The organism is Streptomyces sp. NPDC046931 (genome assembly GCF_040644655.1).
Lineage (GTDB): Bacteria > Actinomycetota > Actinomycetes > Streptomycetales > Streptomycetaceae > Streptomyces.
Genome location: NZ_JBEYWX010000041.1, coordinates 1 through 47,961, shown reverse-complemented (window position 1 = coordinate 47,961; position 47,961 = coordinate 1). Strand labels below are relative to the sequence as shown.

The 47,961-nt window shown below is 68.6% G+C and carries 44 protein-coding genes and 6 pseudogenes; 26 read left to right on the top strand and 24 right to left on the bottom strand.

The features are described 5' to 3' along the window. The first annotated feature begins 951 nt into the window (after positions 1–951). The 5 genes from ABZ876_RS37715 to ABZ876_RS37695 all read left to right on the top strand — a co-directional run bounded on the left by ABZ876_RS37715 (position 952) and on the right by ABZ876_RS37695 (position 4,220). Positions 952–1,323, top strand: coding sequence for a hypothetical protein (locus tag ABZ876_RS37715; RefSeq protein ID WP_361790472.1), 372 nt, complete (start codon positions 952–954; stop codon positions 1,321–1,323). A gap of 70 nt (positions 1,324–1,393) precedes the next feature. After that, complete coding sequence (locus tag ABZ876_RS37710; RefSeq protein WP_361790469.1) at positions 1,394–1,951, top strand: hypothetical protein; 558 nt, start codon at positions 1,394–1,396, stop codon at positions 1,949–1,951. 148 nt (positions 1,952–2,099) lie between these two features. Further along, entirely contained in the window at positions 2,100–3,278 is a 1,179-nt protein-coding gene (locus ABZ876_RS37705; RefSeq protein ID WP_361790466.1) for a DUF932 domain-containing protein, read from the top strand. A 299-nt stretch (positions 3,279–3,577) separates the two neighbouring features. Then, entirely contained in the window at positions 3,578–4,066 is a 489-nt protein-coding gene (locus tag ABZ876_RS37700) for a hypothetical protein (protein ID WP_361790463.1), read from the top strand. Continuing rightward, the gene (locus ABZ876_RS37695; RefSeq protein WP_361790460.1) at positions 4,059–4,220 is read left to right on the top strand and encodes a hypothetical protein; all 162 of its coding nucleotides are present in this window, start codon (positions 4,059–4,061) and stop codon (positions 4,218–4,220) included. The genes ABZ876_RS37700 and ABZ876_RS37695 overlap by 8 nt, the downstream gene beginning before the upstream one ends. 711 nt (positions 4,221–4,931) lie before the next feature. On the opposite strand, the gene tgmC is transcribed toward ABZ876_RS37695, so the two are convergent. The 9 genes from tgmC to ABZ876_RS37650 form a co-directional block, all read right to left on the bottom strand. After that, positions 4,932–6,053 carry an ATP-grasp peptide maturase system methyltransferase gene (gene tgmC / locus ABZ876_RS37690; RefSeq protein WP_361790457.1) on the bottom strand — a complete coding sequence of 374 codons (1,122 nt, stop codon included), beginning with the start codon at positions 6,051–6,053 and terminating at the stop codon, positions 4,932–4,934. Continuing rightward, the gene (gene tgmB, locus ABZ876_RS37685) at positions 6,046–7,005 is read right to left on the bottom strand and encodes an ATP-grasp ribosomal peptide maturase (protein WP_361790454.1); all 960 of its coding nucleotides are present in this window, start codon (positions 7,003–7,005) and stop codon (positions 6,046–6,048) included. The genes tgmC and tgmB overlap by 8 nt, the downstream gene beginning before the upstream one ends. An 11-nt stretch (positions 7,006–7,016) precedes the next feature. Then, the gene (gene tgmA, locus ABZ876_RS37680; protein ID WP_361790451.1) at positions 7,017–7,289 is read right to left on the bottom strand and encodes a putative ATP-grasp-modified RiPP; all 273 of its coding nucleotides are present in this window, start codon (positions 7,287–7,289) and stop codon (positions 7,017–7,019) included. Between the two features lie 401 nt (positions 7,290–7,690). Further along, on the bottom strand, positions 7,691–8,071 hold the full coding sequence (locus ABZ876_RS37675; protein ID WP_361790448.1) for a DUF6415 family natural product biosynthesis protein: 381 nt from the start codon (positions 8,069–8,071) through the stop codon (positions 7,691–7,693). A 259-nt stretch (positions 8,072–8,330) separates the two neighbouring features. Further along, a complete protein-coding gene (locus tag ABZ876_RS37670; protein WP_361790445.1) occupies positions 8,331–8,555 on the bottom strand; it encodes a hypothetical protein in 225 nt (74 codons plus the stop codon). Between the two features lie 66 nt (positions 8,556–8,621). Next, positions 8,622–9,809 carry a helix-turn-helix transcriptional regulator gene (locus ABZ876_RS37665; RefSeq protein ID WP_361790442.1) on the bottom strand — a complete coding sequence of 396 codons (1,188 nt, stop codon included), beginning with the start codon at positions 9,807–9,809 and terminating at the stop codon, positions 8,622–8,624. Between the two features lie 105 nt (positions 9,810–9,914). After that, on the bottom strand, positions 9,915–10,556 hold the full coding sequence (locus tag ABZ876_RS37660; RefSeq protein ID WP_361790439.1) for an HAD family hydrolase: 642 nt from the start codon (positions 10,554–10,556) through the stop codon (positions 9,915–9,917). Positions 10,557–11,209: 653 nt separating this feature from the next. Then, a complete protein-coding gene (locus tag ABZ876_RS37655) occupies positions 11,210–11,395 on the bottom strand; it encodes a hypothetical protein (protein ID WP_361790436.1) in 186 nt (61 codons plus the stop codon). Positions 11,396–11,486: 91 nt separating this feature from the next. Then, positions 11,487–11,705, bottom strand: coding sequence for a hypothetical protein (locus ABZ876_RS37650; RefSeq protein ID WP_361790433.1), 219 nt, complete (start codon positions 11,703–11,705; stop codon positions 11,487–11,489). 103 nt (positions 11,706–11,808) lie between these two features. On the opposite strand from ABZ876_RS37650, the gene ABZ876_RS37645 reads away from it, so the two are divergent. Further along, positions 11,809–12,384, top strand: coding sequence for a hypothetical protein (locus ABZ876_RS37645; protein ID WP_361790430.1), 576 nt, complete (start codon positions 11,809–11,811; stop codon positions 12,382–12,384). A 117-nt stretch (positions 12,385–12,501) separates the two neighbouring features. Here the strand turns inward: ABZ876_RS37645 and ABZ876_RS37640 are convergent. After that, positions 12,502–12,747, bottom strand: a pseudogene (locus ABZ876_RS37640) (DUF6221 family protein); the annotation flags it as partial. Positions 12,748–13,214: 467 nt separating this feature from the next. Here ABZ876_RS37640 and ABZ876_RS37635 point away from each other — a divergent pair. The 15 genes and pseudogenes from ABZ876_RS37635 to ABZ876_RS37565 all read left to right on the top strand — a co-directional run bounded on the left by ABZ876_RS37635 (position 13,215) and on the right by ABZ876_RS37565 (position 27,047). Beyond that, on the top strand, positions 13,215–13,850 hold the full coding sequence (locus ABZ876_RS37635) for a PASTA domain-containing protein (RefSeq protein WP_361790428.1): 636 nt from the start codon (positions 13,215–13,217) through the stop codon (positions 13,848–13,850). Positions 13,851–13,934: 84 nt separating this feature from the next. After that, a pseudogene (locus ABZ876_RS37630) lies at positions 13,935–15,728 on the top strand (Tn3 family transposase); the annotation flags it as partial. Between the two features lie 503 nt (positions 15,729–16,231). Beyond that, positions 16,232–16,966 (top strand): annotated as a pseudogene (locus ABZ876_RS37625) (PAS domain-containing protein); the annotation flags it as partial. Between the two features lie 574 nt (positions 16,967–17,540). After that, positions 17,541–18,365, top strand: a complete 825-nt coding sequence (locus ABZ876_RS37620; RefSeq protein WP_361790426.1) for a PP2C family protein-serine/threonine phosphatase — start codon at positions 17,541–17,543, stop codon at positions 18,363–18,365. A gap of 357 nt (positions 18,366–18,722) precedes the next feature. Next, entirely contained in the window at positions 18,723–19,253 is a 531-nt protein-coding gene (locus tag ABZ876_RS37615) for a hypothetical protein (RefSeq protein WP_361790424.1), read from the top strand. Between the two features lie 236 nt (positions 19,254–19,489). Continuing rightward, entirely contained in the window at positions 19,490–19,831 is a 342-nt protein-coding gene (locus ABZ876_RS37610) for a hypothetical protein (RefSeq protein WP_361790421.1), read from the top strand. A gap of 117 nt (positions 19,832–19,948) precedes the next feature. After that, positions 19,949–20,641, top strand: coding sequence for a hypothetical protein (locus tag ABZ876_RS37605; protein WP_361790418.1), 693 nt, complete (start codon positions 19,949–19,951; stop codon positions 20,639–20,641). 386 nt (positions 20,642–21,027) lie between these two features. Next, positions 21,028–21,942: a replication-relaxation family protein gene (locus ABZ876_RS37600; protein WP_361790415.1), complete on the top strand. Its 915-nt coding sequence runs from the start codon at positions 21,028–21,030 to the stop codon at positions 21,940–21,942. Between the two features lie 183 nt (positions 21,943–22,125). After that, complete coding sequence (locus ABZ876_RS37595) at positions 22,126–22,434, top strand: hypothetical protein (protein ID WP_361790412.1); 309 nt, start codon at positions 22,126–22,128, stop codon at positions 22,432–22,434. A gap of 55 nt (positions 22,435–22,489) precedes the next feature. Then, positions 22,490–23,334: pseudogene (locus ABZ876_RS37590) on the top strand (IS5 family transposase). A gap of 52 nt (positions 23,335–23,386) precedes the next feature. Then, on the top strand, positions 23,387–23,713 hold the full coding sequence (locus tag ABZ876_RS37585) for a hypothetical protein (RefSeq protein WP_361790409.1): 327 nt from the start codon (positions 23,387–23,389) through the stop codon (positions 23,711–23,713). A 386-nt stretch (positions 23,714–24,099) separates the two neighbouring features. After that, entirely contained in the window at positions 24,100–25,350 is a 1,251-nt protein-coding gene (locus ABZ876_RS37580; protein WP_361790475.1) for a helix-turn-helix transcriptional regulator, read from the top strand. Positions 25,351–25,473: 123 nt separating this feature from the next. Further along, the gene (locus tag ABZ876_RS37575) at positions 25,474–25,683 is read left to right on the top strand and encodes a hypothetical protein (RefSeq protein WP_361790406.1); all 210 of its coding nucleotides are present in this window, start codon (positions 25,474–25,476) and stop codon (positions 25,681–25,683) included. Further along, a complete protein-coding gene (locus ABZ876_RS37570; RefSeq protein ID WP_361790403.1) occupies positions 25,680–26,183 on the top strand; it encodes a DUF6415 family natural product biosynthesis protein in 504 nt (167 codons plus the stop codon). Before ABZ876_RS37575 ends, ABZ876_RS37570 begins: the two co-directional genes overlap by 4 nt. A 231-nt stretch (positions 26,184–26,414) precedes the next feature. Continuing rightward, positions 26,415–27,047 carry a hypothetical protein gene (locus tag ABZ876_RS37565; protein ID WP_361790400.1) on the top strand — a complete coding sequence of 211 codons (633 nt, stop codon included), beginning with the start codon at positions 26,415–26,417 and terminating at the stop codon, positions 27,045–27,047. A gap of 484 nt (positions 27,048–27,531) precedes the next feature. On the opposite strand, the gene ABZ876_RS37560 is transcribed toward ABZ876_RS37565, so the two are convergent. From ABZ876_RS37560 to ABZ876_RS37530, 7 genes are all read right to left on the bottom strand, one after another. Further along, positions 27,532–27,984, bottom strand: a complete 453-nt coding sequence (locus tag ABZ876_RS37560) for an SRPBCC family protein (RefSeq protein WP_361790397.1) — start codon at positions 27,982–27,984, stop codon at positions 27,532–27,534. A 449-nt stretch (positions 27,985–28,433) separates the two neighbouring features. Beyond that, on the bottom strand, positions 28,434–28,658 hold the full coding sequence (locus tag ABZ876_RS37555) for a hypothetical protein (RefSeq protein ID WP_361790394.1): 225 nt from the start codon (positions 28,656–28,658) through the stop codon (positions 28,434–28,436). Between the two features lie 154 nt (positions 28,659–28,812). Beyond that, on the bottom strand, positions 28,813–29,355 hold the full coding sequence (locus ABZ876_RS37550; protein ID WP_361790391.1) for an RNase A-like domain-containing protein: 543 nt from the start codon (positions 29,353–29,355) through the stop codon (positions 28,813–28,815). Between the two features lie 265 nt (positions 29,356–29,620). Next, positions 29,621–30,250, bottom strand: a complete 630-nt coding sequence (locus ABZ876_RS37545) for a hypothetical protein (RefSeq protein WP_361790388.1) — start codon at positions 30,248–30,250, stop codon at positions 29,621–29,623. 9 nt (positions 30,251–30,259) lie between these two features. After that, positions 30,260–35,128, bottom strand: coding sequence for an RICIN domain-containing protein (locus tag ABZ876_RS37540; RefSeq protein WP_361790385.1), 4,869 nt, complete (start codon positions 35,126–35,128; stop codon positions 30,260–30,262). Between the two features lie 815 nt (positions 35,129–35,943). After that, the gene (locus ABZ876_RS37535; RefSeq protein ID WP_361790382.1) at positions 35,944–37,407 is read right to left on the bottom strand and encodes a hypothetical protein; all 1,464 of its coding nucleotides are present in this window, start codon (positions 37,405–37,407) and stop codon (positions 35,944–35,946) included. A 764-nt stretch (positions 37,408–38,171) separates the two neighbouring features. Continuing rightward, entirely contained in the window at positions 38,172–38,396 is a 225-nt protein-coding gene (locus ABZ876_RS37530) for a hypothetical protein (RefSeq protein WP_361790379.1), read from the bottom strand. 99 nt (positions 38,397–38,495) lie between these two features. On the opposite strand from ABZ876_RS37530, the gene ABZ876_RS37525 reads away from it, so the two are divergent. The 3 genes from ABZ876_RS37525 to ABZ876_RS37515 all read left to right on the top strand — a co-directional run bounded on the left by ABZ876_RS37525 (position 38,496) and on the right by ABZ876_RS37515 (position 41,070). Beyond that, positions 38,496–39,539, top strand: coding sequence for a bacterial transcriptional activator domain-containing protein (locus ABZ876_RS37525; protein WP_361790376.1), 1,044 nt, complete (start codon positions 38,496–38,498; stop codon positions 39,537–39,539). Between the two features lie 110 nt (positions 39,540–39,649). Continuing rightward, the gene (locus ABZ876_RS37520; protein ID WP_361790373.1) at positions 39,650–40,048 is read left to right on the top strand and encodes a TnsA-like heteromeric transposase endonuclease subunit; all 399 of its coding nucleotides are present in this window, start codon (positions 39,650–39,652) and stop codon (positions 40,046–40,048) included. A 359-nt stretch (positions 40,049–40,407) separates the two neighbouring features. Next, on the top strand, positions 40,408–41,070 hold the full coding sequence (locus tag ABZ876_RS37515) for a hypothetical protein (protein WP_361790370.1): 663 nt from the start codon (positions 40,408–40,410) through the stop codon (positions 41,068–41,070). A 187-nt stretch (positions 41,071–41,257) separates the two neighbouring features. Here ABZ876_RS37515 and ABZ876_RS37510 read toward each other — a convergent pair whose 3' ends face one another. Together ABZ876_RS37510 and ABZ876_RS37505 are read right to left on the bottom strand one after the other, a co-directional pair. Next, positions 41,258–41,962 (bottom strand): hypothetical protein, encoded by a 705-nt coding sequence (locus ABZ876_RS37510; protein ID WP_361790367.1) that lies wholly within the window; start codon positions 41,960–41,962, stop codon positions 41,258–41,260. 71 nt (positions 41,963–42,033) lie between these two features. Beyond that, a pseudogene (locus tag ABZ876_RS37505) lies at positions 42,034–42,210 on the bottom strand (ISL3 family transposase); the annotation flags it as partial. 33 nt (positions 42,211–42,243) lie between these two features. On the opposite strand from ABZ876_RS37505, the pseudogene ABZ876_RS37500 reads away from it, so the two are divergent. Continuing rightward, positions 42,244–42,621 (top strand): annotated as a pseudogene (locus tag ABZ876_RS37500) (transposase); the annotation flags it as partial. 30 nt (positions 42,622–42,651) lie between these two features. Here ABZ876_RS37500 and ABZ876_RS37495 read toward each other — a convergent pair. From ABZ876_RS37495 to ABZ876_RS37480, 4 genes are all read right to left on the bottom strand, one after another. After that, positions 42,652–43,107: a MarR family transcriptional regulator gene (locus tag ABZ876_RS37495; protein WP_361790364.1), complete on the bottom strand. Its 456-nt coding sequence runs from the start codon at positions 43,105–43,107 to the stop codon at positions 42,652–42,654. Further along, positions 43,104–43,598, bottom strand: coding sequence for a MarR family transcriptional regulator (locus ABZ876_RS37490; RefSeq protein WP_361790361.1), 495 nt, complete (start codon positions 43,596–43,598; stop codon positions 43,104–43,106). Before ABZ876_RS37490 ends, ABZ876_RS37495 begins: the two co-directional genes overlap by 4 nt. A gap of 1,183 nt (positions 43,599–44,781) precedes the next feature. Next, a complete protein-coding gene (locus ABZ876_RS37485; protein WP_361790358.1) occupies positions 44,782–45,096 on the bottom strand; it encodes a hypothetical protein in 315 nt (104 codons plus the stop codon). Positions 45,097–45,154: 58 nt separating this feature from the next. Further along, positions 45,155–45,349: a hypothetical protein gene (locus tag ABZ876_RS37480; RefSeq protein WP_361790355.1), complete on the bottom strand. Its 195-nt coding sequence runs from the start codon at positions 45,347–45,349 to the stop codon at positions 45,155–45,157. A gap of 498 nt (positions 45,350–45,847) precedes the next feature. Here ABZ876_RS37480 and ABZ876_RS37475 point away from each other — a divergent pair, with 498 nt between their 5' ends. Continuing rightward, positions 45,848–46,483 carry a DUF4360 domain-containing protein gene (locus ABZ876_RS37475; protein ID WP_361790352.1) on the top strand — a complete coding sequence of 212 codons (636 nt, stop codon included), beginning with the start codon at positions 45,848–45,850 and terminating at the stop codon, positions 46,481–46,483. Positions 46,484–46,845: 362 nt separating this feature from the next. Here the strand turns inward: ABZ876_RS37475 and ABZ876_RS37470 are convergent, their stop codons facing one another. Further along, positions 46,846–47,358, bottom strand: a complete 513-nt coding sequence (locus tag ABZ876_RS37470) for a hypothetical protein (protein ID WP_361790349.1) — start codon at positions 47,356–47,358, stop codon at positions 46,846–46,848. Positions 47,359–47,961 lie beyond the last annotated feature (603 nt).

The following is a 47,961-nucleotide window of genomic DNA, read 5'->3' as shown; positions in this document are numbered from 1 at the left end:
GGAGTGCACGAACGTGAGGTGACAGATTCATGTCTGTTTCTCGTACGGCGGTTCGCCTGATCGCCATCTGTGTGGCTTCGTCGCTGCGCTCCAGCCCCTGAATCCGCGCTCCGCGCGGGCAGCAGCTAGAGGGAGGGGTGGCCGGGGGCGGTGACAGCAAGAACAGGGGTGTCTGACGCAGACTCAGGCTGAAGGGTGAGCAGACGTGCATCAACTGATGCAGCATGTGCCTTTGGCGGAAACAGGTCACACCCCGGGTGTGCTTCAAAACGGGGACTGGATCAACTCTGGAAACATACCCACTCGGGGCGCCGTTTAGGGACGCCACGGTTCGCGTGTCCCCGCGCGAATTGCCCGCCTCTGGCGGTGGGTTATGGAACGGGCCTCCGGCCACTCCATAACCCTGCGTGCCTCCCGGCACGGAAAAGTAGGAGGAGATGGTTTGTGCCTCCGTGGAGGAGAGAGGAGGACAGAGGGAAGGGCAGAGAGCTGGACGACAGCAGTGGACGGGTGACGAGCCCTCCGGGCCCTGACCTCACCCCTCCCCCACCCTTGCCGTGCCCCAGGGCCGGACCAACCCCAGCGCGGCGCGGCGGCGCCAGTCGACGCGCAACCAACAGCAGGCCGCCCCCGATCCCCGAAGCCCGCCGCCCCACCCACCACCGCACCCCATTCCTCACTCTCCTTCAACCGGTACGGGACAAGTGGCAGCAGAGGGGATGTCAGCCGCCCAACCATGCCCTTGCGGGCCGTTGATGTGGGGTTTTGCAGAGGCCGGCCGCGAGGCCGCGCAACGTCGAGCGCAACACCTGGCGCAACGTCAGGGGGCAACATCTACCGCAACCCGGGGCGCAACAGGTCTTCCAACTCCCACTTACACGTACTAGTATGTGAGTTGCCGGGGGGAGGCGACCCCCGACACACGCAGTGATCGACGAAGGGGAAAGCCAAGTGGAAATCCAGATCTCCGACGGAATCGTCCGCCGGGTGCGCGGCGGTAAGGACGCGCCCATGACCGGCCTTGCAATTCAGGCCCGCACGGTCGCGAACTTCCTTCCGCTTATCTGCGAGCGGGCCGGGGCGAGCATCGTGCACAACTCCGACGCGAATTACACCGGAATTCGCTTCGACACCAAGGTCGGCCCCGTTGTTCTGGAAATGCCGTCGGGTGACCGTCCTTACCGGCTCGTGCACGAACTGATCGAGCCGGACGAGAAGGGCCGCACCGAGGTGGAGATGCGCCGATTCCCGCAGATCTACAAGCCGCGCGGAGTCGCGCACATCACGGCCGAGTTTCTTCGGACGCGCGGATTCCTGAAGTAATCCGCGAGAGGGCGCCTTGGCGGGGCGCCCCCTTCCAGACCCGGCAGTGCAGAGACGACGAAGGGGAGTCATGGAAGACACTCGGATTGGGCATCGGGCCGAGGAGATCAGCGCCCCGATCACGGACGCCGAGCGGGAGCAGGCCGCTTATGCGCTGAGGGAGTTGGCGCGTAGCGAGAGCGACCCGAGCGCGCTCAGGGTCTCTCACGAGCAGTTGGCTTTGGTCCGGCCGTTCTTCGAGTTGGGTTGGGCCATGGGTGTGCGCGGCGGGCATACGGGACCGGCCCTGGCGGATGTGCCTGTGGACCCGCGCACGGTGTCAGCCGCTTTCGTGCTCCTGATGACGGAGCGGATCACGAGCGCGCTCGCGGTTGCTGTCGCAAGGACTTTGGACCCGCAGGACGCTGGGCCGGTTCTGTGGCAGAAGGTCGACTATCACGGCAGCCTGACACAGGTTCACGGCACGTACTGGGTGAGCGCCATCCACGCGCACGCCGACCCGTTCGGCGAGGCGCCTGAACTGCGCTACGACCTCAGCGCGATGACCGGCCCGACGCCCGCCATCGTGGCTAGGAACGTGCGGCGGTGGAGCCTGACACCGTTGCCGATGTACCGCAGGTTCGCCTAAAAGCGCTGGTCAGGGGTGGCTTCACACCAACCAAACTCACACTAGTATTGGAGTTGTTCGGGGGTGGTGGCCCCGCCCCCGAACCGCAGGAATCAACAGCGTCCGGGGCGGTGGCCCCGACCCGGACGCCAACGAAGGGGAACCCCGCATGACTCAGCAGTTCGCCGAGCGCGCCACCAACGTCGCCCCCTCTGGCGCCCGCAACGCCGATCTCTCCGACATGGTCCGCATCCTGGAGGACCAGCAGCGCCGCAAGCTGGACGTGATCGCCCCCGCCGCCGCCCTGCGCTTCCGTGAAGGCAACGTCCATGTCGAGGGCGTGGAGTCCCTGATCACCGAAGACGGCGTGTCGGACGTCGACGGCATCTACCGGCCCACCGCCGTCGCCGACGAGGGGATCTCCGACAAGCTGCGCATCCCGCTCGCCTACCTGCGCCGCATGCGCGCCGACAACGTCCCGCTCCTGGACGAGAACGTCAACGCGTGGCTGCGCCAGGAGCCCGAGCGCAAGTTCATGCTGCGCGCGTTCCGGGGCGAGGTCGGCCCCGGCATGCCGCCTACCGAGGGCGTGGCCCGCGCGTTGCTGTCCGACAGCTACAAGCTGATGGACAACTTCGACATGCTGCTGGCCGCCCTGGACGGGGTGCAGCAGTCCGGCCACCCCACCCGCGTGACCGGATGCGACCTCACCGACCGGCGCATGTACGTGCGCGTCGAGTCCGAAGCCGTCGCCATCCAGGCCCGTGCGCTGCTGCGTGGCTACCGCTCACCGTTCGACGGACGCAGCGGTGACGAACTGCCGATGATCTCCGCCGGTTTCGTCATCACCAACAGCGAGGTCGGCGCCGGGGCGTACACCATCACCCCGCGCGCGGTCATCCAGGTGTGCCGCAACGGACTGACCATGGCCCAGGACGTCATGCGCGCCGTGCACCTCGGAGGCAAGCAGGACGAGGGCGTCGTGTCCTGGTCCGGGCAGACCCAGCGCAAGACGCTGGAACTGATCACGTCCAAGACCGCCGATGCCGTGCGCACGTTCCTCTCTCGGGAGTACGTCGAGGCCAAGGTGCGCGAGATGGAGGCCGCCGCCGGTAAGCCGCTGGCCGAGCCGACGAAGACGATCGAGTACGTCACCAAGACGCTCAGCATCGCTACCGAGGCCAAGGACATGATCCTGGCCCACTTCATCCGGGGCGGTCAGATGACGGCCGGAGGCGTGATGCAGGCCGTCACGTCGACCGCGCAGACCCTCACCGACGCCGACCAGGCCGCCGCCCTCGAAGCGCTCGCACTGCCCGCCCTGACAGCCGCCGCCACGCACGGCTGACCAAGCCCCCGTGCGGGCCGGGAACCTCCCCTGGCCCGGCCCGCACGGGCCCCACGCCCCGCCCCCAGCACCGGGCGGGCACCCCTCCGGACCGCCCGGGGGCCCGCCCGGTCCCAGAGCGCTCCGCGCTCCCCCACCCGGCCAGGGAGCGCGGAGCGCGCCCGCCCCGCCCTCTGCCGCGTAGCGGCAGCGCGACGCGTCTGCGGAGCAGACCGCGCGCCCAGAAGAACCCCCACCGCGCCACGAGACACGTGCGCCGGCCCCCGGTGCTCACCGCCCCGTCCGCAAGGAGTACCCGCATGCCCGCACACCCGGAGCTCATCCGCCCCGACAATGCCGCCATAGCGGCCGCCATGAGCCGCGCCCTGACCGCGCTTGCCGCCCTGGTCCAGGCACTCGGCGACGGCGAGCACACGATCAACCTCGTGGCCGAACGCACCGACGACACGTTCGTCCAGGCTCACGCCGACCTCTCCGTCGGCACCGCCCCGCTGCGCATGGCCGTGCTGGACGAAGACGACTACTGCGCGCTGCGCACGCTGCTGGTCTTCGCGCTGGAGGGCAGCACCGTACGCATCGCCGTCCTGGTCGCCACCACGGCCGCCGAGCCCCACCCCCGCGCGTGCGGCTGGACCGTGCGCAGCAGGTGGCTGCACCCCATGGACACAGCCGAGCTCCAGCAGGCCGTCATCCCGTGCCCCGGCGTCCCCGCCGTACGGCGCGAGGTCTACGACGCGCCGGTCCTGACGCAGATCCCCGACACCGACGAGGAGGGCCCCTGTGGCTGACACGGCCGCCGTCACCGCCGACGGCATCTGCACCAACATAACCCCGGTCCCCGGCACCATCCGCACCATCAACGCCAAGAACACCGCCCGAAGTTCTTCCATCTGCACGGCCGCCGCTACGGCGCATGCCCATGCGGCAAAGAAGTGTCCCTGACCGAGCGGGACAACCTGCGCCGCCACAAGCCGCCGCAGGAGTAACCCCACGGACGCCGTTCCCGTCTCCCCCTTCCCCTCAGGGGAGGCGGGAAGGGCCAACTCGGCCAGAGCGCCGCTGGCCGAAGACCTGCCGCTCCGACGCCCGCGCCCTCCCCTTCGGCGAGCGCGGGGCGGCAGGCCCCAGCCCACCGAACCGAACCGAACCGCCGAGGAGCCGCAGCCCATGACCAGCCCGAGCCTGACCATCGACACGCCCGCCGGCCCCGTGCGCCACCGCCGGCCCCCGCCAGAACGACGCCGTCGTCTTCGAGCTGGGCGGGACGATGCCCGGCAGCGTGCACGTCACCGGCACCCACCGCCCCCACCGCTGGGACCAGTTCACCGCCGTCCGTGCATGTCTCGGCCCCGTCAACGCCTACCCGACCACCGCCCCCGCCGACGACCTGCCGCGGCTCACCCGCAGCCGCACCGGCTACCGGGGCAGCCTGACACTCTCGACGACGACACCCACCGCCCCCAGGTCACGGTGGGTCCGATGGAGTCCGCCGACGGACACGAGCCGTCCGAGAAGACGTCCCGCAGCACGGCGTGTTTGTCTCCGCCTCCGAGCAGACCGGCAACGAGGGCACGGGCGCATAGCGGGAAGCCCCGCCCATCCGCCGCGGGGGAACGACGGACGGACGGGGCAGCATGGGGTGTCAGCGTGCGGTCACGCCCAGGTGAGGCGCTGTCCCTCGGGGCCGACGTGCAACCGCATACGGTCGGCGGACGGGCGCCCGTCCGCCTGCCACTGTGCAAGGCGCTCGGTGATCTCATTCCACAGGCGCACCGTGCCGCCCTGCCGCACCATCCACCGCGCGCCGTCTTGGAAGACGACCGCCCATGCCTGGGCGTCCACGTCGATCACGACGTGTTCTGTCCGGCCGTCCCGTTCCAGCGTGAGCCGCTGTGCACGCGGCGCGGCGAACTGTGCGACGAACCGGGCCGTCCAGTCGTCGAGCACACCCGCACCCAGCTCGGCGGGCACCGCGTCGCCCTCGCCAAGGTTCGGCAGGATGCCCAAAGGGGGCGGAAGGTGGGGGCGTGCCAGCATGAACGAGACCTGTCCGCCGAGAACCGGGCCGCTTGCCGTACCGTCGTCGGCGACCGTGAGCCGTACGAGTTCGGATGCGTGCATCCACCCGCCGACCGTGACCAGGACCTCACCGCCGGGCCGTGTCTGCGCGAGCCAGTCAGCCGGCACACTGTGCACGCCGCACGTGGCGATCACGCGGTCATACGGGCTGCCCTCCTTGTAGCCCGCCAGTCCGTCACCGACCACGCGCGCAGGCCAGTAACCGGCGCCCGCGAGTGCCATTCCGGCACGGGCGGACACCTCGGCGTCGACCTCGACCGTGGTCACGTTGTCCTCGCCGACGCCATGGCACAGCAGCGCGGTTGAGTAGCCCGTGCCCGTGCCGATCTCAAGGACACGCGTTCCTTCGACCGCCCTCAGGCCTTCGAGCATCCGCACAACCAGACTCGGCAGGGTGGACGACGACGACGGGGCCGCGGCGATGCGCCCCTCGACCTGGTCCGGGAAGACGCCCCCGGCCACCTGGGTGACGAGGGTGTCGTCTTCGTAGATCCGCGCGAGTCCTTCCGGTGAGTCCCCGGCCGCGGGCCGGTACCAGCCGTCCTCTTCGTACTCGAACCAGCCGCGCGAGAGGAACGCCTCGCGGGGCACGGACATGACGGCCGCCTCCCATTCGGGGCTGCGCAGGGCACCGGACTTGGACAGACGCCGCGCGAGATCGGCCCGCAGGTGTTCCGAGTACTGGGGGTCAGTCATGCTGGCTCGCTCCGCTCTCCAGTAAATCCGCGATTGCGTGTGTGATCGGCAGTCCGGCCGCGTCTTCAAGCCACGCCCATTGGCCATTGGGGTTGCACTCCAGGAACCACCATGCACCGTCCGCGGTCACGGCGAAGTCGAAGGCTCCGAAGCTCAGCCCGAAAGCGGCCAGGAACCGCACCAGCGCCCCGCGTATCTCGTCCGGGCAGGCGACCGGCTCATAGGTGAGACTCTGGTACTCGGCCCTCCAGTCCACGACTCCGGGAGGGGCGGTAATCCGGGCGCTGAGCACCTGCTCGCCGACGACGACCGCCCGCACGTCCGCCACCTTCGGCACCTGCACTTGAAACAGGTGCGCGCTGTGGCTCACCGCGCCGTCGATCTCGCCCGCCTCGACCGGGGCGGCCCAGATTCCGGCGGGCTCGCCCTCGACCTCGTACACGCCCGCGTGCAAGGGCTTGTAGATGGTCGGCTGCTCGGCGCAGAACGCCTTGGCCTCCCCCGGGTCGTTCGTGATCAGGGTCGCTGGGACCGTGAGCCCTACCCGGGCCGCCGCCTCCAACTGCGCGGGCTTGTACTCCGCCCGCGCGATGGCCTGCGGGTGACTCAGGTAGAGGCACCGCGGCAGCGCGCCCAGCACGCCGCCCAGGCCGCGCCGATTCTCCTGCGCCGCGAACCGGGCCGCCTGCTCACCGCTCGCCGTCGGGTAGGGGCTCGGCCGACGGTGGTACAGGGCGCGTACGGCGGAAAGATCTGCCGTACGCGCCCCGACCGACAGCCGCCCACCCCATCCGCCCGCCTCGATACGCGCGGCGAGCACCACGGGTGCCGGGAAATCGCGCCCCGGGTCGAACCGGAGGACGGGCACCCTGCGCCGGTTCAGTTCCGCGATGACCAGATCAGCGGTTGCATCCTCGTACTCCGTGCAGACCAGCACCGGGCGTCCGTCCATGGCGCTACCCCCTAGTCCTGTGTCGCGTCGTGGCCGGAGTCGGTATCTACCTTGCCGTCCTTCCCGACCTGCGTCGGCGGGTAGGTGTTCACGCTGGAACCGTGTTTGCCGAGTTCGGCCGGCATCATCGCTCCGTCCTCCCCGACCCATCGGCCGGTCTGCGTGGCCGGGTCAATGCCCGCGTACCGCCACAGCGAGGGAGAACCGTTGCGCAGCGGAGCCATACGGCGCAGCCCCCACGGGACCGGTGCAATGGTCTCCGTATGTGCGAGGCTCGTTTGCAAGTCTCCTCCTTGGTCGCTTCGTACGGTGGCTGTGTGCAGGACCCGCCCCGGCAGGCGCTCGACCTGTCCAAGGGTTACGGGCGGTGATCCAACCGAGGCGGGGTAATACCCGCGCCCCTGCCGGGGTTCGTGTGGGAGAACCAGTTGACAGGTCTCCCCGGCAGGGGGCGGAGTCTTCAGCGGCGGGATAGTCGGTGACGGCCGCCGGACGCACCCGCGAACGGCACGCGCGCCAGGATGCGCATGGGCGTCGGGTCGGGCTCGGCCCAGCTGGGCGTGCGCGCGGCGCGCCCACACGGTCCAGCCCCGGCCCGAGTTGCCCAGCTCGTGAGCAACAGCGACCGCGCCGTCAGGATCGTCGATCGGCTCGTCACAGGCACAGCACACGCGGACCTGCGCGGTCACGAGGCAGCCTTGCCGAGCTTCTCGAAGTCGTCGCACAGAGCATTGACAGCGCGGGCCAAGCGCCGGGCGTACGCGACGTCTCCACCCGGCGCGGGACTCGGCGAGGCCCTGAGCCTCTCACGGGCCTCACCCAGGCAAGCGAGCGCGCAATACCGGGGAATGCTGGACTCCGGGAGCCGCTTGGCCAACCGCTCGACCTGCGGCATCAGTAGCTCCAGATGCCCCCGCAGCACAGCGGTCAGCGTCCTCACTTCCTCCGCCGCCGGCGGCAGCACGTCCGGGACCGCGTCCGGATCAAGCAGGCGATTCACCGTCCAGCGCATGCCCTCGACGTCCAACGATCCGACGTCGCCGGCTTTCTCCACGGCGCCGGTCATTCCATCATCGCCTGCCCGGCCCGACAGCGCGGACACACGCACGGCGGATCCAGGGACGACGCCGTGCTGTCGCCGTCTTCGACGGCCGCCACAATGCCGCGGTCCTGGGTGACCAACCCATAACGGTCCACCCGGTAGACACGAATCCTCAACTTGACCCCGGACCGCTCCGGGCCCGTACTCTCCGTCACTGCCCTGGCCATGGCCCCGGCGACCGTGCACACAGTCGCCGGGGCCTGCCGGGGTTCCCCGAGAGCGTTCACGCAGCGGCCGCCCTGCCACAGCACCCGCCCGTGACGATCGGCCACACGCGGGTGTTGCCACGGACCAGTACGTGTCCCGCCGCGCGCAGTGTCTTGCTGACGACGCAGTCGAAGCAGGCCTCGCCGTTGAGTCGGACGAGACTCACGGACACGTCTATGACCGTCGGCGTGAGCGGGGGTGCGTCGGGCATTCCCTTTCCCATCTGCTGGTTCCTGCGCATGCCACAGATGGTGAGGGCAAACGAGGGCCACAAGTACCCCGACGAGGGGTAGTTGAGGTAGTGCGCCTAGGTAGCGGCGCACCACTCCGCGAAGTTCGTGAGGCTCTCCGCGCTGGCGCGCTTCAGCCGCCGCAATGTGGCGGCGTCCTCACGGACCCAGGGGTGTTCGCGGGTGTGCTGGGGGGCGATGTGGCGGGCAGCCTTCAGCGACTCGAAGGCCTCGTCCGGGAGCCCGGCCCACAGCTGGGCGCGGGCCAGTTCGATAAAGAAGCCACTGCTGCGTTCGGCTGGCAGGTCCTTGGGCGGCTTCCACTCGCTCGCTACGTCGAGGGCCCGACCAGCGTGCTCGTCTCCGAGACTGACGGCCACAGATACCTCATGGATACGCACCGAATCGGGGCCAAAAGCGGTGCCGCAGTACACGCCCTCCGGCACCTGGTCGGCCAGCGCTCGCGCTTCGTCGAGGTGGGTGGCCGCGGCGGCAGCGTCGCGCGCCCGGCCGGCGATGACAGCAGCCCGCATGTGCAGGGCACCACGCGCGGCGGTCTCGGGTGCCGTGCTGGGGGCGGGCGCGGCGTCCATAGCCAGTTCCAGGGCGCGCAGCCCGGGAGCATGAGCGTGCGCGGCGAAGAACGTCTCGGTCCGTACGTAGGCGACGGAAGCCGTCAGGAGCGGATCACCGGTCTCGGAGACCGCCCAGCGCATGAGTTCGATGAGACGCGCGGACAGGTCTCGGGCACCGAACTTGTAGGCCACGGCGTCGGCCGAACGGTAGGCCCGCACCAGCAGTTCCGCTAAATCAGCTCGCGCTCCCGCGGGGGCCTGGTGGTAGGCGCGGGCGAGTTCGGCGAGCAGGTCAGGGAGCTTGCGCACGATACGCGTGTACTGGGCTGCCAATCTCCAGCGAGCGGCTTCGGCGACGGCCGCCCGCAGTTCGCTGAGGGGGCGCACCGGACCGTCGTCGGGAAGGTCGTAGGCGGCGATCGCGGCGGACAGTGCCGGCAGGCCGTCGTGGACGCTGGTATGGGCTGGGCCGCGGTCCCTTCGGAGCCGGACTGGGTCAACGCCAAGGGCGTCCGCGATGGCTTCGAGGGTGGAATCGCTGACGCCACGCTCGCCACGCTCAATCTTGCGGATCGTGCCGAGCGCGACACAGGCAGCCTCGGCGAGCTGCTCCTGCGTCATCTTGGGGCGCATGACGCTGCGGTAGTAGGCGATCCGGCTGCCTACTCCGCCCCTGGTGGATGCGGGCATACTGGCTCCAGTTCGGTGCGTCCACTGCGAACCGTACCCGCGCCAAGACGCCGCGTGTACATGAACGGTCCCACTGGCCTGGCTGGGGGCCGTTCCATGCGCAGGTCAGACCGCGACGATCTCAGCGAGCTGGGTAAGGCTGTCGATCCGCCAGTCCGCCGCCGCCACCACCTCCGGGTCGTCTGCCCACAGGTGTCCCCATGGCCCGCGCCGGATATGCGCCACGCGCAGCCCTGCTGCCTTCGCAGGGAAGACGTCGTTCGCCGGATGGTCGCCGACGTACAAGGTCGCATCCGCAGCCGCCAAGGCTACCTCCAATACCCGCTGGAAGAACTCCGGTTGAGGCTTCGCCACACCCCAGTCCCCGGAGGTCACGATCAGGTCCACCGGAAGCTGCAGGTCGCGCAGCAACTCGCCGGCCCGGGACGTCTGGTTACCGGCGATTACGACGCGCACACCGACCTCCCGGAGCGCCGAGAGTGCCGGACGTACATCGTCATAAAGGTCGCCTTCGTCCAGGTGCTCGCCACGGCCGGCGGCTTCGCGAGCCTGGTACTCGGCAACAATGTCGATACCCGGTCGAGCAAGGCGGACAGCGTCCGCATTGTCGCGGCCCTGAGCGACCACGGCTCCCACAAGGGCGGAGAGAGTGTGACGAGGGATACCGAGCCAGTCGGCCCAGCCCTGCCAATACCGGTCGTCGCGCGTGATGGTCTCGCCGATGTCGAACACGATGGTCTCAATCACCCTTGGAGCCTACGGCGCGGCCCTGCTCGGGTTCCGGGGCAGACGCCCTCACCGCGCAGGCCGGATCCCACGCGGAAGCACCGTGAGTGGACTCAGGTAACACACCTTTATTTGATCCTCTGGTGCGCGACGCGCTCCGCCGCCTTGCGCCCAGGGCCCTGGATGCCAGGGAGGAGTGGCGTCAGGTCGTCATCGACCGGGTCTCGGAGTTCGCGGCCGCGCAGCTCAGCGACGGCCGCCCGGTGGTCGCCGCGTACTTCACGACGACGGAGCGCCGGACCGCGGACGGCATGCACGTCGGATGGAGCCCGTTCGTCGCGGCGCTCGCGAGCACCGGGGACGTTCCGGATCTCAGGTACACCCGCCCGTATGTTCCGCAAGCGCCCAGCGGAGATCCCGCGTCTACACGAACCGGCGCGTCCGAGGGTCCACCTTCCCCAGGGTGCACGCCCAGAACGTCATGTCGATCATTCCGAAGGTCAGGCGCAGCATCAGCCGGACCAAAGAGATTGCAAGCCCCAGCACTACCGGCCCGCCTTCCAGTCGACGTCCAGGACCGCGGCGTGCACGGCCGCGACGATCAACGTGAACACCAGCACGCCGCCGGACCAGTTCTTCGCGTTGCCGACCAGTGACGCAACGATCGGCGTGCCTCAGGCGAAGACGGCGTAGAGAGCCGGCACGTACATGGCGACGACCCGCTTCTTCGCCGCGATGAAGAACAACGGCGGCGCCAGCAGACCAAAGGACCCCACGACGACCACGAGCCACACCACCTTGTGCACGGTGGATGAGTACATGCGGGCCCGGATCGGCGCGTTGACGTACGGATTGCTCATCGTCCCCCCTTGCGCAAACCGAGAGCCCAGTGTGACCCACGACACGCCTGCCTGTAAGGGGTTTCACGAGGCTCGCGGGACAGTGAACGCCTCAGCGCTCCCACACGTCCGGTCCGCCGCCCCGCCATTCCACCCAACCCGCGGACGCTACGTCCTCCGGCTGCGGCTCTACACCTTCCAGGCCCGCGCGGCGCAGGAACTCGGCGACGTCGAGCAGCGTGTACGCCATGCCCACGAACTGGTTGTCCACACGCACACGCCGACCGCCATCCTCGGCGGGCGGGTAGACGATCACACGCGGCCCGGCCATGAGATCAGCCTCACGCGCGGAACCGATTCGCGCACGCGGACAACGGCCGTCAGGGCGAGTAACCGGTGGCACCTGGGCGAAACCGGCCGTACCATCCCGCCGCATGAGCGACGACAGCGAGTCTCTGCGGCCTCGTAACCCCTTCCTCGAAGCTGTCGGCAGCGTGACCATCGCCGGAGCGCAGCTGGACTCAAGCCTGCACCACCTCCTCGGCTGGATAGCCGACGAGCCAACACTCCTCGCGTACGCCAACGCCGGGAGCACCGACCAGCTGATACAGCTGTGCCGCTTGGCCCTCGCCGTCAGCCTCACCATCTGGCCGGACGACAAAAAGGCGATCGAGGCATGCCTAAAGCGCGCCGACGATCTCCGCACGCGACGGAACGATGTAGTGCACTCCCTCTACTTCCAGGTAGAGGCCAGCCAGCACGTCAAAGCGAGTAAGCCGATTCGAAAAGGGTTCGGGTATAAGAGCACGAACATCTCTCTCGAGGAGATGGAGGCCGTCGCTGACGAGGTGCAGAAGCTACGCGATGACATGTACGTCGCTGGGTGGAACGCTGTAGCTGTCCAACGTGGAGGACGGCGTGTCCCCACCCGCGCGGAGATCGAAGCAGCCGTCGCCGCAGCAGTCAACGAGGCGATGAACAAGGCCGGAGACGACTCGGCCTCAGAGTGACCGTGAGAGAGTTCCTCGCCGATCCCGGGGTCCGCTCAGCTGCTGCACAGCCGGCAGCGTCCTGCAGACGCAGAAGCCCCGATCGAGTCGCGACGGCCGGGGCTCTGCTGCGTGCAGCTACCGCCGCCACTCCGCACGGTAATCCGCATGGCCGGTGTAGACGCTGGCCGAGTCGAGAAGGTCCGGGCACGGCCACGCGCGGCCGTCGTGGTTACAGGCCAGAGTGCCCCAGTGCTCGCCCTCACACGTTGCGGCATGAGCAGGCGATGCCATGTCGTGCGGGCTGTGACGCAGCAGGATTCGCCGCTTGGCTTCGACCTCAGCAAGAACGCGAGCCGGGTCGAACCGGGTGATGTGCATCGCCGCTCTTCGGTTGGCGTACCGTCAGCGTCGAGGACGACCACTTGGCCCTGATCATCTTCTACGGTTCGCCAGTACCACCGCGAGCAAGAACAGGAAGAAGGGGAACGACCCTGACGGCATGCAGCCATCCATGCGGCTGCCGCGAACACGATGAGGCCCCAGGTGATGTGACCAGCACCGCAGCGACGCGCACGGTGGGCTCGCGCCGGCCGACGAGGACGGGACCGTTCTCGAACCGCCGTGGAACAGCTGCGAGCACAATGGCGGCTTCGATCATTGGGCGGACTGACAGCCTGCCACGATGGCCGATAGCGCCCGGCACCTGAGGCCCCGCCGCATCCCGCGAGGGCGGACGCAAGTTCGATGATCTGGGTTGCCCCGACCCCTCAACTCTTTTACGTGAACCCTGCAACCATACGCTTCGTTTACGTGTCATTCACACGTACACCACGAACCCTGGGGGGACCATGAGCCGCAGAACACTCGCCTGCACCGCCGCCGTCATCGCCATCCTCGCCGCCGGCACCGCCTGCCAGCCCACCAAGACGACCGGCAGCAGCGGCAGCACCGCCACCGCGACGGCCACCGCCACCACCAGCAGCAGCGACAGCACGACCGCCGCCCCGAAGGCTGTACCCAACTTCGTCGGCATGGGCCTCCAATCCGCCCAAGACACCGCCCAGTCCGCCGGGTTCTACACGCTGAAGTCGCACGACGCGCTCGGCCGCGGTCGGCACCAGATCCTCGACCGGGACTGGAAGGTTTGCTCCCAGAACGTGAAGGCGGGCAGCAGCGCGTCGACGGACACCGAGCTGGACTTCGGCGCGGTGAAGCTCGCCGAGACCTGCCCCGCCCACGACCAGGCGCCGCCGTCGGCCGCGGGCGGGACGATGCCGGACTTCCACGGCAAGAGCGTGAAGGTGGCCCGGGATGCGCTCGACTCGAGCACGTCGATCACGGTGAAGGACGTGTCCGGTCAGGACCGGATGGTGCTCGTCGAGTCGAACTGGCAGGTGTGCTCGCAGAAACCGGCGGCCGGCGCGAAGCTGGCCGGGCAGCCGGTGGAGTTGGATGCGGTGAAGTTCGGGGAGAACTGCCCGTAGCCGCCCGGACGTCCGTGCTCCGGGGTCAGCGCGCTGCCACTTGACGTGGCCAGAGGTGGGGTGAGGCGGCTGCCGGCGCTGGCGCGTCGGCGGGTGAAGGACAAACCGCTGCTGCCGCGCGAGGTGGACGACAAGCTCGTGCCGCCCGCCTGGCGCAAGGCCGTATACGCAAACCCGGCGCTGCCCGCGGGGCCATGGACCGGGACGCGTACGTGGTGTGCGTGTTGGAACAGCTGCACCGGGCCCTTCAGCACCGGGACGTGTTCGCCTCCCCGTCGCACCGGTGGTCCGACCCGCGCGCCCGTCTGCTGGACGGCAGGGAGTGGGGCGCCGTCTGTGAGGACGTCCTAGCGGGCCTCAGCTTGGACATTCCCGTCGAGGAGCACCTGGCCGGCCTCGTGAGCGCGTTGGACGCGGCCTGGAAGCTGATGGTCGAGCGACTGGAGGAGGCCGGGAAGGACGCGAAGGTCTCCATCGAGGTCCAGCCGAACGGGCGGACGAAGCTGAACGTGGACGCGCTCGGCGCGCTGGGCGAGCCGAAGTCGCTGCGGTGGCTTCGCCGACGGGTGGAGCGAATGCTGCCGAAGGTGGACCTGCCGGACCTGCTGTTCGAGGTGCACTCCTGGACCGGCTTCCTGAACGCCTTCGTGCACCTGGGCGACGGCACCACCCGCATGAAGGACCTGCACACGTCGGTGGTCGCGCTGCTGGTGTCGGAGGCGTGCAACATCGGCCTGACCCCGGTGGTCAATCCCGCCATCGAGGCCCTGACCCGCTCCCGGCTAGTCCACGTCGACCAGTACTACCTGCGCGCGGACACAATCGCCGCGGCGAACGCCGCGCTGATCGCCGCTCAGGCCGAGGTGCCCATCGTGAGGTACTGGGGCGATGGGCTGCTGGCGTCGGTGGACGGGCTGCGGTTCGTCTCCCCGTCCGCACGATCAACGCCGCGCCGTCGCCGAAGTACTTCGGCTTCAAGCGCGGCATCACCTGGCTGAACGCCGTTAACGACCAGGTCGCGGGCATCGGGCAGATGGTCGTGCCCGGCACGCCGCGCGACTCGCTGCACATCCTGGACGCGCTGCTGAACCTGGACGGCGGGGCCGGAGATGGTGGCGACCGACAACGCCTCGTATTCCGACATGGTGTTCGGCCTGTTCAAGATCCTCGGGTACAACTTCAGCCCGCGGTTCCGGGACCTGGACGACCAGCGGTTCTGGCGGGCCACCATGCCGGGGGTGGAGACGGGGACGTACGTGGTACTGGAGGACATCGCGCGGAACCGGGTGAGCCTGAACAAGGTGATCACGCACTGGCCGGACATGCTTGCGGGTGGCCGGCTCCCTGGTCACCAACCAGGTGAGGCCCTATGACCTGCTGCGGATGTTCGGCCGCGAGGGGCGGCCCACACCGCTGGGGCAGGCGTTCGCCGAGTACGGGCGGATCGCCAAGACCCTGCACCTGCTGGCCGTGGTCGACCCGGTGGACGACACCTACCGGCGGTAGATGAACCGGCAGCTGACCGTGCAGGAGTCCCGCCACAAGCTCGCCCGGGAGGTGTGCCACGGCAAGCGCGGCACCATCCACCAGGCGTACCGGGACGGCATGGAGGACCAGCTCGGCTCGCTCGGCCTGGTCCTGAACGCCGTGGTGCTGTGGACTACGAAGTACATCAACGCCGCCGTCGCCCAGCTGCGCGCCGAGGGCCACGACATCTGGGACGAAGACATCGCCCGGCTGTCCCCGCTCAAGCACAAGAACCTCAACGTGCTCGGCCGCTACAGCTTCACCGCAAGCGTGCCGACCGGCGGCCTGCGTCCGCTGCGCGACCCGGACGCGGCTGGGCCGGATGAGGATGACGACGAGGCGGAGGACTGACCGGCTGCTGGGCGGTGGCCCGTCAGTCACGTGGGGGAGGCCGTCTCAGCGGGGCGGGCGTATTGTCCGTATATGGGTGACGTGTGGTGTGGCTGGTGCGGGGCCCGGATGCAGGGGGAAGCGGTGGGTGGCCGCCGGTACTGCCGGCCGGCGCACCGGCAAGCAGCCTGGCGTGCACGCCGCCGCTGGAGTCAGGCGGCCACGGCCCGGGAAGGGATGGCCGAGGCCGGTGAGGAACTGATCTGTCAGGTACAAACCCTCGCCCAGCGGGCTCATGAGCTGCCGCCGCCGGGGCCGTGCACGCAGTGGCACAGCGCGGCAGTGGCACGCGTGTCGGACCTGGCCGGGCAGCTGGTCAGGGCGGCGGTGCGCGCGGACCGGCAGGCAGGGGCCAGCTGGGCGCAGATCGGTGCCGGTCTGGGCATCAGCGCCGAGGCGGCCCGCAGCCGCTTCGGGCGCACCCGTGGGAGCACTGCGCCGGCCGCTAGGACCGGGTGAACGCCATGCGGCAGCCTGCCGACCCCGGCCTCGAATCTGGTTTCGCTGCGGAGCGCCTGGATTCTGTTGTGGCCGACGTTGTGCGGGAGACCGGTGCGTCGGCTGCCCAGGTGTTTTTGCTGCAGCCCGGAGAGCAGGTGCTGCGGCTGGCGCTGCTGTCGGGTATCTCCTGGCGGATCGCCGCGCCATGGGCCCGCATTCCCGTAGATGCTCCGATCCCGGTGCTGGATGCGATGCGGCAGCGGCGTCTGGTGTGGCTGGGCAGCCAGGAGGAGCTGGCGCGCCGCTATCCCCGGCTCGGGATCGTGCTGCCGTACGACTTCATGCTCGCCGCGGCTCCTCTCACCAGCGGCGACACGGTGTGGGGCGGCATCGTGCTGCTGTGGCCCATCTGGCACCCGCCGCAGCTCAGCGAACACGAACGCCAGGCGGTCACCACCTGCTGCCGACGCGCGGCGGACCTCTTTGAGCAAGCCGCGCAGCGCGGCCGTCCGCTGAGATTTCCTGAGGAGCCTCGGGTTCTTGCCCCGCAGCTTGCAGAGGCCGACCCCGCCGAGGCCAGGGCCGCGCTCTGCTTCACCGAACGCCTTCCGGTGGGCTGCTGCGCCCTCGACCTCGAGGGCCGGCTCACCTTCATCAACGCCGCCGCTGCCAACCTGATGGAGGCCGGCGCCGCCCGTCTGGTGGGCAAACGCCCGTGGGAGGTGCTGCTGTGGCTGCACCACCCGCTCTTCGAGGAGGGCTACCGGGCAGCGTTGATCTCCCGTCAGCCCACGTCCTTCACCGCCGTGCGTCCCCCGGACACGCCGCTGCTCTTCCAGCTCTACCCCGACGGCAGCGGCATCAGCATCTTCATCACCCCCGCCGCACAGTCGGCCGCCACCGGCCCGGGACAGCAGCTGCGCTCTCCGGACGAACCGGTGAGCGCCGCGGGCCTGTATCTCCTGACCCACCTGGCGGCCGCTGTCACACAAGCTGCGGGCGTCCGTGACGTGGCCGAACGGGTCGCCGACCAGATCGTGCCCGCCTTCGGCCCCCAGCGCCTGATCCTGATGACCACGGAGGAAGGCCGACTGCACATCGTCGGTCACCGCGGCTACAGCACCGACTTCGTCCGCCGCTTCGACGGCACCTCCCTGACCTCCGTAACCGCCGTCGCGCATGTCCTGACCACCGGCGACGCCGCCTTCTTCCCCACCTTCGCCGACTTCCAGCGCGCCTATCCCGAGGGCCCCCGCTACGAGAAAACCAACGCCTGGGCCTTTCTGCCTCTGACCGTCTCCGGGCGTCCCATCGGCTCTCTCGTCCTCTCCTATGACCAGCCCCGCCCCTTCCCCCCCGGCAGAACGCGCCATCCTCACCTCCCTCGCCGGACTGATCGCCCAAGCCCTGGACCGCGCCCGCCTCTACGACACCAAACACACCCTCGCCCACACCCTGCAGACCGGCCTACTGCCGCACACCCTGCCCCGCATCCAGGGCCTGGACGTCACCGCCCGCTACCTCCCCGCCGGCCGCGGCATGGACATCGGCGGCGACTTCTACGACCTCATCCGCCGCGACGCCACCACCGCCACCGCGGCGATCGGCGATGTCCAGGGCCACGACCCCACCGCCGCCGCCCTCATGGGACAGGTCCGCACCGCCGTCCACGCCAACGCCACCGCCGGGATATCCCCCGGCAACGTCCTCGCCCGCACCAACCGCCTCCTGACCGACCTCGACCCAGGGCTGTTCACCAGCTGCCTGATCACCCACCTCGATGCGGCCCACCACCGCGCCCGGCTGGCCAACGCCGGACACCCCCCGCCCCTACTCGCCCATCCCGACGGACACGCCGAAGTCCTCCGCCTGCCGCCCGGGCTGCTCCTCGGCATCGACCCCGACGCCAACTACACCACCACCGAGATCCCCCTCCCACCGGGCACCGTCCTCGCCCTGTACACCGACGGACTCGTGGAAACCCCCGGCATCGACATCGACGACACCACCCACGACCTTGCCCAGGACCTCGCCCAAGCCCGGGCCCAGGACCTGGACCACCTCGCCGACACCCTCATCCACCACGCCACACGAGGCGCTCCCCGCCACGACGACATCGCCCTCCTGCTCATCCGCCCGAAACCCAACGGCGGCTGACAGCATCACCGCGGGCACCGCGTCTCTCACAAATGAACAGATGTGAGAGTTCTGCGAGAGCCCCGGAGGTGATCACGTTTTCCCCGGGTCGCCGGTCGCAAAAGCCCTCTCAAAACCCGCGTGTTGTGCGAGGCACTAAGGGCCCGCGCCGCCGAGGGCCCGGGCATCGGGCCGTTGTGCGCCTGAGCGATCAGCCAAGTCGCGCCTGGTGACGAGTGCCGGTGCGCCCGGACAGCTGACCGCGCCCTCTTGAGGCCAGCCGACCGAACGCCTTGTCACAGCATGAACACATCCCATTCCCGCAACGCCCGCTCGCGCGCATGATTCCTGCACGCACCATCGATCCCTGGGGGGACCATGACCAACGACCTGCCGCCGATGCCCGAAACCCCACCGCCCGCACCCACAGAACCTCCGTCCGTACCCACGCCGCCGACCCCGAGGAAGAGACGCATCAACACGCTCGGCGCTGGCATCATCGGCGTGATTGTCGGCGCAGGCCTGGTCGGCGGCGCCTGGCTTATCAGCGCCAACAGCGCCCCCGGCAAGCCCGCCACGTTCACGCTGAAAGGCAGCTTCGCCCTCACCGACTCGGTTTACAACGACCCCGACGACGACAGCTGCCGAGGCAGAACCAACAGCGGCTACGACGACATCGCGGAGGGCACCAGCGTCACGGTGTACGGCGCCAAGGGCGATGTCATCGCCACCGGCAGCCTCGGCAAATCCAAGTCGGATGAGATGGGCGTGACATGCACCTTCAAAATCGCCGTGCCCGACGTGCCCAAGGGGGAGAAATTCTACAAGGTTGAAGTCTCCCACCGCGGAACCGTACAGCTGAGCGCCAAGGAGGCCGAGAACGGGGAACTCGGCGCAAGTCTTGGGTAGCTGACTGGCACCAAGTAAGGCCAGCAGTGCGACTGATGGTCTCCGCCAGGTAACGCCCGGCATGACGAGGCCCCGCCGCGCCCCCGTCGCGGTGGGGCCCGCCTCCTCACCGACCACATCGTCGGCGGCCTCCTCGACCTCGAAGACGACATCGGCGTGCCGGATCAGGTCGGTGAGGCGTCAGCCCGCGCGGAAGCTGTCGCCCCGGATCTTTCCTGAACGGCATACTGCTCATGATGACGACGAACACCCAGAGGATTCTCGACCTCGCCGCGGCCGCACCGGCCAGCCACGGCGAGGAGCTATTGGTGCTCCTTCGCGAGGCGAGCGAGTTGTACCAGCAGGGTCTCGAGGGCCTGCGCCACACCGTGGCGTCTCGCTTCGCCGGGCTATCCACCCGGGCTCTCGTGGCGGCCGCGAACGCGTCTGGCATGCCCTGCGACGCATCCCAGGACCCCGACGAGCTGCTCCTGCTGCTCGCCCTGACCGAGTGGGAGATGACCCCAGCGGCCATGGCCTACACGGAGATGGCAGAAGACGCCGCCCGTCGTGGAGTCTGCCTCATCCCAGAGGAATGAAGCCAGAAGTGGGCATGGATAGCTCGACAGCTAGACACCCACCCAGAACATACGCCATTATATGCGTTGCGAGCCGGGCAGGCCGGCTCCTCGCGACGCGATGGGACGGTTCAGGTCGTGGCTGCCCGATCCACGCCGCACCTCGTCGAGGCTGCAGAGATCGCCGCAGAGCACGGGCTGACGCCCGCACGCATCAGCGCGCTATACCTCGAGCGGGAGACCAGCGGTTTCCCAGAGGTCGTCGGCCACCGCGGCCGCGCCCGCCAGTGGGACAAGAGCGACGTCGACAAGTGGTTCGCCCAACGGAAGCCGCCCCGTCTGCAGCAGCACAAGCCGCCGAAACTCGATCCCGACGAACTGCTCACCGGAGCCCAGGCCTCCAGGTTCCTCGGCTACAAGAACCCTCAGCAGGTCAACACTTATGTGCGGGACCACCCCGGCTACTTTCCCGATCCCGACGTCGTCGAGGAACTGGGCACTACGGAGAGGCCCTACCGCCGGCCGAAGTGGCGGGTGCAGACGCTCCTGGACTGGAAAGACACCCGCCCGGGCAGCGGAAAGCGCAGCATCGAACGCGCAGCACCCGCCCTGCCGGACGTACCCGTCGATGGTGACCCAGATGAGCTGCTGGGCGCATCGCAGGCAGCGTCCCTGCTCGGATTCAAAAGCCTGAACTCCTTCAGCAGCAGTCTGGGCCAGGGCAACCTGCCCCTGCTGAAGACTGTGGACGCCATTTCCGAGAAGGGCGGGCGCCGCCGGTGGACCCGCCGGCGCATCCTTGAGCAAGCCGCGCAGCGCAAAGCCAAGTGACATAACCGGCAGGTGGCCGTTCGGCCCACCGCCCCCCATAGACGCGGCATCCAGTTATGGGTTGTTGATCCCCTGCGGACCGGATGTCGCACGATGGCCGGCATGGCGTGGCTCGCCACCACGCCCCGCAGCAGCCCCGGCTCCTGCGGACCGGCCATCGCCGCACTTCCGGTGATACCGCCCTCCGCGCACGCCAGCCGACCTTGCCGAGGCTGGTCAGCGGACCTCAAAGCAAGCCTGTCCCTGCGCGCGGGCGGGGCTGGTGGTCGGGGTCATGAACCCCGACCACGGCCCCGACCACGAGGCTGTTTCGCGTTCGTGACCATGGTCGGGGCTTCGTGGTCGGGGGTTGGGTAGGGGACCACGGGTTTCCTCAAAGAATGCCCATGACCAGCCCCACACCGAGCACTCCGGCCACCAGCTTGGCCCCCAGCCCTGCCGAACCGCTGCGTCACCAGGTCCTGGCCGCACTCGCCCAGCACCGCATCGCTACCACCAGCCAGTTGCGCCGCATGCTGCGGCCGGACGGCACGCGGCAGCTGCTGTCCCGAGTCCTGAACAAGCTGCGCTCCGACGGCTTCGTCGACTACACGGTGCTACCGGATGCAAGCCGGTCACGTACCAACGCCTGGTACCTCACGCAGGAAGGCTCGCGCCTGACCCGGGACCTGCCTGTCCTGCGGGGGCGGCCGCCCTACCCCATCACCTCGACCACGGCAGCGTCGCTGAAGACCCCGCACACGCTCACCGTCGTACGCACCCACCTCGCCTTCGCCGCAGACGCCCGCCGGCTCGGGCACGAGCACGGCCCCTGGGACTGGACCCCTGAGGTATCCCACTCCATCGGCGACGGCGAGCGGATCGTGGCCGACGCCGTGATGTACTACACGGTCATCGAGAGCGAACACCGGCGAAAGCTGCGTGCCTTCGTGGAAGTCGATCGCAGCACCATGAGCAGTGAGCGGCTGGCCGTGAAGCTGATCGAGTACGCCCGCCTGTTCCAGTACGAGGCCCAGCCCGTCGGCCGGCACAGGCAGGCCGCCGCGGGTCCTGCCTGGCTGCGCTGGTATCCGGTCTTTCCCCGTGTGCTCTTCGTGCTCACCGGTGCCTCCCGGGCCAGGCTGGAGAATCGGATGAGCGATCTGCAAGCGATGGTGGCTCAGCATCCGCTCGTAGCGGCCCTCGCCCGGGAAGTCCGACTGGGAGCCGCTGTACTCGAAGACCTTGAGCAATACGGTCCCGACCAGTCCGTATGGGTTCCTCTGACCGGCGGGAAGCCTCGCCCGTGGACGGAGTTGTGAGTCTCCTGCACGAGCGATAGCTGGGGAGCCGAGCTGCTCGGCTACGGCAGCACGGCCTCCTTCTCCAGCGCCCTCCACTAGGACGTTTCCTCCGGATCAGTGACGGGAGTATAGGCGGTTGGCGAGCCGATACCCGGTGGGGATGGGGCCGTACGTGTTCGAGCGAGGCGTACGATGCCTGCCGTGGATGCCTCACACGACAACTTGCGGTGCGGGCTCTGTGGGCAGGTTATGGATGCCCAGCACGAGCAGAACCACGAGGAACCGGTGGTCAGCGCTGGCAGGAGCATGGAGTACGTCGTTATCGAACTGCGTGGAGCAACTGCTCATTGTCAAGCCGTCGATGAGCCGTCTCGAATGTTCAAGACCGGGGCCGACGTGCTGGCGGAGCAATTGGGGATTGCCCTGCCCAATCTTCTTGGCTGCCACTACACGTGCTGGGAGACGCCTGGGGAATACGGTGTCTTCCGGCGTGCCTTCGAACTGGTCTGACCTGTGACAGTGCGCCGGACCGTTTCAATTGGATCATCTGATCGTTGACCGATGCGTGTCGTTGAGTGACGCCCAGTGGGCAAGGATCGAGCCGTTGCTGCCGGACCGGACTCCGAGGCGGGGTGGGCGGTGGCGGGATCACCGGCAGTTGATCGACGCGATCGCGTTCAAGTACCGCACCGGCACACCCTGGATGGACCTGCCCAAGCACTTCGGGTCGTGGAAGGGCGTCCACAACCGGCTGCGGAAGTGGGCCGCCGACGGCACCTGGGAGCGCGTGTTCACCGCTCTGCTGGCCCAGGCCGACGCCGAAGGCGATCTCGCCTGGGTCGTCGCGGTCGACTCCACCGTCGTCCGGGCTCATCAGCACGCCGCCGGGGCCCGTCAAAAGGGGCCCCAGCCGGCGAGCCGGACCATCATGCCCTCGGACGGTCCCGCGGCGGTCTGACCACGAAGATCCACCTCGCCGCGGACAGCCGCTGCCGTCCGCTCGCTTTCGTCCTCACGCCCGGGCAGGCAGGGGACGCCCCCGCCTTCGACCAGGTCATGGCCCGCCTGCGAGTGCCGCGGCCGGTCGGCCGACCCAGGACCACTCCGGAAATGGTCCTGGCCGATAAGGCGTACTCGTCCCGGGCGATCCGCGGTCATCTGCGACGGCGTGGGATCCGGGCAGTGATCCCGCAGCCCGCCGACCAGGCCGCGAACCGCAAACGGCTTGGCCGCCTCGGCGGCCGTCCGCCGGCCTTCGACCGCGAGGCATACAAGCAACGCAACACAGTCGAGCGGTGCATCAACAGGCTCAAGCAGTGGCGCGGTCTGGCCACCCGCTACGACAAGACCGCCACGATCTACCTCGCCGGACTCCACATCGCCGCCATCTTCATCTGGTCCGCGCGGTGATCCGAAAGAAACTGCCTAGGGGCGCATCCCCGAACTGCCCGAGCCGGACGCCTTGGTGAAGGAGAAAGGCAGCCGTGGCCCGGGCCGCAAGAAGTGGCGTCGGGCGACCGTCGTCGCTGTCGCCCGCAAGCGCGGTGTACTGCCGGCCGCCGAGCAGGACAACGACGCGGACCTGGTCGGCGCCGCGGAAGCGGCCCGGATCCTCGGATACAGCAACGCCGACAGCTTCATCAGCGCACTCGGGCACGGCCTCCTGCCCGACCTCGAGCAGCCCGACGGTTACGGGTACCGGCGCGGCAGCGCCGGCCGTCCGCGTCAGCAGCGCTGGAAACGCTCCCGCCTCAAGGAACTGGCCGCCCGCCGGTCCTCGACGTCCTGACTGCAGCGCGCACAACCGCGCGCCAGGCGGGATACCGTAAGACCGCGGCCTCTGGTTGAAGGGATTGACGAACTCCCGGGCGGGCCAGACGCCGCACGGTGGCCAGTATGGAGAGGCCAGCCACCTCTCCGCCGCGGAGCCGCACGGCTTCGCGGAACCGGCCATCGCCGCTGGCACACGACCGCCACGTTCCCAAACTGCCTGCGGTCCGCCTCGCCTGCCGCCCGCGGCCCAGATCACAACGAAAAGCGTCGTCGTGCACGAAACGCGCCATGCGACCCGCGCGACCACGTGCGGGTGGGGAGCGCCCGTAGGGAATCTCACCCGAGACCGGACCTGGCCCCTACGCTGGCAGTGACAAAGGTGCTAGGAGGGGCAAAGCCGTGATGTCTCAAGATGCATCCCCGGACCCGTTCGCTGACCCGTTGGTGTTCGGCCAACGCCTGCAGATCCTGCGCACGCGCAGGGGTATCACCCGAGAACAGCTCGGTGGGCTGGTTGGTAAGTCCGGTTCATGGGTCAAGGGCGTCGAGACCGGTCGCTTGGGGACACCCAAGCTCGACATGATCCTGCGCATCGCCGAAGTGCTGCGCGTGAGGGATCTGGCGGATCTCACCGGCAGCCAGTCCATGCACACGCACCTGTTCACCGGCCCCGGCCACCCACGGCTTCCCGCTGTGAAGGCTGCGGTCGACGCCTTTCCGGTGACCACGCAGCGCGCGGCGCCGCCGGCCGCGCACCTTCGGGCACGTCTTGCACGGGCCTGGTCGGCGCGACACTCGGCGTCGAACCACCGCGAGGTGATCGGAGCACTTCTGCCGGGCCTGATCGGCGATGCGCAGCTGGCCGTGCGGCAGGCCGAGACCGGCGCGGACCGTAGAGCTGCGCAAGCCGTGCTCGCCGAGGTCTATTCGCTGACCCAGTTCTTCGTGGCCTACCAGCCCGATGCTGCCTTGTTGTGGCGGGTGGCGGAGCGCGGGCTGGTCGCTGCGCAGGAGTCGGAGGACGCGCACGCGATCGGTGTTGCCGCCTGGCTGGCGGGCCAGGCGCACCGGGATGCGGGGCCAGGGCACTTTGAGGCTGCGGACGCGGTGAACCTCGAAACGCTTGCCTATCTTGAACCGCTCCTGCCCGATGCTTCCCACGAGGTTCTCGCGATCACCGGTGCGCTGACCTTCGAGGCCGGATACACAGCGGCCCGGCGCGGTGAGACCGGCACGGCGTGGCGGTACTGGGACCAGGCTCGTGAGATGGCAGCCCGGCTACCTGAGGGCTACTACCACCCTGTCACCTCCTTCTCCCGGGCCATTATGGGCGCGCACGCCGTCACGGTGGCTGTGGAGCTCCACCAGGGCGGCGAGTCCGTGCGCCAGGCCGCTGCGGCGGATGCTGCCACGATCCCGTCCAGGCCGCGCCGAGCCCGACATCGCATCGAGGAGGCTCGCGGCTACCACCTCGACGGACAACCGGACGCCGCGCTCGCCACGTTGAACCAAGCGCACGAGGCAGCTCCCGAGACAATCAAGTACAACGGCTACGCGAAGCGAATCGTCCTCGAAGAAGCCGAGTCGAAGAACCCGGCCCGGCGCCGACGGGCATCCGAACTTGCGGTAAGGCTAGGCCTCTTGGCTGCATGACGGTCAGGGGCACAATCTGTGCCCCTACCCTCCCATCGCCGCTTCTACGGTCGAAGACCACAAGACCCCGGCGACCGCTCACGACGGTCCCGGGGCGTGGCCAACGCTGCAAGGAGCGTCGACATGACGAACGGTACCGCCCGCCCCCTGGAGCGCCCGGCACGCGCCACAATGGTGCTCCGCGTCTACACCGTCACACGCGAAGGCATCGTGGCGCCGCCGCGCGCCACGGTGACCGTGCCCCACGGTTTCAAGCCCGCACGCGAGTTACTGAACACCCAACTGCCGCCCTGCGCATGCCCCCTGCACCGCACGGCAGGTGCTGCCCGATGAACGCCATCCCGGGTGCGCAGGCTGGAACATTGCCGGTGGACGTGGAGATGATGCGGGAGAGCACCAGCCGACTGATCGGGCCGGACACCGCATCGCTGGAAGGCGAGAAGTTGGCCTGGCTGACCAGCCTGATGCGCGGCCACATCCAGTTGATCATCCCGGAGATCGAACAAGCGGCCGGAAAGCTGCCGGAAGATGACGTGCCCCGGTACTGCGCGCTCGCCTGCATCGGCGAGGCCCGCGCGAAACTGCGGACCACAGCCGACGCCGGGCCGCACAGGGCTGCGGCCCACGCCCGGAAACTGGCCCGCTCCCTCATGGCCTTGTGTGACCACTACGAGGCGCTGACCGGCGTGGCGATGTGCCTGGTGTGCGACAAGCCGATCAGAGACGGCGAGGACTCGGTGCCGTACAGCCAGGTCAGTTCCTCCGGTGGTGCCGCCTGCGCGGGCCGCATCCACGCGCAGTGTTCCCGCATCGGACGCCGTCGCCGCCGCTGACGAGCGCTCCTGAGCCCCCCGGGCCACCGCGGACAGCAGATGGCCGCGGGACACCTGCCGGCTCGGGGCATGACACCTACCCAAGCCGGCCCCGTGGGTGGACGAACCGCATCAGGCACTTAAACGCCTCCAGCGGCGTCACAGCGACTGCCGCCCACTCCCACCCGTAACCGCATACCGATGGAAGATCAGCCGATGACCGCCCACCCCACCAGCCCTCCAAGCCCCATCATGAGCCGACTCGTGCCCTACATCACCAGCCGCGAAGGCGAACACCCCGACTTGCTGTTATCGCTGCGCGGCACACACGGCCCCGACGGGCGCCTGCAACTCGGCTACTGGGACGAACTGCGCGAGGACCGCGACCTGCGCGGCGTGCTATGGGGCCGCTGCTCCCAAACCATCGGCGCCGACGGCCTGCCCACCGGTCGGCCGCAGTGGCGCATGGTCCACCCCTCCCGGCAACGCGAATGCATGGAGCAGCTGCGCTGCCAGGTCTGTGCCCAGAGCGCTCGCAGCCGCCACGGGATCATCTTCCTCGCCGGACCGGGTGAGGTGCAGCCCGAGCAGGCGGTGGTGCGCACTACGCAGCCCCCGGTCTGCCTCAAGCACGCCTGCCTGGCCGCGGAGCAGTGTCCCCATCTGGACGGCCGGCCGACCGTGTTCCTGGTGCAGAGCGCCCCGCTGTACGGAGTGATCGGCACCCCCTACCAGTACGGCAACGGAGGGCTCCAGGCGCTGCCCGCCACCGACGAGGCGCTGCCCTACGGACATCCGGGACTGCGCTGGTACCTCGCCTCGCAGATGGTCCGCAGGCTCCGCGCCTACACCGTCATCACCCTGGACGACCTCCCCGACCCCTGACCCCGCAACTGTCCAAGTCCCCGTCCCTTGCCCGAGTGTTCCCCCGACGCAAAGGCCGGACGGGTCCCCACCCTGGTGCCGGGTCGCCCCACCCCTCCCCTACACGGCCCGGCGCCAGGCCCAACCACCAGGCGCCCGTCCGACGCCTGCACCCATCAAGTCCCTCGTACCACAGGGTTTTTCGAACAATTTCTCCATGCCGACCGCTGTGCCTGCCGTATCGCCGAGGTTGCCGGGGGTGGGCTGTGGTCCTCGGCGGCACCGCTCCCGGCACGGTGCAGCGTCCGCCGCGGCGCGCCCTGCAACGGTCCGCGCTCAGTCGGCCACCGACTCAAGGGAGCGTCTCCCCAGCCACACTGGCCCCATGCGTATCTGCAACCGCCGGCACGCCGTGTGCCCCCGACTGGGACTCCCTAGCCCGGCACACCGACCTGCATGGCCCTCTGCGCCAGGTGGGTCGCCACAAGCCGCGAAGGCCGCCCGATCAGTCAGCCTGGGTCTGGCTCGCTTCGAGCAGCTGCTTGAGGCGGGCCAGATCCTTGGTGTTCGCCCGGCGCATCGCGGCGGCCATCATCGGCGCCGCGACCTTCGCAAAGCCGGCGGGTTCGCCGCGGTTGCGCAGGGTCATCCGAGTGTGTGTCGCATCGACGGGCTCCCAGGTGTAGGTGGTCTCCATCGGAAACGGGCCCTGCGCGGTCCGCATCACCATCCGGTCGGGGCCGTATTCGACGACCTCGTAGGTGTAGGTGAGGGTGCGTCCGAGGAAGTTCGCCACGAAATCCAGCTGCGAGCCGACAACGAGTGGTGGCTCGGTACGCCAGCGAACGGAGGCGATGTTCACGTACCACTCGGGCGCCTTGTCGGGGTCGCCAGCGTAAGCGGCCACCTCGGCGCGCGGACGGGCGATCACGGTCTCGGTCAGCACGTCGACGGCCACGGTCTTCTCCTGAACTCGTGCCAACTTCACATGGTGACGGATCGTTCGCTCCTGTCGGGGCGACGCGCCGCGGCGATGCCGTGCAAGCCAGGTGGGGGGCATCCACGGCGCCGCTGGCCCTGCATGGCGGCCACGCAGGGCGGAGATGTTATGGGATCCCGTAAGTGTCACCTTGGCCACGCGCCGCGCTGACCGGAACCGTGTGGCCGAGCGCCACCAGCCGGTGTAGCGCCACGACCAGCAGTCGCGGTTTCGAAGTCCCGTTCGCCCGTGATCGCAATCGCGGGCGTTCTTGCTGTTCAACGCCTCTCCAGACCAGGGCGATCACCTCCGGGTCCCGCACGGTACCGGACCCGGTACCGGGCACTCGCCTCGGCGAGCATGCGCAACCACTCACGGGCGCCGATGCCATGGTCACCGGGGTCGAAACTTCCTCCCGTCACGGCCAGCTAGACGGCCCTGACCACCTCGCACGGCACGTCCGACTCCAGCAGGAGCCGGACATCCCTGCCGAGCTGGTGGTCCTCCTCCTCGCGGGCCGTCTCCGCGGCCAGTTCCAGTACGGCCGAAGGGTCCGGGCGGGACCCCTTCGCGGAGCACAGTTTCCCGCTGAGTCCGCTGAGGCCGAAGTCCCCTTCGTACTCGACGTAGTACACCTCGCGGTGCCTGGTCATGCTGCCTCCCCGGTACACGGGCGCCCCCTGTTCGAGGGGCGCCCGTGTCTTCACTGATCTTCAGGGTCTTCTGCCGGCGTCCGCTATCTCTTCGGAAGCGGGAAGGACGTGTAGACGACGAACTTGGTCGGCTTGTGCTGCTTGCCCACGTACTTCAGCAGGATCCGTACCTTGGTGCCGGCCGCCTCACCGGCTCGGGGGCCGCCTCTCGTGAACACTCGGCCCGGGGAGGCCGGGTCGTTGCGAAGGTCCCAATCGGCAAGGCGTCCGTCTTGGGGTTGAAGATGTAGCCGGGCTTCCCCTGTTTCCTCGCCTCCCTGTCCTTCCAGTCCTTCAGCTTCTGGGCGTTGTTACCCGACGACTCCCACTCCCGCATCGCCTGCTCGACTGCCTTCTCGGCGGTGGCCTCATCGGTCCACACACCCACGATTCCCGGGCCGCTGGCGCTCTGGGCCCTGTTCCACGCCTGTTGATCGGGCACGTCGACGTGCTTCTCGATGGTGTGGGCCCCGAACTTGCCCTCGTCCACCCGCACACTGGTGCAGTTGTGTACGAGGACGTCCGTGGACCCCTCGCCCCGCGAGTGGACGAAGAAGGTGTGCAGGCCGCCGACAGTGAGGTCGTACACCGTCCGCGGGGCCAGACCGAGCCGAGCGCAGACGACGCCAGGGCCCTGCTGGAGGACACGCTCGACCACTGGATGGGGGTGAGGCGACCGTTCTGGACATGCCAAGGGTGAGTTCCATAGCGACGCCGCTGCAGGTAAGCAGCCTGCCGCAATGCAGACGCCTCCACAGTCCTGATGGCGGCCGGGCCCGGGGCGCGTGGCGAACCCTTCTCCGAAGGGGGGTTGCCGAGAATCTGCGCCTCACGTGGGCTGCCCCCACCGACCCGAGGGAGGAAAGCCGGACGGCGTTTCTCCCCCGGGGATTGGTCCCGGGGGAGAAACGCCGTCCGTGTCGCTATGGCTGCTCGACCAGGTATTCCACTTCTGACACCAGGAACTCTCCGTAGTGCATCGCCGACCCCAGCACGCGTAGTCGCGCGTACTGCTCCTGGGAGAGCTTCGCGCCAACCCGGTGCCCGGTCTCGGAGATTGCTCTCAGCAGCAGTCGGAACGCCAAGTCGGGCGTGCAACCGGTGGCGCACCGGACCAGGGCGTGCCGGATGCCGTCCGGCAGGATTCGGGCCTGGTCGATCTCGGCCAGGACCGCGTCCAGGATGTCGGCACCGTGCTCGGTGTCGGCGCCGGTGAGCACCGCGACGACGTGTCTGACGGCCAGCCAGGCATCACACAGGTGGACGATGGTCTCCATCCATGCGGATCCCGAGGTGAAGCCCCTGCGCGGGTCGGAGAACGTTCCTTCCGGATTTGTCGCGGCCTGCCACAGTGTTTCGATCGTCGCTGTGTCGAGGTTGTCGAGCAGCGACTGCGCGTCCCGACGGATGGCCAGGACCGCTTCCGGCTCGAGATCCGGATCCAGGTGGTACCGGACGGCCTCATCGCCGGTGGCCCCGTTGTGCGTCCAGTCCGCGTGGAACATGGTGGTCAGCCACGTCAGGCCGAAGTCGGCGTCGTCGAACCGCTTCATTCGCACCTCCTACGTCGGGAACGCGGTGAACACATAAAACCCTCCTTTGTGGCCCTTCGCGCGCTTGAGCACCACACGGTAGGTGTTCTTCGCGGTTGTGATGCTCCTGTCGCTGTGGGCCACATACCCGATCGAGCTTTTCTCGGGGTAGATCCCGGTCAGGGCTCTCTCTCGCTGGCTGCCGCGCAGCCACCTCTGGATCTCCGCCGCCTTGGTGGCCAGGCAGTGGTCCACAACCGCCTGTGCGGTTGCGAGGTCTGTGAACACACCGTTCACTCCCTTGTTCACGGCTAGGTCCTTGGCCCTCCCCTCGGTGACGAAGCTGGCTCCTTCACCGGCCGTGTGCTCGTCGAGCGTGTGAGCCAGGCCGCGGAACGCCTCGGCGTCGGCGACCAGATTGTTGCAGTTGTGGACGAGTACTGGGGTGTTGCCGGCCACCGCGTAGAAGGTGTGCAGACCGGACACGGTCAGGTCGTACACCGTTCGGGGCGTCGAGCCGTCCCGGACGCGGATCCCGGCCACTGTGCGCTGGGTGCCGTCCGGGGTGCGCAGGGCGTCGCCGACGTGCAGGTCGGACGCGAGGGTCCAGGCGCGGCCGGTGACGAAGAGGCGGTGTCCTGGTGTGCTGGTGAGACGGCCGCCGTCATCCAGCGTGATGTCGAGCAGTTCGACTGTAGTGTGGTGGAAGGTGCGCGTCACCGGTTCGCCTTCGGAGCGCCAGGTCCCCGGGTCGGCGGCCAGCAGCCGGTCACCGGTGTGCACGTCACGGATCGCCTTGCGGCTGCCGTCGGCCATGAGTACCGCGGTGGTGCCGGGGAAGCTGTTGACCCGGCACGCTGTTCGCAGCTCCTCGTAGACGTCCACCGAGTGTTCGATGTCGGCCAGCGCCTCGGCGTCGACGTCCAGCGCCTTCAGTGCCTTGAGTGCGTCGGTGATCCCTTCACCGGATCGAAGGGCGGCGTCCACGCCTCGGATCGCCTCGGCGACCTTACCGAGCGGTCCGCCGAGCGGCAGCCAGGTCGCGGCCCATGCGCAGTCGCCCAAGCTTCCGCTGCCGTCACCGTGAACCTTGTGGTAGCAGCCGGTGAAGTCGCCCTTGATCGAGTTGAAGATGCCCTTCCAGAGATCCACGGTCACGTCCCACGCGGGGACCTTGACCTTTTTGGTCAGGTTCGGGACCGTCAGGGTTTTGAGGAAGACCGTGTCCTCAGCCGGGCAGCCCGCCTCGGTGGCGGGTACGTCCGGGTTCAGGCACAGGTAGTAGCTGACCACCGCGTCGAAGTGCGCGATGAACACCATGGTGTTGCAGTCGAGGCCGTGGCACTCGTTGGGCAGCTGCTCCGGCTCGCCATGCTGCTTGATGTCGTCGATGACGGAGAACACCCCGCCGACACCGGTCGCCGCGCCTGTCTGCACCTGCTCGTTCGCCTTGGCCCGTTCGGCCTTGTCGGCGGCGTCCTGGGCTTCCTTGGCGTACTTGTCGGCGTCTTTGGCGGCCTGTTCTGCTTCGGTGGCGGCGGCGTCGGCGCGTTCGGCTGCCGCGCGGGCGTCCTTGGCGTCCTGTTCTGCCTGGGTCGCCGCGGAGCGGGCGGCGGAGGCGTCGAGTTCTGCCGTGTCGGCGGAGTCGCGGGCGTCCTTGGCGTAGCCCTCGGCATTGCCTGCCGCGGTGTCGGCGGCTGAGGCGTCGTCGGCGGCCTGTTTGTCGTAGTTGATGGTGCGGGCAAGGGACGCGGATGCTGCTGCGGTGGCGTTGGCTGCGTCGGCGGCGTAGCCGAGGGCGTCCTTGGAGTAGGTGCGGGCGTCGGCGGCGTACTGGGCGGCGTTGGCCGCGTGCTGGTAGGCCTCCTTGGCGTCGCCGGTGGCCTGGTCCGCGAGACTTTTCGCGGCCTGGGCCTCGGCGGCGGCATTCTTGGCGTGCGCGTCGGCGACGGCCTGCTGCTGCTCGGCAATCGTCTTGGAGCTCTGCCCGGTCAGGACCACCAGACCGGCGGCCGAGTCCGTGTCGACATAGGGTGAGCCCAGTTCCACGGCGTCGTTGGCGGGGGCGGCGACCTGTTGGGCGGCCTTGCCGGCGTCGACGGCGGCCTGGGCGGTGACGTGGGCGTAGCCGGCGGCCTTCGCGGCGGCCGCGAGTGCGGTGCCGGCCTCCTTGTTGGCCGCGTCGGCCTGCGTGCGGGCGTCCTTGGCGTGCTGTTCGGCCTCGTCGGCGAGCTTGACCGCGGCCTTGGCCTCGGCGGAGGCGTCCTGGGAGGCCTTGACGGCATCAGCGACGGCGCTGGTGGCGGTCTTCACCGCGGCGTCGGCCTTGAGCTTGTCGGCCTGCGCGGCGTCGGAGGCGGCGCGGGCCCGCTTCGCGGCGGCCTCGGCGCGGGTGGCCGCGGCGTCGGCGTCGGCTGCCGCCTGGGTGGCGGCGTCGGCCTCGGAGCGGGCCCGGCCAGCGGCGGCTTCGGCGTCGTCGGCGGCCTTGTCCGCGTCGTTCGCGGCCGCGCGGGCGGCGTCGGCCGCGTCCCCGGCGTCGAGCTTGTCGGCGTAGGCGTCCTTGGCATCGGCCTTCGCGCGGGCCGCTTCGGCCTTCTGCTCGGCGTCCCAGGCGTCATCCCGCATGGCCTGGGCGTGGTCACGGGCCTTGACCGCGTCGTCGCGCCGGTCCCCGGCGGTCTTCTCGGCGGCCTGCGCCCTGTCCTTGGCGTCCTTCGCCTTCGCCGCCTGCGCCTCGGCGTTCTTTCGGTGCTCGGCGGCCTCGGCCCGCTTGGCGGCGGCGTTCTCCTTCTCCGCCTTGGCCGTCTTCTCCTCGGCCTCGGCGGCGAGCCGCTTGGCGTGCGCGTCGGCGGCGGCCGCCTTCGCATCGCCTTCGGCCTTCAGCGCGTCGGCGAGCTTCGCCTGGGCGGTTTCCTTGTCCTTCTTCGCGTTGTCCCGGTGCACTCTCGCGGCGTCCGCCGCGGCCTTCGCCTGCGACTCGGCCGTTCGCGCGGCCTCCTTGCGGAACTCCGCCTTCGACTGGGCCGCCTGCGCGAGCGCACGCTGCGCGATGGTCTGGCTGTCACCGACCGAGGCGCGGGTGGCGGCCTCGGCCGTCTCTCCCGCCTTCACCATCGCCTGGAGGGCGGCGGCAGCACCGTTGGTGACCTGAGCCTTCTGCTGGCCCACCAGCAGGCCACGGCCCCGCGGGGCACCGTTGCCGTCCGCGATGGTGTAGGCGGCCTGGGTGGCCGTGTCCGAGCCGGCGGCGGCCTTCTTAGCGATCTCCAGCTGGGAGCGCAGGACACCGAGCTGCTTCTTGGCCTGCGCCTGGGCGTCCGTGATGCCCTTCTTCGCCTTGTCGAACTGGGCCTTGTCCGGGTAGTCGAGCTTGTCGGTGCCCTCGTGGCCCTTGGCGACGAGCCGGAACTTCTGCGGGTCGCTGCCGTTGCAGTCCCACTGCCACGAGTCGTAGCCGTTGTCGAACTTGTGTAGGTCCAGGCACTTGTCCGTGGCGGCGTTGCGCAGCTCGCTCGCGGCGCGGACGTCGAACTTCCACTGCTGCGCCGCGGTGTTGTTGCACGTCCAGATCTGGATCTTCGTGCCGTTGGTCGCATTGCCGCTCTGCACGTCCAGGCACTTCTGGGCGTTGACGTTGTACAGGGCGTAGCCGTGGGGGTAGCCGAAGATCTGCCACTGCTGGGCGGCGCTGCCGTTGCAGGTGTAGATCTGCACCGCGGTGCCGTTGGTCTTCCCGCCGCCCTGCACGTCGAGGCACTTGCCCTTGGCGGCCTCGACCTGGATGACCGCGGGCGACTCGCCGATCCATCCGATGCCGCCCGGGGCCCAGTACTCCTGCCAGCGGGTCAGATGGTCGGCGATCCAGGACTGGCCGAGCATCTCCCCAAGCGCCTTGGCACCGGCCGCAAGAGCCTTGGTGGCGTCGCGGTTGGCGTCGAGGATCTGGTTGCGCTGGCCGGCCTGGGAGGCGACCTCCTGCTGCCACTCGCCGGACGCGGCGGCGACCTCCTTGCCCAGGACCTTGTCCGGGTCGACAGGGGTACGCCAGGCACAGGACGCGAACCGGGTCTTCAAGTCCTCCACAGCGAGGCGGAATTCGAGGCTTCCGGGCTCGGGCGCAGTGCGCGGGAAGCCGCCCGAGGACAGGAACAGCCGGGCGTTGTCCGCGCCGACCGGCTCGATCGACCAGTTGACCAGCGCGTCCCACGCCTGGTGCTCGGCGGACGCCTGCCCCCAGTCGGGCGCCGACGTGGTCGGATCACTGCCGTAGAGCGGCTCACCGAGGTCCCTGACGGCCTTGACCGTGGCGTCGTCGGCCTTGGGGGTCGGGTCCTTGTAGAAGTCGTCCTCGCCCTTCCAGAACTGCTCCGAGACCCACTTGAAAAGGCCGGTCTGCGCGAAGAAGTTCTGCCGGTCATCGCCCGCCATACCGGGGGGCCACTCGAAGTCGGCTTTCGACTCGAAGCCTCCTGGGGTGGACAGGCCCTGGATCTTCCAGTCGCCGATATGCGCGTAGAGCGCCGACTCCTCCTTGTCCGCGGCAGCCTTGTCCTGGTCATAGGCCTTCGACAGCGGCGTGTCGGTCCAGTAATCCCGGTTCGCCGCCCCATGCAGCTTGTCCGCGGGCTGGTTCAGCGCACCCTGCGCAAGGCCGTACATGCCCGGCCCGCCCAGCCGCAGCGCGCCCGCCATCAGACACTGGTCCTGCCGCAACTGCTCCGCACCCTTGGCATCGAAGCCGTCGTAACTGTCGGCGACAGGGACGGAGGGAGGCAAAGACGAGCCCGGCTGCACCGCGAGACCGGCCAGCACGGCCAGGCTTGTGACGGCGGTGAGAGCCGGGGCGAGTTTGCGTGGTCTCCGGGTCCGGGGCAGCCGGAACCAAGGTCTGGAACGCACGAGACGCATCTCTTTCTTCATTCATGGGTGTGGACCGGGAGAACGGCCAACGAAGAAGGAGCAGCCGGACCCCGCCCTTGAACGCGGAAGCGCCAGCCCGAATCAACGCCTACGAACGCCTGGAACGCAGGTACGACGGCACGACGCTGAAACCCTCCCCGTGAGCGACAGTGCTCCCGCTGCCGCAGATCGACACGCACCGACACGGACTGGTCAAGATCCGTTCACAGCGCGGCCATACCTTACGCACGCACAGACGATTTCACACAGACGTTTGTTTTACTGGACGAAGACGCTGGCCTGAACCAGCCATGGCGGCGACTGACCGACAGGTGCGAACAATCCCCTTCGCTGCAAGGGTGTTCTGTGAAGTCACTGTGCAGTTTCTGTCTGTGGAGACAGCGAAAACAAGGGCGTAAACACGTAAGTGATGGCCGATTCTCGCCGTTGGCGCGCGGGCCGGGGGACGGCTGTGGCAGTGGGAACGGCCACCGAGCCGAGGCAGATACGGCGTGCGGGACGCCGGGCTAGCCAGCCCAGGGCGAGGTGCTGGGCGCGGGTTGCGATCGGGGTGAAAACGGCGATCTGGTGCGGCCGTTCGGGCAGGCTGCCGTCGGTCGGCACAGTCCAGTCCTTCCAACCCCATCCGGTTCGTTCCCAAATCGGGACCGGTTCGCAGCCAGTGGTGCGCGGCGCCTCGGAGCAGACATGCCCGCCGCACACAGCGCGGGACCGTTCTCTCTCCCAGCGCTGCGGCTGCTGCCCGAAGGGGCTCAGCCGCTGAGCGATCCTGGGCGCCGGCGGGATGCAGTCGGTCATGGGGTGATCCCTTCCACAGGGCTGGTCGATGCGGTGGCGCAGGTGGTGCAGCGGCCGTCGCCGTCGGGGTGGGCCCGCCGGGGGGTTGGTCCGGGGCAGGTGCGGCACAGCGGCCAGCCGAGGCAGGCCGGGCAGAGGTCTTCGCCGGGGGCGGTGTGGGGAGCACCGCAGCCGGCGCACTCGACGAGCGCCCGGTGGGTCAGGGCCTCGGTCACGGTGCGGGCGGCAGACGCGGTGGACGACCGCGAGGTCACCGGCCACTCGGACGGCTCGTCCTTGGGGGGCGCGCCGCGGTGATGGCTGACGACGGTGTCGGGTGGCGGGTAGGCCTGCGCGGCTCGCAGGCGGGCGGCGATGATCGCCCCGACCGAGGTACGCACCGGGTTCGGCAAGGACCGGCCGGTGATCACGTGGCGCAGCTGCTCTGCGCTCCAGCCGGCCTCCATCATCACGGTGACCACGCGGCCCTGATCAGTCAGCGCCCTCCCAGTCAGCAGCAGTTCCGGGCGGCCCGCCCCGATCTCGAGCAGCAGCCGGATCCCCGGATGCAGGCCGTCCGCCGGGACCGCGGCCGCCGAGGACGCTGATGCGTCCGGCTGCTTGGTCCCTGCGAGCGTCCGCGCGGCGTCGCCGCGGCCGCACGGACGGAGGGGTCTGGTGTTCTCTTTGCTGGTGTTCTTTCCGTTGGTGTTCTTAGCGGACCGATGAACCGACGTCGGGTCATCCACCGGTGGAAAACCCGACATCGGCTGCGACCTGCTGCTTTGCAGGCTGGGCAGGTCGGTGATGACGTACGCGGCCGCGCCGAGGGTGCCATCGGGGCTGCGCTCGCGCTCCCTCCGCAGGAAGCCGTGCTCCTCCAGCTCCCTGAGCCCGGTCTTCACGGCTGCCTCGCCGTCGCGGCCGCGGCGCGCCAAGTCGGTCACGGTCATCCGCCAGCCGTCCCGATGCGTGCTGATGAGTCCGAACAAGCCCTTCGCCTTGAACGACAGCCTGCCGTCGCGGAACAGGCCGTTGGCGATCTGGGTGAACTGGTCCGCCGCCATCACCCCGCGCCGGATCCCTGCCCCGGGGCTGCGCCCCGCCTCGCTGGCCGGAACGGAGGCGAACGCCGCACCGGCCGCCTCCACGAGGTCGGCGTCCATGGCCGCCGGTCGGTCCGTGATCGAGTAGACGATCTCGCCGAGCGTCCCGTTGTCGCGCCGGAACTGTTCGCGAATGAGGTAGCCGTGCCGCTGCAGTTCGCTCAGGCCGGCGCGTACGGCATCCCGCCCGTCAGGCCCCGCTCTGACGAGGTCGGCGACCGCCACCTGCCAGCCGGTCCGGTGGGTGCTGATGCAGCCGAAGATTCCTTTCGCCTTGAACGAGAGCCGGGTGTCGCGGAAGAGCCCGTTTGCGATCTGGGTGAACTGGTCTGCCGCCATCACCCCGCGGCGGATCCCCGTCCCGAAGCGGCTCATCGCGATCCACCGCGCTCCGGGCGGCTGACGCCTTGGTGCGCGTCCGCGGGGTCGAAGGGAGCGGGGCTGTCGGATAAGGAGAGGTGCGCGAGATGCATGCCGCCAGCTCATCCGGCGCCCCCGACCGCGCTGACGGCCATAGCCCCCGACCATCGGTCACGATCCGGCAACATGCGCACTGGGCTGCCGTGGTTGGGCTCGTGGTCGGGCCGGCCACGAGCCCGACCACGGGGCGCCGGATGCCTGCGCAATCGCGGCTGCGCAACGGGTTCGGCATTCGTTGCGCATCGGGCTGCGCAACGAGTCCGCGGTCCTGCGCAATCGGTCCGTGCCGTTGACTGCGCAGCCGGGATGCGCAGCCAGCCGTAGGCCTGCGCACCCCGGCTGCTCACTTCCGGAAGCGTCACGGGCCCGGCTCCTGTCTCCGCACCATCCACTGACCCGCGCTGGACGGCTCCCCTGTCCCGCTGCCTGCGGAATAGCGACGTCGCCCGGGCCCTGTCCGGGCCGGTCGAGGGCGAGACCGAGCCGGTGGTCCAGAAGCTGGGCGTATGGATCTCGAACACCAAATCGAGGCGAGACCGGCTTACCCAGGAACAGCTCGACGCGCTGCGAGACCTCGGCGTCGACTGGGCCTGACTCGGTCTGGCGCTGAGCCGCAGCGCGCGACAGCCCGGGCCGCAGTGACCTGGGCTGTCGAGCTTGTACCCGCTCCGGCTTTGGAGGTGACGGCAGCTTGTGTGGCTTCCTCGTGGGGGGCGGAGCTACGGAGCCAGCAACTGGTCGAAGAACCCGCTCAGCATGAGCTTGGCAGCCTGTGGGTCCACAAACTCGGCGCCGCCAAACCGGTACACCTCATACCCCTGAAGACGGATCCGCCGATCTTCTCGGACCATGTCGGCGTATAGGTCAGGTGCGGCCTTCCCATCACGCGAGTAGTGCTCCTCGACTACGCCGGCGTCGACATCACCGTCCAGCGCCTCGAGCACACCGCCTACCTTCAAATCACCACCGCGTTGAAGGTGCCCGGGCAGCCGCCCCACCCCGTCGAGGGGCCCTGGCAGGACGTCCCTGACGAGCCCGAGCAGATGCAGCAGCCCGAGCAGACCGGCCCAGAGGAGCTCATCGCGTCCGCGGCCACCGCTGCCCCGAACGTCTCGCTGGCGGCTCCATCGGATGCGGGCAGCGAGGTCTTCCCGGCCCTCCTCGCCGCCAGCACCGATCCGTCCGGGCTCCGTCTCCACTCCCCCGCCCCGTCGCCGGCGGGACTCGAGGACAAAACCGGCCCGGACACCGACCCGGCGGAGGCATCGGAGGCGGACGAGTGCGAGGCACATGACCTGCATGCCCCGGAGATCCGGGTCCTGGGGCCGGTTGAGGTGACGGGCGTGGGTAGCACCGGCCACGGCCCGAGAATGGCGCAGCTCGCCGCCTTGTTGTACTTCCGACCCGGGCATAGCGCGGACGTGCTGTGTGCCGACATGGATCCCGTCAGCCCATGGCCGACAAGCACCCTCAACGCGCGCATGCAGGGCCTGCGCAGCTCCCTGGGCAGCGACCCTGCCGGCAACCTCTACGTGCCACGCCGCAAGACAGGCGAGGACCCCTACCGGCTCTCCCCCGGCGTGCGCTGCGACTGCACCCGCTTCCTCCAGCTCGCCGAAAGCGCACTGCCCCTGGGCCCCTCAGGCCTTACCCACCTGGAGAAAGCACTGGCCCTGGTCCGCGGAAAGCCGTTCGGCGGCCGGCCACTGCCCTGGGCCGAGCCCCACCAGCAGCAAATGAGCACGCGCATCATCGACGTCGCGCACACCGTGGCCACCTACCGCATCCCCCAAGGCCCCCACCACAACCTCAACGCCGCCCGCCACGCCGTCGCAACCGGCCTCGACGCCGACCCCACGGCCGAGCTCCTCTATCGAGACTGGATGCGTCTTGAGGCTGCGCGCGGAAACCGCTCCGGACTCCACACCGCCATCACCCGCGTGCAACAGATCAACCAGACCTTGGACTGCTCACTGGAAACGGAGACCACACAGCTCATCAACAAACTCCTCAACGGCCCGAGCACAGCGGTACGCAAGGTCCCGGGGAAGCGTGAGCAATTCCAGGTGACCATGAGCACCGTCTGAGCAACTTCCAGGCGATCATGAGCACTGCCCACGGTCAGTAGGTGTCGTTTATCGGGCTGTTGTGATCTTTCGCAGCAGTTGCGCACCAGCGCTCGGTACCGTCCGGTGTCATGGCCGTACGCAGCACGAGCAGGTCCGGTGACGAGGGTGCGGTGCCCTCCGCGTCGATCCGGTACGCCGACGGTTCGGTGCGCACAGTGCCGTTCTCGCAGGTGCGGCGGGCTGACTTCGCAGAGTCGGTGCCGTGGCGGCAGTTCCGCTCGGTGCGCGGCCAACGGCACTACTCCGGCACGTACATGGCGGCCACGACGGGCGGGCCGATCGTGCATGAGAGCCGGCTGGAGCTGGCCCGGTTGCTGCTGGCCGACTTCGATCCCGTGGTGCGAGGGATTTACAGCCAGTCGTGCCGTCTGGTGGCCCGGGTCGGCGACCGCGTGCGGCGGCATGTGCCGGACTTTTTGCTGGTGACGCGGTCGGGGACCGTCGGCGGCCCTGACCTGGCCGGGTGAGCTGGTCGAGCGGCGTGGCTGGGAGTACGAGGTCTGGTCGGGCACGGACCCTGTGGTGCTGGCGAACGTTCGGTTTCTGGCGGGCTATCGGCGGCCTGGCGTGGTGCCGGAGCGGGGGGTCCGCGCCGCTTGGCGGAGCGTGCGGGACGGGGATCAGCTTGCGATCGCCGAGCGACGCCTGGCGGACGGGCTCCCCGCCCACGAAGCGCGTCCTGCCCTGATGGCGCTGTTGTGGTCCGGGCTTGGGGGTGGTGCAGACCCCCACCCACCCGTCGCCGTCACGCACACCCCCCTCATGCGGTCCTGTCCGGTGCGGCACAATCGCGGTCAACGGGGCAGGCAACGATGGGGATGGGAACGTGGGGCGTTTTGGCTCGCGAAGCCGACGTAAGGGCATACCGAAGGAGCCGGCGCTGCTGGCTGCGGCTGCTGAGAATCCGGGTGGCAGCGTCGCCGAGATCGACCCGACGTATATCGACGACCCGAACGGCTACGTACCCCCCGAGGCAATCCGCGGCGCGTGGTTGGTGGATAGCAGGGGGAAACTGACAGGTGAGTACCAGGAAAATCCCCATCACGGGGTGCCACAGGACGACTTCAGCAAGCTCACTGACCCTGATCACTGGCTTGGCTGGCTCGGCGATGATCCCGCGACCGCCATCCGGCAGGGCATCGAAGAGTCCTTGCGCGCACAGGTGGCAGACGCAGTGGTCGAGTGGGTCAAGATCCTTGAAACGCCCCGGTTTCTCACGGGTGGGCGTCGACATTCTGAGGACGAACAGGTCATGTTGGTCACCCGCGCGGCGCTCGCCGCGCCGTTTGCGTTGTCCGTGCGCACCACGCAGCACGGGCGTTCCATCCTCCTGGGGGTGTTCTCGTGGGCGGCGGTGAACCTCTCACCGCCCGGAGTCCGCAAGGATCGGCACTGGTTTGACCTGGGCGTCGGGCTGGACTGGGCCGGTGAACGGCTTCAAGAACGGATCTACGAGATTGACGGTGAGGACGGCACCGCCGAGCGGTAGAGCGGCAATGCCATTCCGTACCGGCGGTCAGAGCGGATACATGACGCCGTAGGCGACCTTGACGGAGAGGAGGCGTCCAAACCCTCAACTGGCGGGCGGATCCGGCCCCTCCGTTCACTGCGCAACCCAGTGGGGAACGCGAGCAGCCCTGGGGAACTTCAGGGCTCTGTCCGCAGTTCCGTGAAGCTCAGTGGTTGTGAGCCATGAGGTCAGTCCGCTGCGCGTAGCTTTCCAGAGGCTCCGCTGATGCCCACCAAGACCTGTAGTAGTCTCTGAAGGAATTGACGGCTTCAGCCGTCTCCAGGCTGTGTCCGCTCATGAAAGATCCATCCGCGGTCAGGAGCAACAGGACCGCAGTGTCGTCAGTGATCGCCATATTGACCGCATCGACACCGCTGTTGGTGGTCACCACTCGGGCGTGGTAGTTGGCAAGATCGTGCATCTCTTCGTAGTGCTCTCGCAGCCATAAGCGCATGTCGCTCTTGCCGGGCTCCTGGGCAGGGACACCGATGATGCGGTGGAATGACGCGCCGGGGTTGCGCCGAGTCCAGTCGGCTGCGGCCCTGAAGTACTGCTGTGCGGCCGGGGATTGGAAACTCGACGGCGGCGTGTTACGCACGTAGCTCGTGTAGACATGACGCTCGGCGGTGCGCACGAGGCGGGCGAACGACAGAAAGAATTCGTCGCTGGTTCGGTAGTGCGTGGAAGCTGTAGGGGCCTGACGATCACGGATCTCAATAACTACCGATAACAGGACGTAGAGTACGGCGTAGATAAGGGGTATCTGCCACTTCACGTCCCACGCGAAGAGGTTTGCGACGATCGACCCGCCGATCACGAACAGGAGAGCAAGCAGCAACAACTTCTGCTCGACGGATTGCAGATTGACCACCCGTCGCACCTGTCCCACCCCCATTGCGCCAGTGCACCGTGCCTGCGAGGCAGGCAGGTGGCGCTTCGTGTCTACCCCTCAAGCCGAGTGAGGATGCGGGTCCGGAGAAGCTCGAATGAAGCTCGGCCATACATGGCCCGCTTGAGTGTCTTCACCCGGTTCACGTTTCCTTCGACGGCTCCAGAGCTCCAGGGCAGGGTCAGGCCGGCGGTCACTGCGTCGAGGTCCTGGCGGAGAAAGCCGGCGAAGCCCTTCATGGGCTTCGGTGCGTCCTGCTCGGCCCCGTGCTCAAGAAGGTCCGGGCCCGCGGGCCTGTCGGGCGTCCTCGCACCCGGCCGGACGCGGTCGCCGGGGACAAGGCGTACTCGTCCCACGCCAACCGCGCCTACCTGCGCAAGCGCCAGATCAAGGCGGTCATCCCGGAGAAGAAGGACCAGGCCGCCAACCGGAAGAAGAAGGGCTCCAAGGGTGGCCGGACCGTCAGCCACGACGCCGCCCTCTATAAGGAGCGGAACACCGTCGAGCGCCTGATCAACAAGCTGAAAGCCTGGCGGGGCATCGCCACCCGCTACGACAAGACCCCCGCCAGTTACCTCGCCGGCCTGCATCTCCGCGCCTCCATGATCTGGATCACGGATCTCACTCGAACCGCCCTGTGATCACAGTCAGTTACAGGGCTGGTCGGGCGGTCAGGCGGTCAGCGCCGCAAGCTCCGTGTTGGCGCGCTCGGTGACCAGGGCGAGGACGCGGCCGGCGGCGGCCAGGTCCTCGGCGGGTATCCCGCCCCAGATCCGGGCGGTGATGGGGGCGGTCTCCGCGCCGACGGCGGCGAGCAGCTCGTGCCCCGCGTCCGTGGAGCGAAGGTGTGCGCCGTCCGCGACGAGCAGCTGCTTGGCCAGGAGTTCGTCGAGGGTGGCGCGGAGGTCGGCCGGATCGGCCTTGAGGGAGCCCTGGACCTGGGTGATGAGATCGTCCGGCGTCTGCGGGGCGTCGGCGGTGACGGCCGCGCGCAGGACGACCTGCTGCTGGAACGTAATGCCGTGCTGGGCCAGGACGTGTTCCAGGACGCCGCGTGCGGCGTAGTGGGCCAGGCCGAGGGCGCGGGCGTCGGCGACGGGTGCAGTGGTGGATGCGGTGGTGGTCATGGTGTTGTCCCCTGAGTGCTCTTGTTGTTCGGTGCGGGTGGAGTAAGAGGTGCGTTGAGCAGGGTCGTCAGCTCGTCGGTGAGTGTGCGTGTCCGCGGGGCGTCGAGGCCGCCGAGCGGCTCCAGCAGCTGCTGATGCAGTTCCTGGACTACCGCGATGGCCTGCCGCGTGACGGCCTGGCCCCGCCCGGTGAGGGCGAGTTGTACGGCGCGCGGGTCGCGGGGATCGCGGGTGCGCTCGATCAGGCCGGACGACTCCAGGGCGCGCGCCAGCTTCGAGACGTAGAGCGCCTCCAGGCCGGTGTGGTCGGCGAGTTGGCGCTGACTGGGCCGCTCGCCGGCGCGCTGCATGCCGTGCAGCGACGCGACCAGCGAGTACTGCGCGTGGGTGAGGCCCAGCGGAGCCACCGCGCGATCGACTGCGACACGCCACTTGTTGGCGAGCCGCCATACCAGGAAACCGGGCGTGGGGCCCGGGGAACCCTTGCTCATGGCCGATAGATTACATGGCTACTATGTCCATGGCTACTATTTTCGACGTGGCGGCGCACCCGGCTCGGCGCCGCGACGGGCTGACGGAACGCCTCCGGCGGGACTGCCTCCGCCCCGTCACGTGATCAGGACCGGATACAGGCCCTAGGTGTCCGTCGCACGGGTCGAGCGGCTGGCCGACCAAAGGCGCCGAGTTCACCTGTTCACGGCCGACGAGACGGCCCGGGGCCTGCCCGGCCTGCGGGGTTTTCGCCACCCGGGTGAAGGGCTCGGCGGTGACCCGGCCGCGCGATCCTTACGGCGAGAGCGGATGGGAGTTCCGCCGGCACAAGCGCCGCTGGTGGTGCCGTGAGACCGACTGCCCTCACCGGTCCTTCACCGAGCAGATCCCGAAGATCCCGGCCGGTGCCCGGCTGACCGCCCGGCTGCGGGGTGCAGCCGGGCGCCGCATACGGCAGGCCGGCTCCACGGTCACCCATGCCGCGGGATCTGCACCTGTCCTGGCCGACCGTGACAAAAGCCTTCCGCACGCAGGCCCGCAACGTCACCGAGGCACCACTGCCGCAGGTCGCAGTCCTGGACATCGACCAGACCTGGCGCGCACGGCCCCGCTGAGAACGGGATGCGGATACCGGCAAGTAGCGCCTGACCCGCAACCGGTGGCACACCGGCTTCGTCGACGCCCCCGGCCACGGCGGGCTGCTCGGACAGGTCGAGGGCCGCACCCTCGCCGACGTCCTGGCCTGGCTCGCCACCACCGACCCGGACTGGACAAAGGGCATCGGCTACGTCGCCATCGACATGGCGGCAGCAGCAACAAGGGGTGAGGGCCGGCGCCTCCCGGGCCGGCTCCCGCGGGAGGAGCCAGCCGGGTGCCGGGTCAGCGTCCGCGGGACCAAGTGCTCCCGATCCCCGCAACGTGAAGAGCCAGAGCGGTCAGCCCCAGGAGCATGACATTGACTGACGAGAACGTGTGATTCGTACTGATCTCAGCTGCGTTGATGAGGAACGCGATGAAGAACAGAACCGCCGCGACCATGCCGAGCATGACAAGCCCCTCTCGATGGGAAGTGAAGCCCGTATGCCCGGCCACCGGCCCCCCAGACGTGGACGGCGCCTTCGAAATAGCCGCACGCCCGCCCGGCAGGAACCCGGCCGGGCGGGCGTGGCGGCCGGCGGCTCCTCAGGCGTGGGCGTGGCGGGTGCCTGCCGCCTTGTGATGAAGGTTTGCGGTCTTGTGGGGGGCCGCGTGGTGGGCGGGCCGGCCTGTCGCGGGGACTGCGAGACGTCGCAGGGTCAGGCCCGCGGTGGCGAGGAGGCCGGTGAAGACCGCCAGGAGGAGGACGGACACCCACATCTGCCGACTCCCGGGGGCCTGCCAACCGGTCCAGGCCGTGGATCCCGCCCACAGCAGGACACCCACGGCATAGAAGGAGCGGACGCGGTGCAACTGCCGCACGGCCCGCAGAAACTCGATGCGTTCGGTCTTCGATGCCATGCGGGCCGTGTACCCCCGCGGACACTGTTCAGCAGACCAGGCTCACTAGCTGCCTAGGTCACCTCTGCTCTTGCTGCCGGGTGCCTCCTTCGAAGTCACGGCGCACTGCGGCCCCTTGCTCTTCGACCAGCCCCGCACTGTCAGGCAAGTCCAGGACGGCGCCACAGTGCCTGCACAGCTTCCCCTCCTCGGCGGGCGTGCCGCAGGCCTTACAGAACCGGTTGCCGTTGCTGTCATCAGTCTTCTGGGTCATGACTCTCCCCAACAGGCTGGGCTGTGATTGGACAGTGATGAATGCCGAGTACCCGCCGCTTCCATGCCGATTCTCCGAAATGTCTGCTTCACTTTTACCGCGCGACAGGGCCTGGAAGCAGACGGCTTACTGACCTTTGTGGCGTGATGTCGTTGGGGGCTGACGATGTGTGATCGTCGCAGTATGCCTGTTGTGTGAGATATCCGCAGGGTGGTGGGCTGACGCCGGACCAGGCCAGCCCGCACGATCGATAAGCGGATGGCTTCTCAGTGGTCCGCTCCAGAGACAGCGCCGTCGCAATGTGTACTGACCGACCATCACGACTCACAACTATCCCGTGGGTGAACGAGGTCTCCCCCTGAAGGCTATTTGAGTGACTGGAGCGTCACCTTCCGTACGCGCACACGCAACGTGTGGTGCGATGCCCACGTGAAATCCGGGGGCCGGGCTCGGACAGCGACCCCCGCCCTGGATCCGTGGACGACTGAAGGGAAGCCCATGGTGCTCCGCGCGCTGGCCGCGACTGGTGTAGCCACATCATTGTTCGGCTCGGCGGCCTTCGGCGGCCACCCGCCCCCGCTGCCCGCCCCGATCACCATCGACAACGTGACAGCCAACGGAACCGGCTGCCCGCCGGGGACGGCCGCCGTGGCCATCAGCCCTGACCAAACCACCTTCACCGTCACCTACAGCAACTACATCGCCCAGGCGGGGCCCAGCTCGCCGCCGAGCGCCCGCCAGAAGAATTGCCAGCTCAACCTGCTCCTGCATGTCCCCGGTCGCCGCTCCACCTACGCAATCGTGACCGCCACCTACAGGGGCTTCGCGTCACTGGCGCCGGGCGCCTCAGGGACGGAGCGCGCCAGCTACCACTTCCAGGGAGATGCCCACACCACCACCTTCACCCATCACTTCCCAGGCGGCTTCAACAACAACTGGCAGACGACCGACACCGTGCACATCGCCGCCCGGAACCGCGCCCGCTGCGGAGAGGACCGCACCCTCACCATCAACACTGAACTGCAGGTCGATCCCGGCACCTCCAGCCCGAGCGCCACCAGCCTCATGGACATGGACTCAACGGACGGCAGCATCCAAACCGTGTACCACCTGGCCTGGAAGAAGTGCCAGTGATCTCCTGGCGCTGCGATCTGCGGGTGCGTCCAGGCCAACGGCTCCCGTAATCGGTGGTAGTGCTCATCAGCATGCGGACAAACCCGCCGCGCACGCGGCACCCCGCTCGGGCCGTCTCTGGGCCGTCCGAGGGTGGCCGACGACGTCAGATGACGACAGTCGACGACAGCACCGCCCCTGCTCAGAGGCGACGCATAGCGCACTTGCGCAGGTACCCATCAGCGAAGGTGAGTTGAGGAACAACAGATGGGCCTCAGCAACCGTCACTCCACTGCTGAGGCCCAAACGAGCCGATCGAGTAAACGCCGAAATCAATGAACTGCCCGCCGACGGTCCCCGCTTAGACTTTCCGGACACTTTTATCAGGAGGGTGAATTTCCGTCAGAATTGCGCAAGTTGAGAGAGCGTAAGAAATCGGCAGTGGGGTTCGCGCATGACACCAGATAGAGATTCTCGAAGAAGGGGAGGAAGGGGGCATTCCTTATTTCCCTCTCCGCGCGCGCATACGGTTCCAATACTGTCCAAACTTGCTTGACACGGAAGTGCAAAACGCTAAGCGCCAGACCTGAGTCGACCAGACCAAGGGCAACCATTGCTCCAATGTACTCGTAGCTGAAGGCCACGTTGCGTGTCATCGTACGCACCGACTCAGGCAGAGCATCCATGCCAGCCGCAGGCTCGTGATCCTCTGCAAGCCGCGTCAGAACGTAATGCTGGTCTCTCTGTAAATCTCTGTCCCGAATGTTGTGCAGGGCCACATCAAGGAGCATAGTCATGTGGCTGGTTGAGCGCGCCTGGCGTAGCTGCCAAATCGTGGCGAATCCGGAGAGCCCTAATGCTACAAGGGAAATGACGAGTGACAAGGCGTTGTACATATCGAGCCCCTCCCTCCCCCCGATGGAGTGTCCCGGAAGAAAGGGCTCTCCACCAAGAGGCGAGATTCAGCTGCACAGTACGTGGGGTGTACGCGACGTCAGTGAATACTGTCCTCTTGCCGGCGCCCCTGCTCTATAACCCGCACGACACGATCGGACTGTGCTGTACAGCAGCGAAGTACTGCGATCCCAACAGCGAGCGCCCCATAGCAGCTCTCACGATTCAACCTGTATGACCTCCGCTTACCGATCTCCGTAGAGCTACGGATCAGAAGGCTTCTGACATCCACGGGTGACTGTGAGGATGGCGGTGGCACCGTCCGAGGGGTCTGACCCTCCGACTGACCGACGCATGCTGTCCTGTTGATGATTTGTCGGCCACTTCGGGCGGTGCCGGGCAACGCACAGCAGTCATCTCCGCTGCCGCTCGGATCCAGCCCGAAAACACAGGCGCTTGGCTCTCTGCACCCGCACCACAGGTGCTCACGCACGGCCAGGAAACCGAGAGTGAACCGCTCCGGGGTTGGTGGAGGCTCCGGCCTGCCCCGAGTTACACAGAGTCGGGATACCTGATTTCACGCTACAGGTTCTGCACGCAGTTCG

Coding starts and splice junctions, on each gene's coding strand:
- ABZ876_RS37710 (WP_361790469.1), top strand. CDS start 1,394: ATGGAAGACACTCGGATTGGGCATCGGGCCGAGGAGATCAGCGCCCCG.
- ABZ876_RS37705 (WP_361790466.1), top strand. CDS start 2,100: ATGACTCAGCAGTTCGCCGAGCGCGCCACCAACGTCGCCCCCTCTGGC.
- ABZ876_RS37700 (WP_361790463.1), top strand. CDS start 3,578: ATGCCCGCACACCCGGAGCTCATCCGCCCCGACAATGCCGCCATAGCG.
- tgmC (WP_361790457.1), bottom strand. CDS start 6,053: ATGACTGACCCCCAGTACTCGGAACACCTGCGGGCCGATCTCGCGCGG.
- tgmB (WP_361790454.1), bottom strand. CDS start 7,005: ATGGACGGACGCCCGGTGCTGGTCTGCACGGAGTACGAGGATGCAACC.
- ABZ876_RS37675 (WP_361790448.1), bottom strand. CDS start 8,071: ATGACCGGCGCCGTGGAGAAAGCCGGCGACGTCGGATCGTTGGACGTC.
- ABZ876_RS37670 (WP_361790445.1), bottom strand. CDS start 8,555: ATGCGCAGGAACCAGCAGATGGGAAAGGGAATGCCCGACGCACCCCCG.
- ABZ876_RS37665 (WP_361790442.1), bottom strand. CDS start 9,809: ATGCCCGCATCCACCAGGGGCGGAGTAGGCAGCCGGATCGCCTACTAC.
- ABZ876_RS37655 (WP_361790436.1), bottom strand. CDS start 11,395: ATGAGCAATCCGTACGTCAACGCGCCGATCCGGGCCCGCATGTACTCA.
- ABZ876_RS37650 (WP_361790433.1), bottom strand. CDS start 11,705: ATGGCCGGGCCGCGTGTGATCGTCTACCCGCCCGCCGAGGATGGCGGT.
- ABZ876_RS37645 (WP_361790430.1), top strand. CDS start 11,809: ATGAGCGACGACAGCGAGTCTCTGCGGCCTCGTAACCCCTTCCTCGAA.
- ABZ876_RS37635 (WP_361790428.1), top strand. CDS start 13,215: ATGAGCCGCAGAACACTCGCCTGCACCGCCGCCGTCATCGCCATCCTC.
- ABZ876_RS37620 (WP_361790426.1), top strand. CDS start 17,541: ATGACCAGCCCCGCCCCTTCCCCCCCGGCAGAACGCGCCATCCTCACC.
- ABZ876_RS37615 (WP_361790424.1), top strand. CDS start 18,723: ATGACCAACGACCTGCCGCCGATGCCCGAAACCCCACCGCCCGCACCC.
- ABZ876_RS37610 (WP_361790421.1), top strand. CDS start 19,490: ATGACGACGAACACCCAGAGGATTCTCGACCTCGCCGCGGCCGCACCG.
- ABZ876_RS37600 (WP_361790415.1), top strand. CDS start 21,028: ATGACCAGCCCCACACCGAGCACTCCGGCCACCAGCTTGGCCCCCAGC.
- ABZ876_RS37580 (WP_361790475.1), top strand. CDS start 24,100: ATGTCTCAAGATGCATCCCCGGACCCGTTCGCTGACCCGTTGGTGTTC.
- ABZ876_RS37575 (WP_361790406.1), top strand. CDS start 25,474: ATGACGAACGGTACCGCCCGCCCCCTGGAGCGCCCGGCACGCGCCACA.
- ABZ876_RS37570 (WP_361790403.1), top strand. CDS start 25,680: ATGAACGCCATCCCGGGTGCGCAGGCTGGAACATTGCCGGTGGACGTG.
- ABZ876_RS37565 (WP_361790400.1), top strand. CDS start 26,415: ATGAGCCGACTCGTGCCCTACATCACCAGCCGCGAAGGCGAACACCCC.
- ABZ876_RS37555 (WP_361790394.1), bottom strand. CDS start 28,658: ATGACCAGGCACCGCGAGGTGTACTACGTCGAGTACGAAGGGGACTTC.
- ABZ876_RS37545 (WP_361790388.1), bottom strand. CDS start 30,250: ATGAAGCGGTTCGACGACGCCGACTTCGGCCTGACGTGGCTGACCACC.
- ABZ876_RS37535 (WP_361790382.1), bottom strand. CDS start 37,407: ATGAGCCGCTTCGGGACGGGGATCCGCCGCGGGGTGATGGCGGCAGAC.
- ABZ876_RS37525 (WP_361790376.1), top strand. CDS start 38,496: ATGCAGCAGCCCGAGCAGACCGGCCCAGAGGAGCTCATCGCGTCCGCG.
- ABZ876_RS37520 (WP_361790373.1), top strand. CDS start 39,650: ATGGCCGTACGCAGCACGAGCAGGTCCGGTGACGAGGGTGCGGTGCCC.
- ABZ876_RS37495 (WP_361790364.1), bottom strand. CDS start 43,107: ATGACCACCACCGCATCCACCACTGCACCCGTCGCCGACGCCCGCGCC.
- ABZ876_RS37490 (WP_361790361.1), bottom strand. CDS start 43,598: ATGAGCAAGGGTTCCCCGGGCCCCACGCCCGGTTTCCTGGTATGGCGG.
- ABZ876_RS37485 (WP_361790358.1), bottom strand. CDS start 45,096: ATGGCATCGAAGACCGAACGCATCGAGTTTCTGCGGGCCGTGCGGCAG.
- ABZ876_RS37480 (WP_361790355.1), bottom strand. CDS start 45,349: ATGACCCAGAAGACTGATGACAGCAACGGCAACCGGTTCTGTAAGGCC.
- ABZ876_RS37475 (WP_361790352.1), top strand. CDS start 45,848: ATGGTGCTCCGCGCGCTGGCCGCGACTGGTGTAGCCACATCATTGTTC.
- ABZ876_RS37470 (WP_361790349.1), bottom strand. CDS start 47,358: ATGTACAACGCCTTGTCACTCGTCATTTCCCTTGTAGCATTAGGGCTC.